42 protein-coding genes and 1 pseudogene (1 of these 43 running past the window's edge) are annotated in these 57671 nt (G+C 42.3%); 26 read left to right on the top strand and 17 right to left on the bottom strand.

Annotated features, from left to right (window positions below; all coding sequences use genetic code 11):
- The 5 genes from QZT69_RS17590 to purL form a co-directional block, all read right to left on the bottom strand.
- Positions 1-165, bottom strand: the 5' portion of a protein-coding gene (locus tag QZT69_RS17590; protein WP_294679027.1) for a DUF1801 domain-containing protein. Its footprint begins 300 nt before the window's first position; only the first 165 of its 465 coding nucleotides appear in the window; its start codon is at positions 163-165; its stop codon lies beyond the left edge, outside the window.
- Positions 166-297: 132 nt separating this feature from the next.
- Positions 298-2169, bottom strand: a complete 1872-nt coding sequence (locus QZT69_RS17585; protein WP_294679024.1) for a T9SS type A sorting domain-containing protein — start codon at positions 2167-2169, stop codon at positions 298-300.
- 10 nt (positions 2170-2179) lie between these two features.
- Positions 2180-2803: a hypothetical protein gene (locus QZT69_RS17580; protein ID WP_294679020.1), complete on the bottom strand. Its 624-nt coding sequence runs from the start codon at positions 2801-2803 to the stop codon at positions 2180-2182.
- Between the two features lie 169 nt (positions 2804-2972).
- Positions 2973-3602 carry a 16S rRNA (guanine(527)-N(7))-methyltransferase RsmG gene (gene rsmG, locus QZT69_RS17575; protein WP_294679017.1) on the bottom strand — a complete coding sequence of 210 codons (630 nt, stop codon included), beginning with the start codon at positions 3600-3602 and terminating at the stop codon, positions 2973-2975.
- 99 nt (positions 3603-3701) lie between these two features.
- A complete protein-coding gene (purL, locus tag QZT69_RS17570; protein WP_294679013.1) occupies positions 3702-5939 on the bottom strand; it encodes a phosphoribosylformylglycinamidine synthase subunit PurL in 2238 nt (745 codons plus the stop codon).
- Positions 5940-6194: 255 nt separating this feature from the next.
- On the opposite strand from purL, the gene QZT69_RS17565 reads away from it, so the two are divergent.
- Genes QZT69_RS17565 through QZT69_RS17555 form a run of 3 tightly spaced genes read left to right on the top strand, consistent with a single transcriptional unit; the run spans position 6195 to position 10029 of the window.
- Positions 6195-7640 (top strand): hypothetical protein, encoded by a 1446-nt coding sequence (locus QZT69_RS17565; RefSeq protein WP_294679009.1) that lies wholly within the window; start codon positions 6195-6197, stop codon positions 7638-7640.
- Positions 7637-8401, top strand: coding sequence for an SDR family NAD(P)-dependent oxidoreductase (locus QZT69_RS17560; RefSeq protein WP_294679004.1), 765 nt, complete (start codon positions 7637-7639; stop codon positions 8399-8401). The genes QZT69_RS17565 and QZT69_RS17560 overlap by 4 nt, the downstream gene beginning before the upstream one ends.
- Positions 8401-10029: an amidohydrolase gene (locus QZT69_RS17555; protein WP_294678997.1), complete on the top strand. Its 1629-nt coding sequence runs from the start codon at positions 8401-8403 to the stop codon at positions 10027-10029. Before QZT69_RS17560 ends, QZT69_RS17555 begins: the two co-directional genes overlap by 1 nt.
- On the opposite strand, the gene QZT69_RS17550 is transcribed toward QZT69_RS17555, so the two are convergent.
- Positions 10030-11037, bottom strand: coding sequence for a gliding motility-associated C-terminal domain-containing protein (locus QZT69_RS17550; RefSeq protein WP_294678992.1), 1008 nt, complete (start codon positions 11035-11037; stop codon positions 10030-10032).
- 302 nt (positions 11038-11339) lie between these two features.
- Between QZT69_RS17550 and QZT69_RS17545 the strand changes: the two genes are divergently transcribed.
- On the top strand, positions 11340-13136 hold the full coding sequence (locus tag QZT69_RS17545) for a long-chain fatty acid--CoA ligase (RefSeq protein WP_367242404.1): 1797 nt from the start codon (positions 11340-11342) through the stop codon (positions 13134-13136).
- 37 nt (positions 13137-13173) lie between these two features.
- Here the strand turns inward: QZT69_RS17545 and QZT69_RS17540 are convergent, their stop codons facing one another.
- Positions 13174-14241 carry a DNA topoisomerase IB gene (locus QZT69_RS17540; protein ID WP_294678976.1) on the bottom strand — a complete coding sequence of 356 codons (1068 nt, stop codon included), beginning with the start codon at positions 14239-14241 and terminating at the stop codon, positions 13174-13176.
- Positions 14242-14292: 51 nt separating this feature from the next.
- Complete coding sequence (locus QZT69_RS17535) at positions 14293-16434, bottom strand: tetratricopeptide repeat protein (protein WP_294678968.1); 2142 nt, start codon at positions 16432-16434, stop codon at positions 14293-14295.
- Positions 16435-16588: 154 nt separating this feature from the next.
- Between QZT69_RS17535 and QZT69_RS17530 the strand changes: the two genes are divergently transcribed.
- Both QZT69_RS17530 and QZT69_RS17525 read left to right on the top strand, forming a co-directional pair.
- The gene (locus tag QZT69_RS17530) at positions 16589-19324 is read left to right on the top strand and encodes a fibronectin type III domain-containing protein (protein WP_294678961.1); all 2736 of its coding nucleotides are present in this window, start codon (positions 16589-16591) and stop codon (positions 19322-19324) included.
- 243 nt (positions 19325-19567) lie between these two features.
- A complete protein-coding gene (locus tag QZT69_RS17525) occupies positions 19568-21421 on the top strand; it encodes a T9SS type A sorting domain-containing protein (RefSeq protein ID WP_294678957.1) in 1854 nt (617 codons plus the stop codon).
- Positions 21422-21499: 78 nt separating this feature from the next.
- On the opposite strand, the gene QZT69_RS17520 is transcribed toward QZT69_RS17525, so the two are convergent.
- Complete coding sequence (locus QZT69_RS17520) at positions 21500-22102, bottom strand: sigma-70 family RNA polymerase sigma factor (RefSeq protein ID WP_294678950.1); 603 nt, start codon at positions 22100-22102, stop codon at positions 21500-21502.
- Positions 22093-23229: a glycosyltransferase gene (locus tag QZT69_RS17515; protein ID WP_294678943.1), complete on the bottom strand. Its 1137-nt coding sequence runs from the start codon at positions 23227-23229 to the stop codon at positions 22093-22095. The genes QZT69_RS17520 and QZT69_RS17515 overlap by 10 nt, the downstream gene beginning before the upstream one ends.
- An 81-nt stretch (positions 23230-23310) precedes the next feature.
- Between QZT69_RS17515 and tgt the strand changes: the two genes are divergently transcribed.
- From tgt to QZT69_RS17495, 4 genes are all read left to right on the top strand, one after another.
- Complete coding sequence (tgt, locus tag QZT69_RS17510) at positions 23311-24441, top strand: tRNA guanosine(34) transglycosylase Tgt (protein ID WP_294678937.1); 1131 nt, start codon at positions 23311-23313, stop codon at positions 24439-24441.
- Positions 24442-25554: an LptF/LptG family permease gene (locus QZT69_RS17505; RefSeq protein WP_294678932.1), complete on the top strand. Its 1113-nt coding sequence runs from the start codon at positions 24442-24444 to the stop codon at positions 25552-25554.
- Positions 25554-26315, top strand: coding sequence for a DUF481 domain-containing protein (locus tag QZT69_RS17500; RefSeq protein ID WP_294678926.1), 762 nt, complete (start codon positions 25554-25556; stop codon positions 26313-26315). Before QZT69_RS17505 ends, QZT69_RS17500 begins: the two co-directional genes overlap by 1 nt.
- A 128-nt stretch (positions 26316-26443) precedes the next feature.
- The gene (locus QZT69_RS17495) at positions 26444-26659 is read left to right on the top strand and encodes a hypothetical protein (RefSeq protein ID WP_294678924.1); all 216 of its coding nucleotides are present in this window, start codon (positions 26444-26446) and stop codon (positions 26657-26659) included.
- 236 nt (positions 26660-26895) lie between these two features.
- On the opposite strand, the gene QZT69_RS17490 is transcribed toward QZT69_RS17495, so the two are convergent.
- On the bottom strand, positions 26896-28125 hold the full coding sequence (locus QZT69_RS17490; protein ID WP_294678922.1) for an MFS transporter: 1230 nt from the start codon (positions 28123-28125) through the stop codon (positions 26896-26898).
- A gap of 126 nt (positions 28126-28251) precedes the next feature.
- On the bottom strand, positions 28252-30387 hold the full coding sequence (locus tag QZT69_RS17485; protein WP_294678920.1) for a DNA mismatch repair protein MutS: 2136 nt from the start codon (positions 30385-30387) through the stop codon (positions 28252-28254).
- 191 nt (positions 30388-30578) lie between these two features.
- Between QZT69_RS17485 and QZT69_RS17480 the strand changes: the two genes are divergently transcribed.
- The 13 genes from QZT69_RS17480 to QZT69_RS17420 all read left to right on the top strand — a co-directional run bounded on the left by QZT69_RS17480 (position 30579) and on the right by QZT69_RS17420 (position 46959).
- Complete coding sequence (locus tag QZT69_RS17480) at positions 30579-31343, top strand: exodeoxyribonuclease III (protein ID WP_294678918.1); 765 nt, start codon at positions 30579-30581, stop codon at positions 31341-31343.
- 303 nt (positions 31344-31646) lie between these two features.
- Positions 31647-32276 carry a porin family protein gene (locus QZT69_RS17475; RefSeq protein WP_294678899.1) on the top strand — a complete coding sequence of 210 codons (630 nt, stop codon included), beginning with the start codon at positions 31647-31649 and terminating at the stop codon, positions 32274-32276.
- A gap of 172 nt (positions 32277-32448) precedes the next feature.
- Positions 32449-34023: a replicative DNA helicase gene (gene dnaB / locus QZT69_RS17470; RefSeq protein ID WP_294678884.1), complete on the top strand. Its 1575-nt coding sequence runs from the start codon at positions 32449-32451 to the stop codon at positions 34021-34023.
- Between the two features lie 80 nt (positions 34024-34103).
- Positions 34104-35357, top strand: a complete 1254-nt coding sequence (locus tag QZT69_RS17465) for an asparagine synthetase B (protein WP_294678877.1) — start codon at positions 34104-34106, stop codon at positions 35355-35357.
- A 419-nt stretch (positions 35358-35776) separates the two neighbouring features.
- A complete protein-coding gene (locus QZT69_RS17460; protein WP_294678869.1) occupies positions 35777-36820 on the top strand; it encodes a rhodanese-related sulfurtransferase in 1044 nt (347 codons plus the stop codon).
- Positions 36821-36853: 33 nt separating this feature from the next.
- Entirely contained in the window at positions 36854-37744 is an 891-nt protein-coding gene (lgt, locus tag QZT69_RS17455) for a prolipoprotein diacylglyceryl transferase (RefSeq protein WP_294678863.1), read from the top strand.
- Positions 37745-37870: 126 nt separating this feature from the next.
- A complete protein-coding gene (gene rimO / locus QZT69_RS17450; protein WP_294678845.1) occupies positions 37871-39184 on the top strand; it encodes a 30S ribosomal protein S12 methylthiotransferase RimO in 1314 nt (437 codons plus the stop codon).
- Positions 39185-39524: 340 nt separating this feature from the next.
- A complete protein-coding gene (locus QZT69_RS17445; RefSeq protein WP_294678836.1) occupies positions 39525-39878 on the top strand; it encodes a hypothetical protein in 354 nt (117 codons plus the stop codon).
- Positions 39879-39889: 11 nt separating this feature from the next.
- Complete coding sequence (locus QZT69_RS17440; protein WP_294678828.1) at positions 39890-42193, top strand: choice-of-anchor J domain-containing protein; 2304 nt, start codon at positions 39890-39892, stop codon at positions 42191-42193.
- A 194-nt stretch (positions 42194-42387) separates the two neighbouring features.
- Positions 42388-43668: a hypothetical protein gene (locus tag QZT69_RS17435; RefSeq protein WP_294678823.1), complete on the top strand. Its 1281-nt coding sequence runs from the start codon at positions 42388-42390 to the stop codon at positions 43666-43668.
- Positions 43669-43748: 80 nt separating this feature from the next.
- Positions 43749-44753 (top strand): hypothetical protein, encoded by a 1005-nt coding sequence (locus QZT69_RS17430; protein WP_294678822.1) that lies wholly within the window; start codon positions 43749-43751, stop codon positions 44751-44753.
- A 152-nt stretch (positions 44754-44905) separates the two neighbouring features.
- Positions 44906-45445 carry an RNA polymerase sigma factor gene (locus tag QZT69_RS17425; protein WP_294678821.1) on the top strand — a complete coding sequence of 180 codons (540 nt, stop codon included), beginning with the start codon at positions 44906-44908 and terminating at the stop codon, positions 45443-45445.
- Positions 45442-46959, top strand: a complete 1518-nt coding sequence (locus QZT69_RS17420) for a hypothetical protein (protein WP_294678820.1) — start codon at positions 45442-45444, stop codon at positions 46957-46959. The genes QZT69_RS17425 and QZT69_RS17420 overlap by 4 nt, the downstream gene beginning before the upstream one ends.
- Here QZT69_RS17420 and xerD read toward each other — a convergent pair.
- Positions 46956-47861 carry a site-specific tyrosine recombinase XerD gene (gene xerD, locus QZT69_RS17415; protein WP_294678818.1) on the bottom strand — a complete coding sequence of 302 codons (906 nt, stop codon included), beginning with the start codon at positions 47859-47861 and terminating at the stop codon, positions 46956-46958. The two genes, QZT69_RS17420 and xerD, sit on opposite strands and share 4 nt — an antisense overlap.
- 2 nt (positions 47862-47863) lie before the next feature.
- Here xerD and aroQ point away from each other — a divergent pair, with 2 nt between their 5' ends.
- Positions 47864-48295, top strand: a complete 432-nt coding sequence (gene aroQ / locus QZT69_RS17410; protein ID WP_294678810.1) for a type II 3-dehydroquinate dehydratase — start codon at positions 47864-47866, stop codon at positions 48293-48295.
- Positions 48296-49026: 731 nt separating this feature from the next.
- Here aroQ and QZT69_RS17405 read toward each other — a convergent pair.
- The 4 genes and pseudogenes from QZT69_RS17405 to QZT69_RS17390 form a co-directional block, all read right to left on the bottom strand.
- Positions 49027-49383, bottom strand: a pseudogene (locus QZT69_RS17405) (DUF1304 domain-containing protein); the annotation flags it as partial.
- A 46-nt stretch (positions 49384-49429) separates the two neighbouring features.
- Positions 49430-50224 (bottom strand): DUF1304 domain-containing protein, encoded by a 795-nt coding sequence (locus QZT69_RS19215; RefSeq protein ID WP_367242398.1) that lies wholly within the window; start codon positions 50222-50224, stop codon positions 49430-49432.
- Between the two features lie 3 nt (positions 50225-50227).
- Complete coding sequence (locus QZT69_RS17395; RefSeq protein WP_294678803.1) at positions 50228-51022, bottom strand: class I SAM-dependent methyltransferase; 795 nt, start codon at positions 51020-51022, stop codon at positions 50228-50230.
- Positions 50997-51785: a sterol desaturase family protein gene (locus tag QZT69_RS17390; RefSeq protein WP_294678790.1), complete on the bottom strand. Its 789-nt coding sequence runs from the start codon at positions 51783-51785 to the stop codon at positions 50997-50999. The genes QZT69_RS17395 and QZT69_RS17390 overlap by 26 nt, the downstream gene beginning before the upstream one ends.
- 299 nt (positions 51786-52084) lie before the next feature.
- Between QZT69_RS17390 and QZT69_RS17385 the strand changes: the two genes are divergently transcribed.
- Positions 52085-54454, top strand: coding sequence for a T9SS type A sorting domain-containing protein (locus QZT69_RS17385; RefSeq protein ID WP_294678779.1), 2370 nt, complete (start codon positions 52085-52087; stop codon positions 54452-54454).
- Positions 54455-54703: 249 nt separating this feature from the next.
- Positions 54704-57073, top strand: coding sequence for a TonB-dependent receptor plug domain-containing protein (locus QZT69_RS17380; protein WP_294678757.1), 2370 nt, complete (start codon positions 54704-54706; stop codon positions 57071-57073).
- Positions 57074-57671 lie beyond the last annotated feature (598 nt).

Here is a 57671-nt window from a genome sequence, read left to right as displayed (position 1 = left end):
CAAAGAATGCGGAACTGCATAGCCGATCATTCCATACCCGATCCCTTCTTTAAATCCATCAGGGAGATTGTCCAAAATTGTTTTTCTAAGTTTAATCATTGCTTCCTGCCGATCTTCCGGGCAGTTTGCAATCACCTGTTCGGGTGTAGTTCCTTCTGTTCTCATGATACCTCTAAGATACCAAAAAAGATTCAAATCGTTTTTTGATATTCCATTCGAGATACAATCGCATGTTGTTAAAACAGCAAGACCGATCCTTTTTCAGGAATCGGCCTTGGTTATTTGAGGGAATGAAATTTATTCAATGATAATTTTATGCGTAGAAATGATTTTGCCTTCGCGTGAAACTGTCAGGAAATAGAATCCGTTTTGGAATTCGCGAATATTGATCGAATTGTACGTTAATCCTTTCCGGATGGTTTGGCTGCTTTCAAATACCTTTTGACCGTTCAGGGTTGAAAGTGCAAGCTGATAAGTCGACTCTGTTTTGGATGAAAGAACAATGTTCAGGTTCTCATCTGCCGGATTTGGAAATGCTTTTACCAATTCAAGATCGCTCATAAATTGCTGTTCGATCGCTAAAGTATTCGAAGAGACAGATGTTCCATTGTTGCGGACCAGTTTTACCCTGTAATAAGCAGTGCCGGTCAGTGGCTGCAAATCCTCGAATTGATAATCCATAGCCTCCAAACTCAAGCCCTGTGCTTCGATATTTCCGATCTCTGAGTATTCACTTCCGTTTTCACTGCGCTCAATGATGTATTTATCAACATTGAATTCACTTGAACTGGTCCATTTCAGAGTGTTGTACCCGGCTTCACTTTCTCCGGACAGGTTCATGGTTTCTGCACCAAGCGGTGAGCAGCTGACCACCGCTGTTCCGCCGAATGATAAAGGAACTGTTGTATTTGCGGAGGAGAAATTAGATAAACAGATTAAGTACTGCGTATAGTTCGCAGCTGTTACGGGTGCTTCCCAATTGGTCATGGAGGTTGCTCCTGCTGGCAGGGTGCTGGCCAAGCCCGTGAATTCTTCACAATCCCCATTGTAATTGCAACGGATTGGGGCTAAGGTTCCTCCTGAAATACCTGCGCATGAGCTTGATGTGTAAGGCCACATGGACCAGTCCAGGCAATTATAGGTTCCGGAGTTTGGCGTTCCCAACTCAAATGTCAGCGTTCCTCCTGTTAACACATTTACAATCATCCAGGTGCTGTTCAATTCTCCCGAAAGCAAACATCCCGGATTGGTACTGTTCACATTAATGTCCGGATTGGCTGCACATAAACCAGCATCACAAATTTCATCAATTGCTCCGTAGCCGTTGGGGTCAATAGAAAAAGAGGCATTGGAGCAAACATTGGCCGCTACGGCACAATCTCCGGCTGTTGTTGGACCGCCGGCCGGACAAGTCAATGAAAAAGTGATGGAGGACGCGGCAGTTGAGGTTGCATCCATCAAAAAGTAATAAGTCGTTCCTGACGTAAGTGCAATTGACCCGATGGAACCGGGAGTTGTTGCTAATCCGGCACAGTTCCAGCCTGCTGCTGAGCATCCTCCGGTTTTCCATCCGATTGCATACCCTCCTCCTGTAACTGATGTAACATTGAAGGAATAGTTTCCGGTTGATGTGGCTGTATAACTATATACTTGTTCCAAGCCCGGAGTGGCAGTGGAACAAAGATTGGAAACAAAGGAGGATGAACCTGTTGTTGATAGGTTGAACGCTTGTCCACATCCGGAAATTGGCGAAGAACTGGCACATGGTCCTGTCCCGCAGGAGGTGCAGGTGATAGTTGTTGTCAAACAAGTTGCACCTGTTCCGCATCCACTGCAGTTTGTGTTTATGGTAGTGTAATAGGTTCCTGATGTTGCCGCTGTGAAAGGAACAGATGAGGTTCCGAATGCAACAACCGGTCCGGTGGGTGATCCGCTGTGAACAGTAATACATGCTGCGGGCGAAACGGTAAGCGTGTAAGAATTTCCCGCAACAACTCCGGTAATTGTATTGTAGTCACCCGCCCAGTTACAGGAACTAATGGTAGTAGCAGTAGAGCCTGTTGGAGCTGCAACTGTGGAAAAAGAAGAACCTCCTGAACATTGGGCAAGTATATTTTCCGAATAAACAGCAAGTACTGAAATAAGTAATAGCAAGTAGTGTTTTTTCATAAGGGGAAATTTAATCGATGATTAAGTAGTTCCATTCTGTCAGGATCTGTGTGCGTCTGACATCATCCAATGTTTTGAATTCTTTAAAACTAACGTGAAGGCGGTTGTTGTCGGAAGTCAATTGCAGATATGCATCCGGGTAATCTCTTGCCCAGTCCCAAACATTTTCTTTGTAAGATTGAAAATCTGTTTCTGAGAAAGTCGTACTTGTCCATGTTGGAAAAGGTCTTTCAGGAAGTTCGTACAGCAGGGAGTTTAAATCGTAACCCTGAAGCAAGGTGTTTAGCTCAGCTCCTGACTTTAATGTAATCGAAATACTTTCCCGGTAAATGAATTGAACAGGTTCATTGGGTTGTCTCAAATATTCGTATTCTGAAACATCGAAATGCTGAATGTTTAACAATTCCTGAACAGAAATACCGGTTTCAGTACTGTTGAAAGAAAAACTAGCTGAAAAATAATTCCACAGGACCTGGAGTCTTTGCGGATCAATTTGAGCGATTTTTCGGATTCTTTCCGGTTTTTGATGTTTTTGGATCATTCGGTTAGAACCGATCACGGAATAGTCCGTTTGAGCAAAAACTGCACAGGATATGCTTGTGCTTACGCAGAGTAGTAGGTATAATGCCTTCATTATCACAAGATTTAAGGCAAGTATACAAAATAACAAATAGTTAAAAGACTAACAAGTTGTCAAAATGAACAAATTGTGTCTTTCATTGATTGTAGATTAATTGTGAATGAATATTTTGTGAATTTTCGGCTGATTCAAATCTGCAAGCTACTGAAAAGCAATTAATTGGCTAGTTGCCGGTCATATCAACGTAAACCACAGCTTTTGTCTCAAAAAACTCGCCGGCAAAAATAGTTTGAAGGGTATGGATGGTAAATTTTTGTTTTACGGGAGCCATTTCTTCTTTCAAGTCACCGCCTTTCAGGTATAAAATCCCATTTGGGAGCGGGTTTTTACCTTCTTTTTTGAACTTTCCTTTGGTCCAGGGTAAAAATGCGGGCATAGCTGTTACCGCTCTGCTCACGATAAAATCAAACTGTTCTTTGATCTCTTCTGCACGGGCATGTGTTGCACGAACGTTTTTCAATCCCAGGGCCTGGGCAACTTCCTTTACTACTTTGATCTTCTTTCCGATAGAATCCACGAGGTGGAATTGTACTTCCGGAAATAAAATAGCTAAGGGAATTCCGGGAAAACCACCACCGGTACCGATATCCATAACGGAAGAGCCGGGTGTGAATTCCATGATTTTTGCAATTCCCAGTGAATGGAGCACATGACGTTCGTAAAAATCATCGGTATCTTTACGCGAAATTACGTTGATCTGAGCATTCCAGAACAAATACAATTCTTCCAATCGCTCAAATTGAGAACGTTGTTCTTCTGTGAGATCTGGGAAGTATTTGAGAATTAATTCCATTCAACAATTTGTGTAATTATCAATTATAAATTATCAAGGGGCATACGTGTTAATCGAAGCCCCTTGATAATTATTTCATTTATAATTGATAATTCAATTTTATCCTTCGATCAGTTTTCCTAAAGCATTATCAAAAATCTCTTTTGCTTCAGAGATAAATCCGAAATGCTCGTCGTCAACCATCATTTTACCTTTTGTAACGTGACCGAGAAGCGTATAATTTACGCCGCTTCCCATCATGAATTCGATGAATTCTTCTTCTGTTTCTTCGGAAACCGTCACTACCACACGGCTTTGAGCTTCCCCGAAAAGGAATGCATCTTCACGAACTTCTGAGTCTGTAACGATATCGAAACCAAGTCCGCGAGGCATAGACATTTCAACCAATGAAACGAATAAACCTCCGTCAGCACAGTCGTGAGCAGCGTTGATCAACTCCTGGCTGATCAAACCTTTTACAGCTTCCTGTAATGCGTACTCTTTTTCCAAATCGAAATGAGGAGCCGGAGAAGCATCAATTTTATGGTATTTCGCCAAATATTCGGAAGATGAAATGTCGTTTACACAATCTCCCAAGATGAAGATCAAATCTCCTTTTTGTTTGAAATCCAAAGACATGATCTTAGACTTATCCGGAACCACACCAATCATACCGATTGTTGGAGTAGGGAATACAGGGATTTCTTTTCCTCCGATATTACTTTGATTGTAGAAAGAAACGTTTCCTCCCGTAACCGGTGTTTCAAATTTCAAACATGCTTTCGACATTCCTTTGATAGCACCTACAAACTGCCAGTAAGATTCCGGGTTATAAGGATTACCGAAGTTCAGACAGTTGGTAATGGCACTTGGAATACCTCCGGAAACCACGATGTTGCGCGCAGCTTCTGAAACCGCGATTGCTGTTCCAACTTCCGGATCGGCATTTACGTAACGTGAATTACAATCCACCGTCATTGCCAATGCCTTTTCTGTTCCTTTCAGGTTCACAATTCCTGCATCCGTCGGACGGTTTGTAGTCATTGTTTTTGTTCCTACCATCGAGTCGTACTGTTCGTAAACCCAGCGCTTGGAAGCAATATTCGGCTGGCTCAATAAGAAGAACCCGATCTCTTTCAGGTTTTCCGGTTGTTCCACCGAATCAATAGTGAATTTTTTATATTCCTGGTAATATGCAGGCTCTGAATATTCGCGCTGGTATTGCGGTGCTCCGCCGCCAAGTACCAACGACTCCGCAGGAACATCTCCGACCAGTTCACCGTTCATATAGTAGCGAACACGACCATCGTCTGTAACGGTTCCGATTTCTTCAGCATGTAAATCCCACTTGTCGAAAATGCTTTTTACCACCGCTTCTTTTCCTTTTTGGATCACAACAAGCATACGCTCCTGGGATTCAGAAAGCAAGATTTCGTAAGGAAGCATGTTTTCCTGGCGTGTAGGAACGCGGTCCAGATGGATTTCCATCCCGACACCTCCGCCGGCACTCATTTCACAAGTAGAACAAGTAATACCTGCTGCACCCATGTCCTGCATTCCAACAATTGCATCTGTATTTGCCAATTCCATGGTAGCTTCCAAAAGCAATTTTTCCATGAAAGGGTCACCAACCTGTACGGATGGCAAATCCTGAGCGGATTCTTCCGTAATATCTTTTGAAGCAAATGCTGCTCCGGCAATTCCGTCTTTTCCTGTTGAAGAACCAACGATGTAAACCGGGTTGCCCGGTCCTTTTGCTTTTGCAGAAATTACTTTCTTAGTATCTATAATTCCGGCTGAGAAGGCATTCACCAACGGGTTTTGGTTGTAAGATTTGTCGAAGAAAACTTCCCCGCCAACGATCGGAATACCGAAAGCATTCCCATAATCACCAATTCCTTTAACAACTCCTTTTACCAGCCATTTTGTGCGCGCTTCTTCAATATCTCCGAAACGCAATGAGTTTAACTGTGCAACCGGTCGGGCACCCATCGTGAAGATATCGCGGTTGATACCCCCAACTCCTGTTGCTGCTCCCTGATAAGGTTCCAAAGCAGAAGGGTGGTTGTGAGACTCGATTTTGAAAACACAGCCGATTCCATCTCCCAAATCTACCAATCCGGCATTTTCTTCACCGGCTTTTACCAGCATGTGCGGGCCATCTTTCGGTAATTGTTTTAACCAGTAAATGGAGTTTTTGTAAGAACAGTGTTCAGACCACATAACAGAGTAAACTGCTGTTTCAGTGAAGTTTGGTGTGCGACCAAGGATTTCTTTGATCATCTCAAATTCATCGGCGCGTAAACCTAATTCAACCGCTTGCTCTACTGTAGCTTCTTGCTTAATGGAAGTACTCATTTTCTTATAACTTTGATGCAAAAATAATCATTCCTCGCTAATTCCGAGTGCCTAATTCGAATTCCGGGCGAGAATTTTGGAGTGTGAATTCATAAAACGAGAAGGTGTTAAGAATTAGTACAAAAGACGCTCTATAGTCGGGTGTAGGTCGGGTAATACCCGGGTGATCCTGCAGGTATATTTGTTCATGCCGAGGCGAAGGATTTTTCAATTCGGCATTCGGCATTCGTAATTATGAATTAACTTAGAGGTCTGATGGTATTTACACTGCTTCTGGTCGGTTTAACTTGGTTTGTTTGGAAGTTCAAAACAGATGGCTTGTCACGGACTGATTTATTGATCGGGTGGGGAATTAAAGTGCTTTTCGGAGTGCTTTTCATGATCATTCATACCAAAATCTACGGCATTGGTGAAGTAACGGTTGATTGGGAGGAATACATGGAGGACAGCATTACGCTCAATCAGGTGGCTTACCAGTCTTTCGGAGATTACCTGCGGTTTTTGTTCGGAACGAATACGGAAGCTGCTGTCGGACATTACCTTTCCAACACGAATCATTGGTCGGCCGGAGACCTGGACCTGATGAACGATTCCCGGAACGTTTTACGTATAAACAGTTTGATCGTCTTTATTTCCAACGGGAATGTATATGTTCACATATTGGTTTTCTCTTTCTTTTCTTTTATCGGATTGCGGGAAATTTTCCAGGCATTCCGGGAACGCATATTTTATAATAAACGCTTGTTCTGGTTTGCGTTGTTCCTTTTTCCAACTTTGAGCTTCTGGACCAGTTCTGTTCTGAAAGAACCTCTCATGATCCTGGGATTTGCATTTATTCTGAATGCCTTGTTCGGAGGATTGTCCGTAAAATCGAGGTTGTGGCGTTTTGCACTTGGTTTTGTGCTGATGCTTGGATTCAAACCTTATGTACTGGGTTGTCTGCTGTTAAGCATCCCGGTTTTCTTATTGGGGAAATGGGTATTCCGGAAAAGAGTTCTGCTTGCGCCGTTGACAATGCTGGTTGGAATGGTCCTTGTTTTTGCCTTGTTTTCCGGGCTGCGAAAAAATGTGACCCACCGTTTGACCCGCATGCAGTTTGATTTTATCAATGTGGGGCGGGGTGGGATGCATGCTTATGCAGATTCGTGCTTTTATTACTTCCGGAGCGATCAATTTGCAGACCTTGAATTTACGGATAAAGGAGTGCAGGCAAAGAAAGATCTGACAGCAAAAAAAGTGACTTTCGGGATGAGTTATCCTTTCAGGGATATCCGTTTGAAACCGGGAGAAGGACCATGGAGTGTTGTCTTTATCGGAGAAGCCTGTGGAAGTTACATCGAATTGACTCCGATCGGTAATGATTTCGGCCAGTTAATGAAAAATATTCCCGAAGCGCTTTCCAATGCTGCTTTCCGACCCACTTTCCGGGATCCGGGAGGCAGACTGAAAATCCTCAGTTTTTTAGAAACAATCGCTTTGTTTTTACTGCTTGCTTTCGGATTATGGTATAATCGAAAAAACAGGACTCCGGAAGAAAAGAATATACTGGTGTTTTTAATAACCTTTTCACTGGTGTTGTTGGTGCTTATAGGTTGGACGACCCCGGTTTTGGGAGCAGTTGTCCGTTACCGAATGCCGGCATATTTAACATTGTTTTTAATCGCATTTATCGGTTCAAGACCATTCAAATTTAAATTATGAAGAAAACCATTTTGATTACCGGTGCAACAGCCGGTTTTGGAGAGGCAACAGCACGCGTTTTTGCCGATAACGGATGGAACCTGGTTCTGACAGGCCGCAGAATGGATCGCCTGGAATCATTAAAAAAAGAACTTCAGTCAAAAGGGGTTGATATCGTGCTGCTGAATTTTGATGTACGCAGCGAGGAGGATGTGAATAAGGCAATTGAATCCTTATCGGAAGAAGTGAAGAATGATCTTGCGATCCTTATCAATAACGCAGGGCTGGCCGTAGGGCGCGGACCTATCGATACCGGTGAAACGGATGATTGGGACCGGATGATTGATACGAATGTAAAAGGCTTGTTGTATGTGACTCGTGCCATTTCCCCGATTTTGAAAAAGAACGGCGGGGGACATATTGTAAACATTGCAAGTATTGCAGGGAAAGAAGTTTACGCGGGAGGAAATGTCTATTGCGCAACGAAGCATGCGGTAGACGCTTTGTCACGGGCAATTCGTATCGATCTGGTGCATGACAATATTAAGGTTACAAATATTGCTCCCGGAGCGGCTGAAACGGAATTTTCACTGGTGAGGTTTAAAGGGGACGAACAAACGGCCAAAAATGTCTACGATGGTTTTGATCCGCTGATGGCAGAAGATATTGCCGATGCAGTTTATTATGTCTGCTCCCGGCCGAAACATGTTTGTATCAACGACCTGGTAATCATGCCGAGTGCCCAGGCAAGTTCAACAATTTTCCATAAAACACATTCCTGATGCGTTACATTCTTTTTTCAATGGTTTTGGCAATCGGTGCTTCCTGTATGAAAGGTCAGTCGGTTGATTTGGTAATCCACAATGCAAAAATCCATACCATGGATGACCGGAATTCGGTGGTGCAGGCCATTGCAATTCGGGACGGTAAAGTTATTGAAGTTGGTCCCGACAGGCAGATCATGAACAAATACAGCGCGGACGAATTTATCGATGCAAAAGGCAAAGATATCTTCCCGGGATTTGCTGATGCACACGGACACATGATGAGCCTGGCCCGTCAGAAATTATCTGCAAACCTGGTTGGAACAACTTCCATGGAGGAATTGATTGTACGGGTGGAAAAGTATTCACAGAAGAAAGAACGTCCGGTGATTGTTGGCGGCGGCTGGGACCAGAGTCTGTGGAACACAAAAGAACTTCCGACCAATGAACTGCTGAATGAAAAATTTCCGGACAAACCGGTTGTATTATACCGGATCGACGGGCATGCTATTTTGGTGAATGATGCTGCGCTGAAGAAATACCGGATAAATGCTTCTTCACAAGTGGATGGCGGAGCTGTTTTGAAGAGAGAGGACGGTACTTTAACCGGAATTCTTTTGGACAATGCCATTTCATTAATCAGTGACAAACTGCCGGATTTTCCGGATAGCGAGTTGACTGCTGCGCTGCTGGAAATCCAGCAGGAATTGTACGGATACGGCATAACCGATGTGCATGAAGCAGGTTTGACACCGCATGATTTTAAATTGGTCCGCCGCTTGGTTAAAGATAATAAACTGACGATCGGGATTTATGGCATGCTTTACCCGGAAAAAGAAAATGCGGATTTTGCCAAAAAGCATGGAATTCTAAAGGAAAAAAACCTGTTGGTGCGTTCGTTCAAAGTAATGGGAGACGGAGCTTTAGGATCGAGAGGAGCTCTTTTGAAACAGCCTTATTCGGACGATTTGCACAATCATGGTCTGTTGACGACTTCTGTGGATGATTTAAAACGTTATTCTTCCCTTGCCGAATTGACCGGTTATCAGTTGAACATTCATGCGATCGGAGATTCAACCAACCGATTGGTGCTGGAATTAATCCGGGCCTTTTCGAAAAAAAATCCGGATCACCGCTGGAGGCTGGAGCATGCGCAGGTCATCGACCCGAAAGATTTTGATTTACTGGAAAGTTCCGGAGCTTTTCCTTCCGTGCAGCCAACACATGCTGTGAGCGACCAGCGTTGGGCAGAGTCCCGTTTGGGTAAAGCGCGTTTAAGAGGAGCGTATGCTTACAATACCTTATTGCAAAAAGCAGGTATGCTGGCAATCGGAACTGATTTCCCGGTAGAAAGCACAAACCCGTTCCTGACTATTCATGCAGCGGTAAACCGAAAGAATGCCGAGGGAGATCCGATCGAAGGTTTTTTAATGGAGGAAGCGTTGACGGAAGAAGCTTGTTTGCGTGGAATGACCATTTGGGCGGCATTTGCGAGTTTCCAGGAAGCAACAAAAGGAAGTTTGGAAAAAGGAAAGGATGCGACTTTTGTCATGCTGGAAAGTCCGTTCTCTTCCAAAGCAGTTTATAACCCGAATTATGCCAACCGAACATTTGTAAGGGGGAAACAGGTATTTTCAATGGACTGACTATTTGATTAATTGAAAGAATCCGTTTTGATTGTAGGTTTGATTGCTTGATCTTAATGTATAAAAGTAAATTCCTTCAGAAGCGGCGTTATTTCCAATGTTCCCGTCCCAATAGGGTGTTTCAGGGTTCAATGTAATTATTTGATTTCCCCAGCGGTTCATAATATTCATTTCCCAATCCGGAATATTCAATAAGGTTGGATAAAATAGATCATTTACTCCGTCATTGTCGGGTGTGAAAATATTAGGTACTTTCAGACTTGAAGGGATTTCATGCAGTTGAACATCATCGATAAAAAAATAGATATCGGTTACTGTTGAATCAGAGATAATATTAAAAGACAGTGGAATTTCGAAATCTGTATCAAAACAGCCGATGGTAATATAGTTTTCTCCTCCGGAAGCTTTGTAAGTCCCTTCAAATAAAATCCATTGAGTGGTGTCTGTATAGAAATTTGCAGGATCATTTTTAAGTTGTGGTTCAACAGGAATTGCAAGATAAGACGTTGGTTGAAGTACTGGTGAATGTGAGAAATATGCCTGGAAACAAGATGTTGTTGAGGCAAGGTTTTCATTATAGAAAGGGTTGTTGAGGTATAAAGAAAACTCATAGTAACCATTTTCTTTTAGAGGAGCTGTCGTTTTACATTGGATGTATTCACGGTATTCTTCGTGTTTGACGAATAAATAAATTCCAGCCATGTTTTCACCGGTTCGCGGATACTCAAATCCGAAAGGTGTTGCAGGTGGCTCATAACTTCCAAAGCCAGGATTTTCACACCAGAAGTCGCTAGAGCCATAAGTGGGACAAGTCCAGCCTGTGCAGCCAGCCCATTGAAAAACATCAAAACCGAGATTTGCTGGATCTCCATAACAAGAGGTGTTTTCTTCAAAACTACCATTTTGAATCAGGCTTTCCTGCGAATAAGTGTTGAAGATGATTCCAAAGAGGATAATCAGGATACTAATCGCAGGTTTTATTAAAAGATGTTGTTTTAGGGGTGTCATCCGGAATAATTCCTATTTTCCAAAAGATGTATGTGATATGGAATGGTTGTAATTTTTAAATAAAAAAAGGGCTCGCCGGCAAACGAACCCTACAAACCAAAAAACCAAAAACGATCAAACACAAGTCATTAATTCTTTGTAACTTTCCAACTAGTTCATGAATTGCACTTGATCGAAGTTAGAAACTATATTCCCACAACGTAAAAATAAGAAGTAGTATCTTAACGGTTGGGTGTGAAAAAACAAACACTGGTTTTGAATGAACATTTTTGCATTATTGCTTAATTTTTAATACATATATTGTGAGTGCTATTACAACTGATATGAATGAAGTAAGACGACTGTTTGACGTGCCTGCTTATCAATTGAATAACTTTCCCAATCCCTCCATGTTTGTTACCAAAACCGAGGGGGTATGGGTACCTATGACGACCGAAGAGTTTGTAGCACTTACAAATCAAATCTCTAAGGGACTTGTGGAACTTGGTGTTTCCGTTGGTGAGAGAGTGGCATTGGTTTCCCCGAACCGGGTAGAGTGGAATATCATGGATATTGCCATTCAGCAGGTTGGGGCAATTGTAGTTCCGGTGTATCCGAATATTTCGGAGCACGACTATGTGTATATTTTTAACGACTCAGGAGTTCGTCATGCCTTTGTGGCCGGGGATGAACTGGGTCATAAGATCCAGGGCGTGAAGTCACAAATCCCGACTTTAGAGAAGATCTTTACCTTTGATCAGCTTGAAGACTTTACCAACTACAAGGAATTGATCGCTTTGGGTAAGGATGTTCCTCAAAATAAGATCTCGGAATTAAAGGCCAATGTGCGTAACGAAGATTTGGCGACTATTATTTACACATCCGGAACAACCGGGAATCCGAAAGGAGTTATGTTGTCTCACAATAACCTGCTTTCCAACGTGCTTTCCTGTAAAATCAGTATTCCTGCGGACGAACATTCGCGTGTATTGACATTCTTGCCGGTTTGCCACGTGTACGAACGCATGTTACACTACCTGTATATGTATTGTGGGTCTGCGATCTACTTTGCAGAATCAATGGATACCATCGGGGCGAACCTGAAAGAGGTAAAACCGCATGTGTTTACAGCTGTTCCGCGCTTACTGGAGAAAGTATTCGACCGTATCATGCTGACAGGAGAAGCATTGACCGGGTTTAAACGGAAGATATTCTTTTGGTCGGTTTCCGTTGCCGAGCAATACCATACAGGCAAATTAGGGTTCTGGTATAAATTGAAATTGGCAATTGCCCGAAAACTGGTATTCTCCAAATGGCAGGAGGCATTGGGCGGAGAGGTGAGAGCGGTAGCTTCCGGTTCTGCGGCACTTCAGCCTCGTTTAGCCCAGATTTTCCTGGCAGCAGGAATTCCGGTACTGGAAGGGTACGGATTGACAGAAACATCTCCGGTAATTTCTGTAAACTGCATGAAAAAAGGGATCAAGATAGGGACGGTTGGACCGCTGATTGACGGTGTAAAGGTGAAAATTGCAGAAGACGGAGAGATTTTGGTGAAAGGTCCGAACGTGATGATGGGCTATTTCAATCTGCCTGATAAAACAGCCGAAGCAATTGATTCCCACGGTTGGTTCCATACAGGAGATATCGGGACATTCGAGGATGGGATCTTCCTGAAGATTACTGATCGCAAGAAAGAGATTTTCAAAACTTCAGGTGGGAAATACATCATTCCACAGGCAATGGAAAATACCTTCAAGGAGTCGCGTTTCATTGAGCAGATCATGGTTTTGGGCGAAGGACAGAAATTCCCGTCCGCATTGATTGTTCCTGCATTCCCGTTTGTAAAGGAATGGGCAAACCGCAAGAATTTGCAAATCGGAACGAGCAACGAAGAAATTGCAAAGAATCCGGATGTGATTGCGCGCATTCAAAAAGAAGTAGACCGCATCAATGAAGGGTACGGAAGCTGGGAGAAGATCAAGAAGTTTGGATTGCTTCCAACCGAATTTGGAATTGCAACCGGCGAATTAACTCCTACGCTGAAGTTGAAAAGAAAAATAATCCTCGAGAAATACAAGGATATGGTTGATGGGTTCTATAAAGAAGATCATCACGAATAATTAAAATACAAATAGAAACCTGCAGGCACGTCTCGGTTTAACCGAGACGTGCCTGTTTGGTTTTATGGACTGAGATTTTCTTCAAAATCTTTAATAGCAATTTTTCTTCAGAGCAGAGCCATTTATCGGAAGAAGGAATATTTTTAATGTGCCTTTCCAGCTGACTGCTTTCGTAAAGCGATAAGATTTCCGGATGAACATAGTATTTTTTGCAGACAGTTCGTGTGTTGCCCAGTTGTTTGCTGACAAGGTCCAAAACCTCTATTGTTTTTTTCTTGCGTACGGATTCATTGTCCACGGGATCTGAATTCAAAAAATGATGCAGCGCACAGACGCTTGCCGACCAGGTCCGCAAATCTTTGGTAGTAAACGAATCCCCGGTATATTTCCGGATATAGGCATTTACTTTTCCCGAATCCAGTGTATGACGGTTTCCGGCCTGGTCGTAATATTGAAAGAGTGCTTTTCCGGGAATGTCGCGGCATTGTTTGACAATACGTGCCAATTGTTTGTTGCGCAGTGAAATGGTGTGATGGATTCCTTTTTTTCCGATAAAAGAAAAATGGATTTTTTCTCCCGAGATTTCTACATGTCTGTCCTTCAGGGTGGTCAATCCGTAAGATTTATTGGTTTTTTCATAACAGCTGTTCCCAACGCGGATCTGTGTTTCATCCATTAGGGCCAGAACAGCAGCGATTACCTTATCTTCGCTCAGTATTTTTTTTCTCAAATCACTCGCTATCTGTTTGCGAAGTTTCTTCATTGCATTTCCAAAATCAGTTAAACGCAGGAATTTCGATTCATTTCTCGACTTCTGCCACAGTGCGTGATAGCGGTATTGTTTTCTTCCGCGGGCATCTATTCCGGTGCATTGGATATGTCCGTTCGCATCTTTACAAATCCATACATTCTCCCAGGCAGGCGGTATGACCAAAGCTTTAATTCGCTGCAGCTGCTTTTCCGAGTCTAATTTTTTATTGCCGTAATAATATTCAAATCCTTTTCCTTTTCGCACACGGGAAATTCCGGCATCGGAAACCGACACGTAGATCAAATCAGCCATTTCAGGAAAGGCATCCAAATCGATAGTTTCTGCCAGAATCATAGCTTTTAAATTATCGATCGGTTTTTGATTCGGTGTTACACAATTATGAGATTAAGAATTTTTATGTTTTTTCGAAACAGATGCATGAACCATTTCATTCAGGTAAGATTTAAGTGTTGTTTCTGTGGACAAACCCAGTTTTTTCTTCAGGCGCTGGCGTGCTTTTTTGACACTTTCGTCTGTAATACCCAATAATTGTGATACCTCTTTATTGGAAAGCTGCATGTCAATGTATAGGAAGTGCTTGAGTTCATTTTGAGTCAGTGACGGATGTTTTTCAAGGAGTAAGTCTATCAATCCCTTATTTGCCCGATTGTAATGTGTGATGTAATTTTTCCAGAATTTCTCCTGGTTTTTTTCCTGTAAAAGCAATTGTTTGATTTCAACTGCCTGATTGTAGGAATAAGGGCTAATCAATTTTTCTTTCAGCGAAGAAAGGACTTTTCTGTTGCTTTCCAGTTCCAGCTGAGAAATGGCAGTTTCCAGGCTTAAATCAGCCAATTGCGCTTCTTTTTCCGCGAGTTCTTGTTCTGTTTTTTTCGTCTCCTGCATTTGACGACGGTATTCCGTGGTTTGGTTGATGCCTTCCAGAATGAACCCGTTTACGGTTGGATCTTCAGTCAGATTAATGATTGAAAACTGAACGGCAAACTTTTCTCCCCGATTCTCCCATATCCATAAGCTGGTTTGCTTTTTAAAAGGAGGTAAAGCGGTTACTATTTCTGAGAATGTAGTTTGTAAATTAGTTGGAAGAAATGCAGGAAGGGTTTGTGCCTGGTCATTCGGATCAATTCCGAATAGCTCAATGAAAGCTTGATTGCAGCTCAGGAAGCCTCCATTCCTTTTAACAACGGCAAATGGCTGCGGATTGAGCATCTGTGTTTCACGAATCCGTTCTTCTTTCTCGATAAGGCGCTTGTTAGCCGTATGGGTTTTGTTGCGCAGTCTCATGGTTATCCAACTGAAAATTCCCGCCAGGATCAGAACGATTAAAGTCAGTACGATAAAAATCCATAATACGGAGTTCCGGTGTGCAAGTCTTAAATTCCTGGAGGTAACCTGTTCATGGTCCAGTTTGATTTTTTGCAAATCCTGCTGGCTGCGAAGCAGGTTGTTTGCGACAATCATTTGTTCCTGGGATTGGGCCAATTGATTGATGGATGTCAAGCCGTGTTTGATGTAATTTTCCTCCCAGGCTTTCAAAGCTTCTTCCTGATAATAAACGGCGGAATCCAGGTTGTTAACTGACCTGAAATGGGAAGCCATCAAATGATAAAATTTGCGTTTTTGTTCCGGGATGTACTCCCGGTGAATGCACTTTTTCACGACTTCGGACCAGTGCCTAAAAGGCTTTTGTTCGTTCCGTTTATGGTATATTTCCATGTAAAGCAGCCCCATGTCTGCAATCCACAGCGGATTTTGAGTTTCGAAATACCATTTTTTTATTTCTGAAAGTTCTTTGAGTGCCCGCGAATAATTTCCCCTGTCCATATTGATCCGGGCGAATCCTTCATTGGCATAGTAAGAGATGGCGCGTATTTTTAAAGCAGATTCGGAAGCTTTTTCATAATAATGCCAGGCAGAATCAGTTTCTTTGAGTTCATAATAGACTTCGGCCATGTTCCAATAAGCGTATGCCCAGCCGCTTTCCCATTTTTTGTTTGACTTTTTGATTTCCAGTGCATGGGTGTAATAGTTTAAGGCGGTCTTGTAGGCTCCGAGCTTAAAATAAGTTTCTCCCAAATTATTAATGGCATGTGCATAATTATAGGTGTCAAACTTTTTAAATAAAGCCATCGCCCGGAGATAGTGCGACACGGTTGAGTCTATGATTCCTTTTTTAGAATAAATCAAAGCCAATCGTTCGTTTGCCCATGCCTGGTAATTGATTTTTGAGCATTTTTTGGCGTAAATCCGTGCATGTTGGAAGTACTTTTTAGCCAGGTCATTTTTGTTTTGGCTTAAATAACAGGTTCCATTCAGGTAATTTCCGTTAAAAGCAAGATCCCAGTCTTTTTTCCGAATGGCGGCGGAAACGAGAAGGTCTATCTTCTGAAGCTGTGTTTCTTTTGGGAGACTGTTGTAATTCGGGAATTGATGAAACAATTTTTCGAACCCAGGGCTCTGAGCGTTTGTTGAATTGAAATAGAAGCATGAAAGTCCCCAGATAAGGGTTGGAATAAGCCGTTTCATTTCGCAAAAGTATTCGCTTATTGTCTTATGAATGTTTAGAGACTTTTACCGGCGCGTGTTCTTCCTGTTAAGTTATATCGATGTCCACCGAATGTCCACCCGGAAACCTGCCGAAACCGACCTGCAAATTGGAGATTTGCTCAAAATTTTAATGATGAAAAAATTACTTAGCATTTTACTCGTAGTTGGAAGCGGGCTTTGGAATACACAAGCCCAGAGCATTTTTCCATATTTACAAGCCAAGACACACCAATCCATTTATATCAATTGGATTTCTTCGGCAACCGGAACTCCGACGATCGTTTACGGAACTACTCCCACAGCATTGAATATGACTGTTTCAGGTGGTCAGAACCAATTTGTGGATGGAGCAACGAGTTATTATTACAATACTTCGCACGTGATTAACTTACAGCCGAATACGAAGTATTATTATCGTGCTGAATTGAACGGTCAGTTCTCGGATACTTTGAGTTTTAAAACTTCTCCGCTGCCGGGTAATGCTTCTTCTGCCGACGGACATATGCGTTTTATGATCATGGGGGATAACCAAATTCAAACATCCGGAAGATACGATAGTTTAGTTGGTCAGGCCAAAAGAAAGATCGGACAAAAATACGGAGGCGATCCTTCGGATTTTATCGAGTTGACTTTTATGGTTGGAGACCAGGTTGATTTGGGAAACTTAAATCAATATAAGAACATTCATTTTGATTACAACAAGGCGCTTTCAGGATATATTCCTATTCAAACAACTGTTGGAAACCATGAAACTTATGGATCGATGGGAATGAATGCTTACTACTCACATTTTTACCTGGACCAAATGACTTACCAGGGAATTTCTTCCGGGAATGAGAATTACTATGCCTATCAATGCGGGAATGTTTTGTTTATCAGTTTGAGTTCCGAACACACGGGAGCGTCACAATTTACCTGGCTGGAAAGTGTTTTGAATGCAGCTGATACCGATAATACAGTGGATTGGATACTGACTTTTTCTCATAGGCCATACGAAGCAGAGCAATACGTCGGGGATATTTCATCCTGGGTAAAGAATACAGCCGTTCCTGAATGTCTCCAGCACGAAAAGTATGTAATGCATGTGGGAGCGCATCATCACTTGTATTCAAGAGGTCAATTGAAAGATGCTCCTGTTTATAATATTATTTCCGGAGGAACAGCGTGGGACCAGTATTGGGGACAATCCAACGAACAAGATTTTGAATACATCCAAAAAACCATTTCCAATTGGTGTTATAATATCGTGGATGTAGATGTCGCAAATGGAAAGATCGATATCGAAACTTATTCGATCGGTTCGCCTATCTTATTTTCGAATGGTGATTACAAAAACAATGAATTAGTAGATTCATTCCACAGGTACAAGAACCAGCCACAGCCAAACACTCCTGATATTCAGAATAACTTTCCCGATTCATTGGAGTTGCCGGTGACGATTCATTCCAGTGTATTTTCCACATCGACCTCCGAATTGTTAAACAGTACCGAATTCGAATTCGCCCAGTCGAATGATTTTGCGGTGATAGAGCATTATAAATTGCGCGATTATGAAAATCTATATGGCCAGGCACCGGGCCAGGCCGCGGATTCTTCGCAGGACTTAAATGCGGGAGTAAATATTCTGGATTATACCGTTCCTGCAGGTCTTTTGCCGAACGGATGGCATTATGTACGTGTCAGACACCGCGATCGCAATTTGGAATGGTCGAATTGGAGTCCCGTTGATTCCTTTAAAGTGTATAATTCGTTCAATACGGGGCCTTACCTGGTGATGGACTCCGCAGAATATCATACAGGTTCAATTCTAAAAGCAACCTATGTAAACGGTCCCGGAAATGCCACGGATTGGATTGGTTTGTATCAATTAGGGAACGTTCCGGGCAGCATTAATTCCGATGAATGGGCGTATTGTACCGGTTCAACAGGGATCATTAACTTCCAGGGAAGTGGAATTACTCCGAACAAACTTTATTTTGCAGGATTCTTCGAATTAGACGGCTACAATGAAGTTGCCGCACGCGATACTTTTTACTATGGAAGTATTCCGGTTATTACATCGGATACGAACGCATATCCTGTAGGTCAATCGATCAATTTGGATATCACACATGCACCGGCTGTTGCAGATTCAGTAGAAGTATTGAAAGTGGGATATGTGCATGGAGCTCAGGTATCTTCGTTCTGGGGGGCTGTATCTGCTCAAAACACGACCATTCCGATCGGTGCTCTGCCAAAAGGATATTATTCGGCGACTTATTATTTCAAAGGAAGTACGGTTATCGGTCAACCGTATTATTTCTCGGTCGGAGATACAATTACCAACTTATGGATTAACCAGCCGATCTACAATTTAGGGGATGACATTATTGCCAATTGGACGGACGCTCCGGGTATTGTCAAAGATTGGTTGGGGATTTACAACCAGGGTGATGATCCCAATGTTGATCCTTTATTGATTTACTCTTATTTTGACGGAGTTCCATTCGGAAGTAAAACATTGAATGATACACTGGTGCCAACTCAAACAGGAAACTATTTTATTGTGATGTTTACCAATGATTCCTATACCGAAGTTTCCAATCGCGTTTCTTTTACGATTGTTGATCCTTCTTTAGGATTAAATGAAATACAGCATGGAATTAATGTTTATCCGAACCCTGCGTCTTCCAATGCACCGACGGTTATCTCATCGGAGTATCCTATTGAGTTTATAACCATTTATAATGAAACCGGACAAAAGATTTACCATACGGAAAACGTATTTGATCAAAAGTATTCTTTGTTAACGGAGCAGCTTCCTGCAGGTTCTTATATAATTGAGGTTCAGGCAAGAAAATTATTCAGATACAAGCTTATTGTCAAATAATCCACTTTAAAAGAAATGAATTACTGAATACGAAAAGCCCCGGATGATTTTGTCCGGGGCTTTTATGCTAAATATTCACTCAAAAGGAGGCGTTTTACCGTTTTTCGGTCATCTAAATTTACCGTTGAATGCTCAGAAGTGGTTTTAGAGAGGGAGGAACGCGCATTTTGAAAAGTGAGATGGTTTTTTGACTGAATGGTGCTTTTATAGCTCTATTTTAGCGACTTAACTAATTTAATTCATATGAATCATAGATTAAAACAAATTTTGGTTGGATTGGCTTTGGTTTTAACCGGGGCATCTTATGCACAGCAGACAATTAATGTTTCCACCGGCTGGAATAATGGCGTTGTGCCCTTAAATACCCTGGAAGATTCCTGGAATGTCACGATTCCCGGTAATACCGTGGTTACTCCGAAAAGCTGCCAGAATGGCGGGCTGTGGGATTATAGCAGCAGCTGCAGCCGCTGGGTTTCTCCGGTTGTAGCATCCAATGGAACCGCCCTCAATTCTGCTGCAGGGACCTATACCTATCAATTAAATTTTACAATCACACCTCAGACTATTAATTGTGCCAGGTTTGTGATTAATGCTATTGGTGCTGATAATTCAATAACCGGTTTTAGCATCAATAATAACAATTACCTCCCGTCACTTGGAATGCCGAGTGGGAACAATCATTTTGATCCGTTGAAACAAAATGTGGAATTTTACATTACCCCTGCACATTTGACTGTAGGTACTAATACTATCACTGTTACGACCTACAATAATCCTTATAATGGACAAGGCACAGAAGCGGCATTCAATTTATGTGGAGAAATATATATTAATGAAGATTTCAATATTCATCCGGTAGTTACAGGACCTGCAACGATCTGCCAGGGAAGTCCTTTGACATTTGGAGGGTCTCTTGCTTTAGGCAGCAATCCTTCGACACATTATTTATGGAAGATTTTGGAATGTGATGCCGCGGGTAACCTGGTAAACGGCGGGTTTAGCTGGGAAATGTGGTATACGGGTGTTCCGACCGGTAATTTTACTTTTCCGTCAAACCTGAATATTACTTGTGGGAAGTATTATATGGCTGTATTGGCGGCCGTTCGTGAAAGCAGCTGTGCCAATTGGGCGCAGGATTTTCATATCTTCAGTTATGTTTGTAAACCAATTGCAAATGCAGGGGCCGATCAAACGATTTGCCAGGGAGAATGTGCTACTGTAGGTACTACTATTGGGAACAAAGGAGTTTCTTACAGCTGGACCGCCAACGGAGCGTCTGTTGGGTACGGTTTAACTACTTCGGTTTGTCCGGAAGTAACAACAACCTATACTGTTACGGCAACCAGTAATTTAACCGGATGCAGTAATACTGACCAGGTAGTAGTTACGGTATTGCCTAACGAACCACGATTCAATATTGCTACAAATACTTCTAATAACAATTATTACACGGTAACAGGAACACCGATTGTGATGAATGCAAATTTAGTTTCAGGTTTCGGACAGTATTGGGGGGTAGAGGAATTGGATGCAAATGGCAATTCCCTTTTTCACATTTCAAATCCTAATGTTTGGTGGTCATATCCGGCAAGTTGTACATTTACAGGTTTCGATGATTATTCCTTGAATTACTCAGGAACTTACAATACACTTCCAGGTTCGCCTTCTGCAGGACGTTTCCTTTACAACCATACTTACCGTATTACACGCGGAACATGGAACGATAACTGTGATTGGAACGCATATGCTTACATTTTGACTACCGTTAAAAGTGCAAACGAAGGAGGTTACCAGGTAATGGTTCAGGAAACAGAGGCTCCTGATTTCAAACCTTCGGTAAAAGAAGCAGTTGAAAATGCATGGAATATTAGCCCGAACCCGAGTGCGGGTATCTTTACTGTTGCGAGCGAATCCCAGGGAACAAAACAAACGGTATTTGAAGTGTTTGATTTGTTCGGTAAAAAAGTTGCAAGCAAAGTGATTGAAGCCGGAACTACACGCTTGTCACTTGACTTAAGCGGGAATGCTAAAGGCGTTTACATCCTGAATATTACAACGGATGGTGTGACTAAAGCTCATAAGATTATTACAGAGTAATCTCTTTTTTGTTTCGTCCGGAAACACGTAGGGCTGCGATTCATCGCAGCCCTACGTGTTTTATACTAAATCATTTATTTAAATAGCGTCTTTTGTCTGCTCCATCATTTGAGCCAGGAAGTCACGTGCCCGGAATAATTGGGCTTTTACGGTTCCTAATGGGAGATTTAATTCTTCGGCAATTTCTTCGTAGCTCAATTCTTCAAAGTAGCGTTTTTCGATCAGCTCCCGGTAGCGCGGCTTCAGTTTACTAACCAACTGACGCATGTGCTTCACTTTTTGGTTGTGAATGATGTGTTCCTCCGGGTCCCGAGTATCTGATTTTGCGTCGATACCCACTGCTTCTCCGTCTTCATTCGTATAGCCGGTATCCATAGATGTCAGCTTGATACGTTTTTTACGAATAAAGTCGATACAGTTATTGGAAGCGATTTTGAAAAGCCAGGTAGAAAAAGCAAAACTCGGAGAATATTGGTCGAGCCTGCTGAAGGCTTTTCCGAAAGCTTCGATCGTTAAATCGTCAGCATCGTCTGAGTTGCGGACCATCTTCATCATCATGAAATAAATAGATTCGCGGTATCGGTCCATCAATTGCGCATATGCAGCCTGGTCGCCGTTTCTTGCCTGGTCTACCAAAACCAGGTCTATGCGTGCCTTGTCCGATAAGTGATCTACTTCCATTTCGAAGAGTTTTTTTGCAATGCTGAATAATAAAAAAATGGAAGTATCAAAACATATACCAAGTCCGTAATAGGCAGTAGCGCAATAAATCCCGGGGCTTTCAACTTTTTAAAACAAAGTCCCAAAAGCCACCATTTTATTGCTGTTACAAAACCAAAACCTGCTAAAGCATGTATCCACCATCCACTTTGTAAAATCAAAAGAACGAAAGATATCAGCATCAAAATCAGCGTGGCAGGATATATTCCTAACATTGCTTTTTTGAAAACCTTGTATCGAGGAGAGGTGGTGTAGTGCCGCGATTTTTGAAGTACGAACGATTCCCAGTCTTCTTTCGCTTCGCTGTATTGGAAAGAATCCGGATCCAATTGAATGGTATAATTGCTTTTCCTTGCAGCTTCTTGTATGAACAGGTCGTCATCACCCGACATCAGGGAATAATGCGACTTAAACCCGTTGGTGGATTTGAAAACTTCTTTTGTGTAAGCCATATTCCGGCCAACTCCCATATAAGGGATTTTGTTAATTGCCATGGAAAAGTAATTCACTGCAATCATAGTAGTGTCAAAACGTATGATTTTATTCAGGAATCCTTTTTTCTTCCGGTATGGGCCATAGCCTAAAACGATCTGTTTCTTCTCATTGAAACGTTCCGCCATTTTTCGCAGCCAGAATTCGCTTGCGGGAGTGCAATCCGCGTCCGTTAGTACCAGGTGCTCGTATTGCGCTTTTTTGATCCCTAAAGTCAAGGGGAATTTTTTACTGGGTGTCAAATGTCTGCTTCTTTCCACTTCCATTACAACGAGGTTCGGGTATTGCCGGCTCAGCGCATCCAGTAAATACCTCGAATCGTCCAGGGATTGATTGTTAATCACAACCACTTCAAACGGAGCCGGGTAATCCTGTTCCAGGATTTTGGGAAGGTTCTCATATAAATTATCTGATTCATTGCGTGCAGCAATCACGATCGATACCGGAGGCAAATTGGATTGGGCAGGCTTACCTTTCCAAAAAGCCAGTCTCCCGAAGAAGAAAATGGAATAAAGCAATTGAATAAGCAGTAATCCTGCAAAAATCCAAAAGATATAAAATACGCCTGGTTCCTGTAGTTCGGGGATAATTTTCATTAAAGTCTCTTCTTCGCATACAAAGATGGGGCTCTTTCCGAAATCCCCTTATCTTTGCAGCGTTTATTTTTCAACACAATTATGCACTTTGAACTGAAGCATACCGACCCACATTCGAAAGCAAGAGCCGGATTGGTCCACACGGATCACGGAACCATTGAAACTCCGATCTTTATGCCTGTTGGGACTCAGGGTACAGTAAAAGGCGTTCATCAACAGGAATTGCGGGACGATGTGGAAGCCCAGATTATTTTGGGGAATACTTTTCATTTATACCTGCGTCCGGGACTGGAAGTCATTGAAGGGGCAGGAGGATTACATCAGTTCATTGGCTGGGAAAGACCGATCTTAACAGATAGTGGCGGCTACCAGGTGTATTCGTTGGCTACAAGCCGTAAAATTACCGAAGAAGGTGTTCGTTTTCAATCACATCACGACGGAAGCTATCATTTCTTTTCGCCGGAAAGAGCGATCGATATCCAGCGCACAATCGGGGCAGATATCATTATGGCTTTTGATGAGTGTACACCATATCCCTGCGACTACAATTATGCGAAAAGATCAATGCACATGACTCACCGCTGGTTGAAACGTTGTATAACCCAAATGGATTCGACAGAGCCGAAATACGGTTATTCCCAGGCTTTATTCCCGATTGTACAGGGAAGTGTTTACCCGGATTTGAGGAAGGAATCTGCAGAATTTATCGCAGAACAAGGTGCTGTTGGAAATGCCATCGGAGGATTATCCGTGGGGGAACCGGATGAAGATATGTACAGCATGACCGATTTGGTCTGCTCCATTCTCCCGACGGACAAGCCGCGTTATTTGATGGGAGTAGGGACACCTGTAAATATTCTGGAATCCATTGCGATGGGCGTAGATATGTTTGATTGTGTGATGCCTTCACGCAATGCACGCCACGGAATGTTGTTTACTTCCGAAGGAACGATCAATATCAAAAATCACAAGTGGAAAATGGATTTTTCTCCGCTGGACCCGAATGGTACGGCTTATGTGGACCAGGTTTACACAAAAGCCTATTTGCACCATTTGATCAAAGCAAAGGAAAATTTGGCCATTCAAATTGCGACAATTCACAATTTAGCCTTTTATTTGGCGTTGGTTAAGGAAGCCCGCAGAAGAATTCTGGATGGGACTTTCAGGGTCTGGAAGGACGAACAAGTTAAAAAACTGGGAAGAAGGATTTAAATGCTCAAGATCTTAGATCGCTATATCATTCGGAAGTTTCTCACAACATTCTTTTTTATGTTGGGGATTATTATGCTTTTGGCCATGGTTTTCGATGTTGCCGAGCGTTTATCTGAGTTTATCAGCAACCAGGCGCCTTTAAAGGCAATTATTTTTGATTACTATTTCAATTTCCTGCTTTACTACGGAAATACATTCTCGTCCATGATCGTTTTCATTTCTGTGATCTGGTTTACAGCGAAAATGGCGCAGGAAGCGGAAATTATCCCGATGCTCAACAGCGGAAGACCTTTTACCCGGATTCTCCGTCCGTATATGATCGCGGCAACAATCCTGATGCTGATGTCTTTGGTGTTGAACCACTTTGTGCTTCCAAGAGCGAATCGGGTCCGGCTTGACTTTGAGGAATCATTTTACCGCGACCGTTTATTGGTGGAAAATTACCATGCGGAATTTCCTGGAAATGAGTTGGTTCATTATGCGAGTTATAATTCTCATGAGAATATCATCAATGATTTTGTCATTGAAAAATACGATAAGCACAACCGCCTGGTTCACTTTTTAAAAGCGCGAACGGCAACTGTTGCACCTGATTCATCAAACTGGCATTTGGTTGATGTGTTCGAGCGGGTGATCAGCTTTAATGATACACTCCCGTTTAAAGATCAGGTGGTGAATCAAAAAATGGACCTGATCGAAAAACACAATAAGGATACAATTCTGCCTTATAAGATCGAAGACATGGCTATCCGGGATAATATTGCCGAAGCGATGACTTATACCGAATTAAAGGCATTTATTAAAAAGGAACGGGAGAAGGGAAATGCCAATACACCGAGTTTCGAAATAGAACTTTACCAGCGTACCAGTTATCCCTGCGCAACTTATGTCCTGACTTTGATCGGGGTGAGTGTTTCGAGCAGGAAGAAACGCGGCGGTATCGGTGTGAATATTGCAATCGGTTTGCTGTTTGTATTCATCTATATTTTCGCCATGAAAGTGACAACAGTTGCGGCTACAACGGTTGGTTTTCCTCCGGTTGTAGCGGTATGGCTCCCGAATATTATCTTTGGTGTCCTGGCTATATTTATGTATCGCGTTGCTCCTAAATAATGAGATTCATTGTTTTATTTTGTTTATTGGCAGGGGGTATTTATCGATTACACGCGCAAATTGTAAATATTGAGAACCGGCGTATTTATGAAGATACTTCAGGCTGGAGCGGTGCATTGGATGCAGGGTTTTCCGTAACTCAAAACTCACCGGATATCTTGTATTCGGGGAATTTCCGCCCAAGGGTGCAATACAAAAACCGTAAAAATCATTACCTGGTAATCACTGACCTGAATTATGCGGCGTCTAATAAAACAACCTATGCCAATTCCGGGATGGCCCACTTCCGGTATGCGAGGCGGATTAAAAACAGCCCGTGGAAATGGGAAGCTTATACGCAGATTCAATACAACCAGCTGTTGAACCAGCGCATCAGGTATTTGATAGGGACCGGTCCGCGCTGGAAGTTTATCGATACGAACAACGTACGCTTTTTTGTAGGAACCTCTGCTTTCTGGGAATATGAAGAGTTAACGGAAGATGGTGTTATTAATGACAATATGCGCTGGAGTAATTACCTGAGTTGGTTTATTCGTACCAAAACAGGGTTCAGCTTTTCAGCTACCACTTATTACCAGCCAAGATGGGACCGGTTTAATGATTTTCGCTTCTCCGGACAGTACACAATCGGCCAGGCGATCACCAAAAGGTTAGACATGCGTTTTGAATTTAACATCTATTATGACAGTGCGCCGCCGGTAAATGTGAGGAAAACAGTTTTTAGTTCATTGGCCGGGATTCACTTGCGTTTAGGGGAATAGTGCTGTTTTTAGATGTCTGTTTTTGATCTTTTTTTGAATCATCCCGATTCTTTTTTAACAAACGTTGATTTTTTCGCCTTTCTATTCGAGTTATCTTAATTAGGAATTAGAAACTAAAAACAGAAATTATGAAAAAGTTAGTTTTGGGAGTTTCAGCAATGGCATTGTTGGGCCTGGCATCGTGTAAGAAGGATTATGATTGTGAGTGTACGTACCAAAATACAGGTAGTACAACTGTCACAGAGCACAAGACCATTAAGAATTCATCGTTGGATGACGCGAAAAAAACCTGTGATGGTTACGAAACGGATGGTTCTATTGTGAAAACATGTACACTTTTATAGTGTAAAGTTTCATATGATTGATAGGGTTAAAACCTTTCAGTATATAATAAATGCCCTGTCTTGAAATAAATTGGCACGATCTCTTTCAAGACGGGGTTTTATTTTTTTAGTAAATCAAATGTTCAAATGTTCAAATGTTCAAATGTTCAAATGTTCAAATGTTCAAATGTTCAAATAATTTCATCTAAACAACTTTTCACTTTTCAATTGTCCATTTTCAATTATTTAAACCTTCCTTAGAATTCATCCAAATGAGCGTGTGCAACATCGTTTCTACGGCTAAGCAGAAAGAAAATGAGCATTGTGAGGGCACTGAAGAAGAAGCCAACTCCTGCAACGATAGTTGTTATCGCGTAATTTCCATCACCAATTGCCTCGTAAATCTTATTCCCGATAAACATGGAAAGAAAACCGTACATAGCCAATGCTGCTCCCGAATAAGTGCCCATCAATTTCTTGGGAGCATATTGAAGGATGAGGCTTAAGAAGATCGGCACGATTAAAATTTCTCCGATAAAATTCAAACACAGAAAAGCGGTCATGAACTTGGGATCATCGGTTTGACTATTCGACATAGTAATGATTGCCGCGAGAATGGAAATAGTAGCAGCTCCGAACCCGATACTGATCTTTAAAAGCGGAGAGAACTTGAAACGGTTCCATACAATTCCGAAGATCAGGTAGCCAATCAGTGGAATGAGGGTCGGTATCATGCTGATAAATAAACTGTTGTCGGAAGATCTGAATCCGCTGTAATTAAAATTCTGCATGGTACGGTTCAAAAGTGTTTCGAACAGCCAGTAAACGAACAGGCCTAAAATGGAAAGGAAAATGACCTCGTTGATACGGCTTCCAAATTCCTGGTTTGCGCGGATTTCATCAGCTGGTTCCTGTGGTTTTTTGATCAGGAAACACAGTCCGATAATAATCAGGAAGCAGATAATACAGGTTGTGAACCCGCTTTTGAAGGTTTCGGCTAATTCCAGGTAGCGGAATGCTCTTGGTGCAAGAAAGGACCCGAGATTAATAGCGAAAATACTCAGGGTCATTGCTCCGTCCATTTTCTGTTTCCGATCGGAATAAACCGTTCCTATCGATTTTAAGATGGCCGGTGAGAAAATGCATTGCCCTACAATGAAGACAAACATTCCCAAATAGAACATTCCAAGCGTTTCCTTCATAAACAGCAGAATTCCGAAAATCTGGAGTGCACAACTAACAATAATCGCGATTTTGGGACCGAGTAAAAAGTCTACGATCAATCCGCCGAAAATACGCGCAAACAATAATGCAGAAGCAAATGTGAGCAATAGCTCATTAGCATCATCACCATATAAATTCATGGACTCGCTGATGAGGTAGCTGTAGGCAAAGGTTTGCAGTCCGTAAAAAGCAAATCGTTCCAGGAAAAGTAAACTGTTTAGAATGCTTGATTGTCCTAAGTAGTATTGATTTTTAGCTGGCATAGTTATTTTTTATAGAGTTCAAAAGAGTTCAAAAGAGTTCAAAAGAGTTCAAAAGAGTTCAAAAGAGTTCAAAGATTAGAACTTTAATCAAAAATTGATCGTTTGAACCGTTTTAACTTTTGAACATTATTTGATCCACATTAATTTTTCCCGTTCTACTTTTAAGCGCATAAACCCGAAAGCAACCGTTAAAATGTGTCCTTTGATTTCTTCGACGGTACCGCTTTGTTTGGTTTCGATCATTTTCACTGTTGAGCCGACTACAATTTTATCCCTTTGATAAGTGTCTTCTTCCTGTTTTTGTGTTTTGCGTTTTTTAGCAACCGGTTTTTGTGGTTTGGCCTGCGCTTTTATTAATTCCACTTTTCGTTTTGCTTCCTCAATTTTGGACTTCTCTACCATGAGGTATTTGCGCACGTCCTCCATCAACGGATTGTTGGCGTCTTTCTTCCGGGTACGTGTCTGATAACGGTCAATGAAGGATTTCATTTTCTTACCCGAATTAATGAACAGGTTGTTTTTCTCCGCTAATTCCTGTTGATTGCGCAGGCGTTCATCGATCCGCTCTTTCTTTTCAATGAATTCCATGCGGGCATTATTTGCAAGTTCCTGTGCCTCGATGTGTTCCTTGTTCAAACGCTGCAAGTACATTTTTTCTTTGTTGAGCTCATTGAGCAAATGGTCCATCTTCACGCGGTTCTGGTCCAGTTTGCCTTTGGCTTGTTCAATCAAATCCATTGGGATTCCGTTCATTTGAGCAACTTCAAAAGTGAAAGAACTTCCGGGTTGTCCCATGGAGAAGCGGTACAAGGGTTCCAATGTCTCTGTATTGAAAAGCATGCATCCGTTTACCGCATTCGGCAGCCGGTCAGCTTTCAGCTTGATATTGGCGTAATGTGTGGTAATTACTCCATAAGATTTCCGTTTGTATAATTCCTCGAAAAATACTTCAGCTAATGCTCCGCCGAGTTCCGGGTCGGATCCCGTTCCGAATTCGTCCAACAATAATAACGTTCTTCGGTTGGAAACCTTCAGGAAGAATTTCATGCGCTTCAACCGGTAGGAATATGTACTCAATTCGTTTTCAATGGATTGATTGTCTCCAATATCAGTCAGCACTTGTTGGAAGAAACAGAATTTACTGTTCTCATGAACAGGGATTAACAACCCGGCCTGCAGCATAATCTGCAACAATCCGATTGTTTTCAGTGTAATGGATTTACCTCCCGCATTCGGACCTGAAATAACGAGTATTCTGCTGTTAGCATCCAGGATCAGGCTCTGCGGAAGCGTTACTTTTCCAAGTGCTTTATTGGTTTTCCAAAGAATCGGGTGGTAGGCGTCGATTAATTCTATCCGGGTATTTCGTACGATTCCCGGCAGGTTTGCATCCAGGTCAAGTGCGAGTTTGGTTTTTGCATTGATGAAATCGAATTCCACCAATAATTCCTGGTAAGCCTCAATCAATGGCAGGTGATGTGCAATTTCCCGGGTTAACTCCTGCAGGATGCGGAAAATTTCCTTCCGTTCATCGTCCAGGGACATTTCCAGTTCGTTATTCAAAGGAATATTGATCGCCGGTTCAATGAAGGTCAAACTTCCGGTTTTGGACGAACCGACTACCATTCCGCCGATCTTGCGTTTGTGACTGGATTGCACGGTTAAAACTCGTCGTTCATTGATGAAGGCTTCTTTCGTATCGCCGAGTAATCCTTCTTTCAGGTAACGGCGCATTTCTTTGTCGAAATTGCGGTTAATCTGGTTGCGGAGTTTGGTAATTTGTTGTCGGATTGCGTATAATTCCGGAGAAGCATCGTCTTTGATCTGGCCTCTGCGGTCAAATACTTTTTCAATGGCTTCGATTAATTCCCGGGTAAAATAGACGTTTTTCAGCAATGCAAACAGGTTCGGAAAATCCTGCGAACGCTTGTCGAAGAAATGCAGCATGTGGTTCACCAGTTCGGAAGCACGTGTAATGCGCACAAAGCCTTCCTGCTGAAGTACGGCATTGTGAATAGGAAGTAACTTAATCTCAGCCAGCAATTCTTCGAAGTCAAGTGCAGGGAAAGATTCTCCTTCCACACGAATGCGTTTGAATTCGTTCAATCGGAGCAGTTCAAATTCGATCGCATCGAAATCATTATTCGGCGACAGGTCTTCCAATCTTTTTTGAGCGGTTGCTCCAATACTGAACGCAGCGAGCCATTCCCTGATTTGATTGAATTCTAAATCGTGAAGTGTTTGCTGATCAAATCCTTTCATACTGTAAAAATAATGGCAATTTAGGATCGGACAATGCCTCGAAAAGAATCATGTGATGTTTTTTTAGTTTTCATCGAAAATCAATCAACAAAATTCTATTTTTACTACCTCAAAGTTTGTCCGAACAATCGCTAAAGTGATTGAGTGTAGTCGAAAGCATCCTTAGATTTAACTGTAAACTTCTTTTAGTAATGAAACTTCTCTCTTTTAATGTCAACGGAATCCGTGCAATAGCCGGAAAGTCATTTATCACCGATATGCAGCAGGTGAATGCGGATGTTATTTGTCTGCAGGAAACAAAAGCTACTGTAGAACAAGTATTGGAAACGGTAAAGCCTTTGGGTTATCCGTTTGTGTATGCCAATGAGGCGGGAAGAAAAGGATATTCCGGAACGGCAATTATTTCAAAGATGGAACCGATCTCGGTGGTTTACGACATGGGAGTTGCCGAGCATGATGAAGAAGGGCGCGTGATATGTGCGGAATACGATCAATTTTACCTGATCACCGTTTACGTACCGAATTCGGGAAGTGAATTGCTGCGCTTGCCTTACCGCCAGGCATGGGATGCAGATTTTCTAAAATATCTGAAAAACCTGGAAGCGAAAAAGCCGGTTATTGTTTGCGGAGATTTCAACGTGGCTCACAAAGCAATTGATCTGGCACGCCCGAAAGCGAATTACAATAAATCAGCCGGATTCATGCAGGAAGAAATTGACGGAATGGATGCTTTTGTAGGGAGCGGACTGGTTGATTCCTGGCGTGTATTGAACGGGGATGAGATCAAATATAGCTGGTGGAGCTACCGCGGCGGTGCAAGAGAGAAGAACGTGGGCTGGCGGATTGATTATTTCTTAGTCTCCGAAGCATTTGTTCCAAGTTTGAAAGCAGCAACTATTCATAATGAGATTATGGGGTCTGACCATTGCCCGGTTGGATTGGAATTAGCATTGTAATAAAACAACATAGGAACATAATGCACATAGTTTTATGTGGATTATGTTCCACTATGATAAACACTTCAAAAATATCTATGTGTTCTATGTGGCCTATGTGGTTAAATCCAGATGTGATTTCCAAAATGAAAACCCTCTTTTTCAAAATGAAACTAATATTCCTTTTTGGCACAGCCATTATTTTTAAACCATCCTTTTGAATCCCTTTTCCCCGTTAGTGTTTAAGTTTTTTTAAGAGTGCACAAACCTTGTATGGGCATGGATTTGGCCTTTGGTGTTTCAAACGGATTAAAAAATTGAAACATGAAAAAGCTTACGACAATGCTGATAGCATGCATTTCACTGTTCGGGACGAATTTGAATGCACAGGAAGATTACAGGGGGAATTTGAAATTCGGGTTAAAGGCCGGTGCTAACTACTCCAATGTCTGGGACGAACAGGACAATGATTTTGAGGCAAACGGGAAAGCAGGTTTTGCAGGAGGTGCTTTCTTGCACATTCCGATCGGGAAATTCTTAGGGGTTCAGCCGGAGGTTTTATTCTCTCAAAAAGGGTTTCAGGGTTCGGGTTCAATCCTTGGCCAGGAATATGCCTTCAAGCGTACAACGAACTATTTGGACGTACCAATCCTGTTTACTTTTAAGCCGTTTCCGGCATTTTCGATCGTTGCAGGTCCGCAATACTCTTTTTTAATGAGCCAGGAAGATAATTTCACTACAGGATCTTCTTCTGCTACTGAATTCCGTGATTTCGACACGGATATTCGCCGAAACACGCTTGGAGCAGTAGTCGGTTTTGACGTTAACGTAAACCACTTTGTGGTGTCTCCGAGAGCAGGATGGGATTTTCAAACGAACCATGGCGATGGTTCCTCATCCGCTCCACGCTATAAAAATCAATGGCTTCAGCTAACACTGGGTTACAGATTCTAGTCTCGAAGCCTGTTATTGATTTGGAAAGTCCTTTCGGTTTAACTGAGGGGACTTTTTTTGGTTGGTTTCATCTGAGAAATTAGACGATGTTTATAACCTGTTAATTACCTTTTCGTAACTAATTATTTTGATTTCGATCTGAAGCCTGCTTTTGATTCCGTATCTTTGTTCAATGGAAGAACAACAGTCGAACAATTCCCGTAGGGTAGGAGCTCGTACCAAGAATACTATTTTACCGCTTGCAAATGAAATGGGGAAAATTCCACCCCAGGCAATTGATGTAGAACAAGCCGTTCTCGGAGCAATGATGCTGGATAAAAACGCCGTCACCGATACCATTGATATGTTGTCGGCGGAAAGTTTTTATGATCCGAAGCATACTTACATCTATGGAGCAATCCGTGAATTATTCGGAACTTCCAATCCGATTGACTTATTGACAGTTGCCGATAGACTGAAGCAGAACGGTGAGCTTGAAGCTGCCGGCGGAGTGGTTTATCTCTCTTCCCTCACACAGCGGGTGGGTTCGGTTGCACACATTGAGTATCATGCACGGATCATTGCTCAGAAGTACATTCAGCGGGAAGTTATCCGCATGTGCTCAGAGACATTGAGGGATGCTTATGATGAAACGACAGACGTTTTTGAATTGCTGACCAAGGCCGAAGGAGCTTTGTTCGGGATTGCCGAAAACAACATGAAAAAAACAGTTTCAACCATGAATATCGTGGTGAGTGAAGCGATTAAGGAAATTGAACAGGCAGCTAAAAACAGCGACGGACTTTCGGGAGTTCCAACCGGTTTCCGCAAGCTGGATGAATTGACTTCCGGGTGGCAGCGCTCCGATATGATTGTAATTGCGGCACGTCCGGCAATGGGAAAAACCGCATTCGTATTGTCCATGGCGCGAAATACCGCTGTTGATTTCAATATGGGGGTGGCGATCTTCTCCCTGGAGATGTCTTCCGTGCAGCTGGTAAAACGTTTGATCTCAGCAGAAAGTATGATTTCCGCAGAGAAACTGAGAAAAGGAAAACTGGAGGAATATGAATTCCAGCAGCTGTATACGCGTGTGACGAAACTCGCTGAAGCACCTATTTACATTGATGATACTCCCGGTTTGAGCGTCTTCGATTTACGGGCAAAATGCCGCCGATTGAAAATGCAGTACGATATCCAAATGGTAATTATCGATTACTTGCAGCTGATGTCGGCCGGTGGTGGAAAAGGAACCGGTAACCGGGAGCAGGAAATTTCAACGATCTCCCGTTCCATCAAAGAAATTGCCAAAGAACTGAACGTCCCGATTATTGCGCTTTCCCAGCTTTCCCGTTCGGTGGAAACCCGTGGAGGGGATAAACGCCCGGTGCTTTCGGATCTTCGTGAATCAGGAGCGATCGAGCAGGATGCCGATATTGTTGGATTCTTGTACCGACCGGAATATTACGGGATCACTACTGCTGAAGATGGTTCATCCAACGAAGGTGTCGGTGAGATCATTATTGCAAAACACCGAAATGGTGGTTTGGAGAATGTGCGGATGCGTTTCGTTGGGAAATATGCGCGTTTCGAAAATATGGAAGATCAGTACAATTCCGGAGGCGGTGATTTTAATCCGACTTCAATGAGTGCCGGAATGTCTATGAACCGTGGATTTGATGAGGCACCGAGAACAATTACTTTGGGAAGTAATATGAACAATGTTCCGGATGAAGATTTTAACGGTCCGGACGAAACACCTTTTTAACAGGTTGATTCACAATTTATGTTGTAAATACGGCGTTATTTCTTTTTTGAATTAAATTTAGGGTCTATCACAAGCATATTATGAGATTTTTCCTGGCAATCGCATTTTTGATCGTTGTAAAAACTGCTTCGGCTTCTTCGATCCTCGTTCCGATGGATGACAGACAAACCAATCATTTAAAGGCATACGGAGTTTCTTTCTGGGTCCTTGAAAATGGTGTTGTGATGGAATGGCTGTTGAACTACCGCGGCGGATCTTTCTTATTCCCGCATTTACAGACTATTGAGGAGGAATTGATTATCCGTGGAGTGAGTTATGAAATTGTTGCTGATGGCCAGGTAAATGCAATCCGTACGGAGATTGCCAATCCGGAAGTGAATATGGAAATTGTTCAACTGGAAAAGGCTCCCAAAATAGCGGTTTACACACCGAATAGCTCTCTTCCCTGGGATGATGCGGTGACGATGGTCCTGGATTATGCCGAAATACCTTATGATAAGATCTATGATTCGGCTATCGTGATGGGAGTTCTTCCTAAGTATGACTGGCTGCACTTGCACCACGAAGATTTTACAGGTCAGTATGGTAAGTTTTATGCTTCTTTTCACCGCGAAGCCTGGTACATTAACCAGGTTGCAGATGCGGAAAAAGATGCTGCGAACTTAGGTTTTTCGAAAGTTTCCCAGTTAAAACTCGCGGTGGCAAATAACCTGCGGAATTTTGTAATGGGTGGTGGGTTTTTATTTACCATGTGCAGCGGAACCGACAGCTTTGATATTGCACTTGCAGCTCACGAAACGGATATTTGCGAGCGTATGTTTGACGGAGATCCAAGAGATCCGAATTGTCAGAATGAACTGGATTATAATATGACCTTTGCTTTTAAGGATTTTATCCTGATACAAGATCCGATGGTTTATGAATATTCAAATATCGATGGGACAGAGATGCACCGTTTACCGGCAAACCAGGATAAATTTACTTTGTTTGATTTTTCAGCTAAATGGGATGTTGTTCCGGCAATGCTAACACAATGTCATACCGATGTGATTGATGGTTTCATGGGACAGACAACGGATTTTCGACGTGATTTGATTAAATCAAATGTATTGGTAATGGGAGAGAACAAGGCTTTGAACACTGCTCGTTACATTCATGGCGAATTGGGTCAGGGAACCTGGACGTTTTACGGGGGGCACGATCCGGAAGATTTTCAACACAGAGTAGGGGATCCGCCAACAGATTTGAATCTGCACCCGAACTCACCGGGATACCGGTTGATCCTAAATAATATTTTGTTCCCGGCAGCTAAGAAGCAAAAGCGGAAAACATAAGATAGTTCAAAAGTTTAAATGGTTTAATAGTTTAAAACAATACACAGAAGGTTCAAAAATTGAGCTTTTTGAACCTTTGAACCATTTTGAACGAAATTTATTTCCCCGAAATCCAAAACAAACTTTCGTTCGTATGTGATTTGAATAGTTGCAGTTTCATTCTGCAGTAGTGTGTTTTAGCCCGGTTAATTAACCGGATAGATTTAGGGGGTTAGGTTTAAAGTTGGAAACTCTGGTTTATTTCGGTAAATCAGAGTTTTCATTTTTTTGTAAAAAAGTTTGAAGTCTTAATATCCTGAAGTCCTAATATCTTAATATCTTTGTGCCGGCGCTGAAGCTCATAGCCTTCGCAAAGCCGCTCCGGCGTAGCAAGGATGGCATAGGCGCTGTACCGACTTTTTACAAAAAACAAACATAGTATGCAACTGTGGAACACATTTAGTAAAGAGGAATTGGAGCAAAAATTGCGCGAGGCCGGTCACGAGTTTGTGACGATCTCTTTCTACAAATATGCAAAAATTGCCAATCCTCAAATTTTCAGAGATTATTTATACCAATTATTGGATAACTGCCAGGTGGTGGGCCGTATTTACGTCGCCCATGAAGGAATTAATGCACAGATTTCTGTACCCGTCAACCGGTTGAATGACTTTCGTTCTGACTTGTATTCAATTGACTTCCTGGACGGTGTGCGATTGAATATTGCAGTAGAGGAAGAGGGTGCGGAATTCCCGTTCCTGAAACTGAAGGTAAAAGTGCGTAATAAGATTTTAGCAGACGGTTTGAGCGATGACACATTCGATGTTACCAATATCGGGAAACATTTGAAGGCAGAAGAGTTCAATGAACTGACGCAGGACCCGGATACGATCCTGATCGATTTCCGAAATCATTACGAACACGAAGTAGGTCATTTCAAAGGTGCAATCCTTCCCGATGTGGATACATTCCGTGAATCCCTGCCTATTATCGAAGAAACCTATTTGAAGGGGAATGAGGATAAAAACATTGTGATGTACTGCACCGGTGGAATTCGCTGTGAAAAAGCTTCTGCCTGGTTCAAACACCGCGGATTCAAGAACGTGCACCAGCTGGAGGGTGGAATCATCAAATATGCAAACGAATGTAAGGAGAAAGGGCTTGAAAATCGTTTCATAGGGAAAAATTTCGTGTTTGATGAACGGCGTGGAGAACGGATTACAGAGGATGTTGTTTCAAACTGCCATCAGTGTGGAGAGCCGGCTGATGTACACGTAAACTGCGCAAACGAAGCTTGTCATCTGCTGTTTATTCAGTGTGAAAAATGCAATGAAAAATACGAAAACTGCTGTACTCCCGAATGCCAGGAAATCATTCATCTTCCTTTAGAAGAACAGAAAGCCTTGAGAAAAGGACAGGATAACAGCAATAAAATCTTTAAAAAAGGACGGGCAGAGCACTTGTTGCAGAAATTGAATCAATAAAACAGCTAACTTAGGCCGACAAAAATCAAGCACGTGGAATTAGTAATTGACTGGAAAGTAGACTCGCAACTTATCGACGGATGGTCTACCCCGAACTTATACGGATTGTTGTTCGTAGGAGGAATGATCTTCGGATATTACATGATCAAAAGAATGTTTAAATCTGAGGGAATCTCCGATAAGTACCTCGATAAATTATTGTTGTATGTTGTTCCGGCAACAGTCATAGGTGCTCGTTTGGGCCACGTTTTGTTCTACGGGCCTTATTGGGATACGTTTGATTCGAGCGGAAGATTGATCGAAGAAGGGTATTTTTCCCATCCGATGTCGATTTTGAGAGTTTGGGAAGGTGGATTAGCGAGCCATGGTGCAGCTATTATGATCCTGGTGATGCTTTATGTGTACTCTAGAAGTGTCATCCACCGGCCGATGTTGTGGATTTTGGACCGGATTGTAGCTCCGATTGCTATTGCAGGATGTTTTATCCGCTTGGGGAACCTGGTAAATCATGAAATTATCGGTACGCCGACAGATCTGCCATGGGGTTTCAAGTTTTACAATGCCCCGGAATACTTTGATGCTAATGGAAATCCGATTCCGCGCCATCCGGCACAATTGTATGAGTCCATCACGTATTTATTCTCATTCATCGTGTTGATGAGAATGTACTGGAAAACAAATGCAAAAGCGATTCCGGGAAGGTTATTCGGAATGTTCATGATCCTGATCTGGACAGCGCGCTTTGTGATCGAGTTCATCAAAGTAGGACAAACACAGCGCGATGATGTTTGGGTGTTGAATACAGGTCAGTTGTTAAGTATACCTTTTATTTTAATCGGGTTATACTTAACCTTTCGCAAAGTTCCTGTGAAAGAACAAACCAAATTTGACGAAGCTGTAGCGAAACCGCTTCCGTTGAAATAAAAGAATGAAAAAAACGTAGGGGCGTCTCGGTTTAACCGAGACGCCCCTACGTTTTTGGTCTGACAAATTTTGCATTTTAAATATTGAATTACTAGTCGTATCTTTGCACCCCTTTTGGTTGATTTCATGAAAACAAAAACACTTCGTAAGAATAAAGTAAATGTGATAACGCTTGGTTGTGCAAAGAATACCTTTGACTCTGAAGTGATGATGGCGCAATTAGCAGCCAACAAGTTTGAAGTGGAACATGAAGCCAAGCAGGATGATTCAGAGATCGTGATCATCAATACCTGTGGATTCATTGACAATGCGAAACAGGAATCCATTGAAACCATCCTGCGTTATGCTGACGCGAAAAAAGAAGGGTTGGTAGACAAAGTATATGTGACCGGTTGCCTGGCGCAGCGTTATAAAGATGACCTGGAACAGGAAATTCCGGAGGTAGATGCTTTTTTCGGAACGAGAGAGTTGCCGAGATTGCTAAAAACATTGAAAGCAGATTATAAGCATGAGCTGGTTGGAGAACGTTTATTGACAACTCCATCCCATTATGCTTATTTTAAAATAGCAGAAGGCTGTGACAGGCCTTGTTCGTTTTGTGCCATCCCTTTGATGAGAGGGAAACACGTTTCAACACCGATGGACCAGTTGGTAAATTCTGCGAAAAGCCTTGCTGCCCAGGGAGTGAAAGAGATTCTGCTTATTGCCCAGGATTTGACTTACTATGGGTTGGATATCTACAAAAAGCGCAACTTGGCGGAATTATTGGACCAGCTGGCTGCTGTTGAAGGAATCGAATGGATCCGTCTGCACTACGCTTTCCCGGCAGGTTTCCCGATGGATGTGCTCGATGCAATGGTGAAACATCCGAATGTGTGTTTGTACCTCGATATGCCCTTGCAGCACGGATCTACAAAAATCCTGCAGTCTATGCGCCGTGGAATTACCCGAGAGAAAACCGAAGCTTTGGTGAATACAATCCGCGAGAAGGTTCCCGGAGTTGCTATACGCACAACTTTGATTGCCGGATATCCCGGAGAGACAGAAGAGGATTTCGATGAAATGTATGAATTCGTGGAACGTATGCGTTTTGACCGCTTGGGAATCTTTACCTATTCTCACGAAGAAAATACACATGCTTACTCTTTGGAAGATGATGTTCCGGATGAAGTGAAACGCCAGCGGGCGGATGAAATCATGGAGCTTCAATCCGGTATCAGCTACGAACTGAACCAGGAAAAGATCGGAAAGACATTTAAAGTACTATTCGACCGCATCGAAGGAGATTATTTCATTGGTCGCACGGAATTCGATTCCCCGGAAGTTGATAATGAGGTGCTTGTGAAAAAATCCGAAGGATATGTGAGTATCGGTGATTTCGCAATGGTCGAAATTACTTCTGCGGATCACTATGATCTTTACGGAAAATTCGTGCTATAAGTTTAGTAACCATTAATTTAATATTAAATGTTTGTTCAGCGCTTGAATTTGTTAGTTCATAGCTGTATTTCTGTCATTTGTCGATGAGCAAATTGATAACTCAGTGATTTAATGCTATTTTTGGTGGGTACAATACTATTACTAACTTAAAAATATGGTTACTATTCATGCGTAAGATCTGAAAACATCAGAATATCATCTTTTTTTCGATTCAGTTTCATGAATTGATTTCGACAAATTTTTCACTTAAGGGTAAACCCCTGATTTTATTCTTTTGACCACTAAAGCTGATTCGTACGGATTGTATTCCCTTATTTTTGAACAAATTAAACAAGTTGCTATGAAAAAAAAGTTACTATTCATTGGGCTTTGTGTATGTTCATTTGCTGATCTCAGTTATGGGCAGTCCCAAACCACTTCACTAAAAGAATCAACACCGATTGTTGTTTCATCACATCCGGCACTTAGCGCCCAACGTGCCAAATTGGATTCAAAACAAGCTGAAATCAATCAGGCTGTTACTTCCTCAAGAGCACAAATGAGTAAACTGAACGAGGAATTCCGTGTTTTGAAGGAAGAATATGTTCGATTACTAACTGCGGAACTGGAGAAAGTCACGGAAGCACAACTGAAGACTCAGTTGCAGGAAGAAATCACACGTTACTCTGAAGTAGCGAATTCCCCAACACGTTAATCACTGAGTTTATGAAAACAAGCATTTTAAAAACAGCTGCTATCTGCGGTTTGTTCGTACTTGGGTGTATATCAAAGTACAGCGCACAGGCTTATACCGAATCATTTGATGACATTACGTTATTGACTGGTAATGGTTGGCTTATTCAAAACAATAGTACGCCGGTCGGAAGTATTAGCTGGTTTCAGGGAACGGCAACAAATGCGACCCCAACTCCCGGACCATTCGACTCATATACCGGAGCCGCCAACTCTTACATCGGAGTAAATTTCAACAGTACCGGAAGTACCGGAACAATCAGTAACTGGCTGATAACTCCGAACCGTACCTTGAAAAACGGGGATGTGTTTACATTTTATACCAGAAAACCAACCATCGGGGCTGGTCAAACAGATTATCCGGATCGTTTGGAAGTTCGTTTGAGCACCAACGGGGCTAGTACCAACGTCGGTAGTGGAGCTACAGCTACGGGTGATTTTACTACATTGTTATTAAGTGTCAATCCGACATTAGTTGCGGGCGTTTATCCACAGGTATGGACACAATATACGATCACAATTTCGGGGCTTCCAGCACCAACATCCGGAAGAATTGCTTTCCGTTATTTTGTAACCGGGGCAGGTTCGTTGGGATCGAATTCGGATTACATTGGGATTGACCAGGTCGTTTACACACCATACGTTTGTCCTGCATTCACAATGACTACCGGTGGTGCCTTGACAGGTGGAACCGCAGGTTCTGCTTATTCACTTGGATTGACACAAACAGGTGCTTTGGGAGCGCCTAGTTACGCAATCACCGCAGGAGCACTTCCTCCGGGATTGACTTTGTCGGCAAGCGGAACAATTTCCGGAACGCCGACTGCAACAGGAACCTTCAATTTCACGGCAACAGTGAGTGATGCTAGCGGATGTTCCGGGTCGCAGGCTTATTCGATCACGGTGGTTTGTCCTCCAAACCCGATTTCTTTTACACCTGCACCGGCATTGTGTGATAACGGAAGTGCATATACTTTAGTACAAGGATCACCTGCCGGTGGAACATATTCCGGAGCGGGAGTTTCGGGAGGTACTTTTAATCCTGCAATGGGTACGCAAACGGTAACTTATGATTACACGGATCCTTACGGATGTTCATTTAATTCAAATTATACGATCACAGTAAATACGGCTCCGATGGTTTCCCTGGGTACTTTTGCAGCCGTTTGTGATAATGCGGGAACTATTGCGTTGACGGGTGGAACTCCGGCCGGAGGAACATATAGCGGAACTGGTGTTACGGGAACTGACTTTGATCCTGCTTCCGGTACACAGACTATAACTTATACTTACACAGATGCAAATAGCTGTACCAATACCGATGCGCAGCTTATTACCGTAAATACAGCACCTACTGTTTCTCAGGGTGCGATTTCTGCAGTTTGTAGTAATTCAGGAATGCTGGCGCTGACAGGTGGAAGTCCTGCGGGTGGATCTTACAGCGGAACTGGAGTTTCAGGATCTGATTTTGATCCTGCGTCAGGGACACAGACAATTACCTACACATTCACAGATGCAAACGGCTGTATGAATGATGCTTCGACGACAATTACTGTAAATGATGCTCCAACGGTTACTCAGGATCCTATTTCTGCAGTCTGCAGTAATTCGGGGGTACTTGCACTGACTGGTGGAAGTCCGGCAGGAGGAGTTTATAGTGGAACGGGTGTTACAGGAACTGACTTTGATCCTGCTTCAGGAACGCAGACAATTACTTATACATTCACAGACGGAAACGGTTGTGCGGAAGGAGCTTCAACAACTATTACGGTAAACACTGCTCCAACTGTAGCGTTTGTTTCACCGGTTTCAAGCATGTGTTTGAACCATGCGCCATTGACTCTTTCAGGCGGAACGCCGGTGGGAGGAACTTATAGCGGTACAGGAGTAACAGGAGGTAGTTTCAATCCGGTAACAGCAGGAATAGGAAATCATGTGATTACTTATTCGTTTACGGATGTGAACGGATGTGAAGGTGAAGCAACATTTACCATGAACGTTAGCGGATGTTTAGGACTTGCTGAAAATGGACAGGATTTAGGATTGGAGGTCTATCCGAACCCTACCAATGGCAAATTCATTGCGGCTGCATCTTCGGGAGCTGAGTTTTCAATTGTAAGTGTAATGGACGTTCAGGGGAAAGAAGTTCAATTTGTTTCTTCCGAATCTGTTGCATCAGTAATAGAGGTGGATCTTTCTGGTCAGAAGCCGGGAGTTTATTTCGTAAAAGGATTTGCGAACGGAGAACATTTTATCTTCCGTATACAGAAGCAATAAATTGACATATCAACTAACTGTTTAATTATCAAATAGTTGAAAAACCACACTTCGATGAAGTGTGGTTTTTTTTCGATTAAAAAGTTTTAATTTTCGACGAAACAAGGCGTTTGTTTGTTGAAATCGGCTAAATATTAATTAGTGTCATTAAGAAATCAGGAAGATTCTAATTTTAGAATTACAACTTAAACACTATGAAATATTTACTACAACTTAAGGCAATTAAGATTGCCGTACTATTACTCTTAGCGACTGCTACTACACAGGCACAGACCAATTACAAAGTTTTTGTACCTCAGAGTTATCTCACGAAAAATTATCTTGCCTCAGCTACGGATAATATTCCTAATCGTGGACGGTACATTGCTGAAAAATGGTTTGAACTGGTTCTGGAGCAGGAACATGCTGAGACTTATGTACGTTCTGTATTTGAATCAGCCGAAATTCCTGTGCTGAACGTAACCAGTTCTAAGATCATGATACCATTCAGAGAAAAAGCCGGGGGAAACAATTGCGAAGCTGCAGAATTATTGTGTTCCAATACCTCGCAAACAGCAAATAGCGGTGGCGCAGGAACACAGGAATTAACCGGGGCTAATCAGGGATGCCTGGGAACTGAGCATCAATCCTCATGGTACTATTTGAATATTCAAACGGGTGGCACGTTAACAATGACCATTAACCCGAATAGCAGTAGTGATGATTATGATTTTGCAATCTGGGGACCATTTACAACTGCCACTGCAGGGACAAACTGCCCGCCAATATCTGCTCCGGCCCGCTGTAGTTATTCGGCCTGTACCGGTCCTACCGGAATCGGTACCGGGGATGGCTGCTGGTCATGTGGGTTTTTTGGACTTTCGACATGCTATGGTCCCGTTACAGGTACCGGTACCAGTGAATCAGCTAGTGGAGATAGCTGGATTTCAGCTTTATCAACTTCAGCGAATCAGGTCTATATCCTTTTGGTGGATAATTTTTCCAACTCGGGACAGCCCTATAATTTATCTTTCGGCGGAACTTCTGTTTTGGGATGTACGCCAGTTGTATTGCCAATAGTGCTGGCTGATTTTAACGTTGCAAAAACTTCCCAGGGAAATAGGTTGAGCTGGGTAACGGAAACAGAGGACAGAACGGATTATTTCACGGTGGAATGGACAACAGATCCGGCTTCAGGAGATTGGAAAGAGATTGCGAATGTGAAGGCCCGTGGTTATTCCCAGGAAAACTATCATTACAATACGATCCATGCGGCTCCTTCCGTGAGTGAGATCAATTATTACCGTTTAAATCTGATCGATTTGGATGGTTCCAAAACAACATTCAGTGCTAAGATGTTAAGTGCCGACAATTCCCGGGGTATCAAAAAAGTGGAACGCGTTTTCAATACGATGGGACAGGAAGTTGACGAAAACTGTAAAGGAGTGGTAATCTATTATTACTCCGACGGAACAACGGAAAGAATGTACAGGTAACCTAAGTAAATGATAGTTAATAATCCTATTTTAAGTCGTTCGGAAACGGACGACTTTTATTTTTTTCTTATTTTGGCGCCATGGACATTCAAAACCGACTACTTGAACAGCTAAAAGCGAAACTTCCACCTGAAACTTCACTGGGTAAGTTGTTGATGGATGATTTGGAGTTATCACGGGATTCTGCTTATCGAAGAGCCCGGGGTGAAACGGCATTGAAACCGGAGGAAATCAACCTGCTTTGTCAAAAGTACGATCTGTCGATCGATAAAATTATTGGTGTTTCGGGGAAAAGTGTGACTTTTCAGTATAATCCGATCCAGCGTTCGGAATTTTCTTTCGAGACTTATCTGAACGGAATCATGGATGGTTTTAAACGGATGGTGGCCCAGCGTACGCAAGAGCTTTATATGTCGAACCTGGATTTGATTATCTTCCAGTTATTGAATTCTCCGGCTCTCTTACGATTTAAGTTGTTGTATTTCGGGAAATGTTATTTGAAGCTTGGGCAGTTGGAGAACGTCAAATTCCACAAAGGATGGAAAGGCGATATTTCCGATGAACAGCTGCAGCAGATGGCTAATTTCTATATCCGTGTGAAATCAACGGAAGTGATCGGCTACGATGCCGGAAAAGGATTGATACGGGAAATAGTTTCGTTCTATGAGCTGGGATATTTTGAAACACCTGAAGATGCCCTTTTCCTGATCGATGAGGTTGCCGACCTGGTAGAACATATCAAAAAACAGGCAGAGATCGGACGGAAATTTATCAAAGGCCAGCCTGTAATTACAGATTCAGACAATTTCCATTTATACCTCCATCAAACCTATATCCAGGATAATACGATCATTTCGGAAACAAATGCTTACCGAATGCTCTATATCACACATAATATGTTGAATTATCTATTCACAATCGATCAGGATTATGTCAATAAATCTTTTGCCGTTTTTCATTCGATGCTGAAAAGCTGTGTGAAGATCTCCGAAGAAAATCAACGCCAGAGAAACGCTTACTTTGAAAGTCTCGGGCAGTTTATCTCCAAAGCCAGGATCCGCATCGAAGGAACAGAATTATTTTAATTTTTTTGGATTCCGGGCAACCTTTGATTTTGGAGGGAGTAACTAAGTCAGAATGATAAAAAAATTGAGAAGAAAAGTGTTTTTCTATTCGTTTGACCGATTTATTTCGTGAAGTATCAAAGCGGGTAAGGATGCGGAAAGGGAATTAACAAGTGCTGACCAAAGAAATTGAGGAACAATTTACAAAGGGCGATCGAAAGGCCTTCGATGCCGTGTATGCTGCATTTTCTGCGGCGATGTTTGCTCTGTGCCTGCGTTATACCCGTTGTTCCGATGATGCCCAGGATGTGCTTCAGGAGGCTTTCATAAAAGTGTATAAAAGCTGTGATCAGTATTCGATGGACAAACCCCTTGCGGCTTGGATAAAAACAATTACCATAAATACAGCGTTATCCTACATTAAAAAGAATTACCGATTTGAGCTGCATGAAGACGACGATTTTTTTGATGAACAACAGGAGGTGCACTTCGATCAGGAGGACCAGGAGAAATTAAAGAACAAATTAATTCGAATCCTCAATGAACTGCCCGATGGTTACAGAACGGTCTTTAATCTTTTTGTAATCGACAATTTGACGCACAAAGAAATAGCCGAGTATTTGTCTATTTCCGAAAGTACCAGTAAAACCCAATACTTCAAAGCTAAGAAGATGATTCATAGTTTACTTGAAGTTTCAAACCAAAAAGCATGACAGAGGACAATAACATAAATAAGTTGTTCAGGGGTGTCTTTGAGAATCTCGAAGTGACTCCTCCTGTTTCTGTGAAAATGGAAATTGATAAGCAGCTTGGGCCTAAAAGAAAGTTCCGATTTATCTTTTGGTGGCTTCCGGTAGTGCTTTTGCTGTTGGGAGGAATTGCTTTTGCAGTGCTCCGGAATGGCTCAGGCGAATCGGAAACAAATCAGTCCCGCGTTGTTTCGGAGTTCAACGATACATCTGTGGGGCAGGGTAGTTCGTCCTTAGATCACACTTCAGAAAATTCATCGGCTTCGAACGTCTATACTAAGTCAGGCCGGAGTGAAAAACAGATAGAGAATGATAAGAAGAATGAGAAAGAGAATGGATCTTCGGAGGAATTATCAGTAATTGTGGATCAAAGAGGAACAAAACAGCAACTTACTTTGAAAAAGGGAAATACTGTTCGATCAAATCAGAATGAATCGGTTACGGAAGAAAAAGGTGGGACATCGAAATCCGGAAAAATCAAAAAAAACGCTAAATCCGGGCAATCAACGAAAGCAACAAAAAGAGCTGTATCCAATATGTCGAAATCAGGAGCCGGTTCAAAAAGAACAAATGACGCTTCAGGAGATTCGAAGCAACAACTCGATTTGGAACAGACAAATTTATCCGGTTCACCGCAAAACACAGAGCCCATTGATGCTAAATCAACGCAAAAAGAAGATGCGAAATCTCCGAAGGATAAGTCTGTTAAGAATCAGCCTTCAGATTCCTTGCAAAAAGCAGACACTTCAACAACTGCTGCTAAAACGGATTCTTTGTCAAAACCACTTGATGAAACGTCAAAAGTAAAACCTACGAAAGATGAATCGAAGGCGAAAAAATGGATGTTAGAACTGTATGTAGGTCCGCGTTTCGGGGCGAAAACATCAAAAACCGATTTTGTTCTGAAAGAAGCAACTTCTTACCAGATTGGTTTAGGTTTTTCAAGGAACCTGGAATTAGGACCTTTGAAATACATAACACTTGATGGTGAATACGGCTCCGGAAAGGAATCGTATAAACAGAATATCATAACAAACTCGGTTTATTTTGTAGGAATTGACTCCATTCCATATTTTGATACGATCACAGATACGGTTCCGGCAGGTTATACTTATTACAATAATTACGACACGACTACAAGTACTATTGAGAATACACGAAATTCAAGTATTACCCGGTTTGCATTCGGGTTGAAAGCACAGTTCAATTTTAATTTGGGTGCCGGATTTGGATTGGCGGTTGTACCCGGATACTATTATTCCGTAAACAAGTTCAAATTTTCAGACAGCGGGAGCGTTTCCACCTCCAGTTCTCAAATCCTGTTAGGACTGGGTGTTTACTACGATTGGAACCGTTTCCGGTTCAGGGTCGGGTTGGATACGCGCTATGAACTTATGAGAAAGAACGATAACCTATTCATAGATCGTAGAAAGTCCTTGTTGTTCCTGCCGCAATTCGGGATTGCCTTTAAGTTTTAATTGATTGTATTCCGCGGATGGTAAGTCAAAATAGCATCCCGCAGAAAACGCTGGTCCAGGTGCGTATAAATTTCAGTCGTCGTAATGTTCTCGTGTCCGAGCATGTCCTGAACAGCGCGCAAATTCGCTCCGCCTTCAATCAAATGCGTTGCAAACGAATGCCGGAAAGTATGCGGACTGATCGTTTTTTTTATCCCGGCTGTTTCAGCTAAACGCTTTATAATGGTAAAGATCATCACGCGTGTTAACTGCGCGCCGCGCCGGTTCAGGAATACAATCGCCTCACTTCCTTTTTTTACAGGAACATTTCCCCGGTCGTTTTCTGCATATAAGGTCACTTCTTCCACCACGCTCGGACTTACAGGTACCAGGCGTTCTTTATTTCCTTTCCCGATTACGCGGATAAAACCTTCGTCGAAAAAACAGTCCTCGAAGCGCAGGGAAACCAGCTCACTCACACGCAATCCGCAGCTGTAAAGTGTTTCCAAAATAGCTTTATTCCGCTGACCTTCATTTGAGCTGAGATCTATCGCGTCAATCATTGCGTCAATTTCTTCGATTGTCAACACTTCGGGCAATTTCCTGCCGACTTTCGGGAGCTCCAAACTTTCAGAAGGATCATCTTTCCGGATATCTTCCTGGAGCAGGAAATCAAAAAACTGTTTCCAGCCGCTTATAATTCGTGCCTGCGAACGCGCACTTAATCCCATGTCGTACAATTCAGCAATGAACTGTTTTAAATGTCCCGTTTGAATGTGCTCGGGAGAAAGTGTGTAAGATTCGCAAAAGTCACGTAACTTAGCAATGTCTTGTTGATAGGCGAAAATGGAATTTTCAGCCAGGCTTCGTTCAATCTTCAGGTAATGAACAAATTGTTTAATAGTACGTTCCCAATTTTTCAATGATGCGCATTCTAATTCTCAATGGCCCGAATTTAAATCTTTTAGGAACACGTGAGCCTGAAATTTACGGAAATCGTACCTTTTTACAGGTTTTGGAAGAGCTGAAGAAGCATTTTTCGGGAGAAATCGAATACATTCAAAGCAATGTAGAAGGCGAATTGATCAATGCGCTTCACGAATCAAAGCACGATGGAATTATCCTGAATGCCGGAGGTTATACGCACACAAGCATTGCAATCAGAGATGCGATTTCGGGAATTGAAATACCGGTAGTAGAAGTACACATCAGCAACCTGGCCCAGCGCGAAGAATTTCGCCACAACTCATTTATAACAGCTGTTTGCGCGGGTTCCATTATGGGTTTCGGCATGGATGGTTATCGTTTGGCTTTGGAGTGGTTCAAGGCAAATCCGCGGGGAAAGATCGGCTATTGACTATTTTACCACAAACCGCACGAAGCACACGATTTTTTGTTTTTTCGCCTGTTTTTGGTGTTATAGAGAGCATGGGAACGGAGATAAAAATCCTCGTGAGCCGGGTCTTATTAGTGGTTCATTTCAACGATAAACCAGTGTAGAACGGTATAAAGCGTTTCTCTTTAAGAGGAGAAACATAGATCAGTAAATTTAAGAATCGTTTCCGTGTCCTTCTTCTTGGGATTAATCGGTAATGAGATGAAAAATCCTCGTGGGCTTGGTGTGCCTTGTGTTCAATCTTATTTAACCGGTTCGAAGTGGATTGTCTTTTCCGAACGAACAACAGGAACGGCGGCAATGCGGTTCTCTGTTTCCAGTGTCAGCAATCTTCCCAGGCCTAATGCGATTATCCGGTTGATGCTGTCATTGTTGGTGTGAAGAATACTGAAATTCCTCCAGGTAATTGAATGGCGGTAGATTTCCCCGATTCCTTCAACATAACCTTTGTTGAGATCACTGTCCATCGGTGCGTAGTGCTGGTTTGTAACAAGTGAAACGCCGACTCCTTTTCCGTTCATATCATCGACAAAGCCAATTCCTATCAATGAATCTTTGCTGTTTCTTTTCAGGATCTCGGTTCTGGAAACTGTGTCCATTTTTCCTCTTTTGTCATTGGGCATGTAAAAATAGGTCAATCGCTCCTTCATTTTGTGACAGGTTTGCTGCTCCGTATCACACTTCCGTGGAGAGAGTAATAGCAGGGCAATTCCAATCAATGCCGGCAGGGCCTGCACGAAAAAGATCTTTTTGTCTGCCGTCACTGCGCCGTAAATTCCTGCAACGGAAACACAGACCAGGAAAAACATGCTCACATTGAAGCGCCATTCCGGGTTACAGATAAAAAACGTCCAGATCAATCCTGCGGCTAAAAATCCGTTGTACAATCCCTGGTTGGCTGCCAGCGATTTTGTTTTCGGGAACAAGTCCTTTTCAAAATTCTTGAAGGTTTTCGGACCTTTGCTTGTCCAGGCAAACATTTCTAGCCACATCACATACACGTGAAAAAGAGCCACAATTCCGATTACAATTTTAATAGCGATTTCCATAATTTACAAGTTTTTTTTGACTATCAATCTGACTTAGTTGGTGGTGCTATCGTTGATTTTGGAGTATTTTTTCTACCACCTGTTTTTTATGTTTGAGGATATTGACCAATGCCAGCGAAATAACTGAACTCAAATCTTTATCAGTGCTTTTGAGTAGAACATAATTCTCCATCCTTGGATTTTCGGAGTAAATCACACCATGATTATTTAAAGTAACTTTGAATGCTTCTCTGTTCCCGATGGCATATTGTGAAGGCCCGTAAAAATCCAATTTGTTTGATCTTTCCAGTTCATCAGTGAAAGTTACTGATAAGAACAATGAATCTGAAAAATCAGCTTTGTTATTAGTGTATACTGGAAAAGGATCGCTTAGTTTTCTTCCTTTGGAATCGATAAGATATACCAATCGGTTGTCGAATTTTTGGTTTGGTTTCTGAGTAATTGATATATGATTTTTTTCAGTGCTTATTTCGTACTCGAAAAAGAAAAGTAGTAGGACAATTCCAATTAATGCCGGAAGCGCCTGTACGAAAAAAATCTTTTTGTCTGCTGTCAATGCTCCGTAAATACCAGCTATAGAAACACAGATCAGGAAGAATAGCTGCACTTCAATTTGTGTTTTGGGATTGGAGAGAAAAAAAGACCAAATCAATCCGGCGGCTAAAAATCCGTTATACAATCCCTGGTTGGCTGCCAGTGCTTTTGTTTTCGGGAACAAGTCCTTTTCAAAATTCTTGAAGGTTTTCGGACCTTTGCTTGTCCAGGCAAACATCTCGAGCCACATCACATACACGTGAAAAAGGGCCACAATTCCGATTACAATTTTAAGAGCGATTTCCATTCGTTAGTGCGATTTCATCCCAACAATCGAATACATCATCGGGATAAAATTACCCAAATGTTTGATCCGGTATTTTCCCGGTTCGAATTCGTCTGTATGAGCGAAACAGTTGTAGTTTGAGAAATCGTACTCCTGCAAGTCCTGCAATTGGATCCCATGTTTCAATAAACTTGTAACCACTTCACTCATGGCATGGTTCCAGCTTACGGAGGTCGTTTTGATTTCAGCGTCCCGGTCGGCGTACGTGCCGCTTGCTGTTTCTATAATGGGTTCCGATTTGAAATAACGGTATCCAACTTTTTGGAAATCGTCATCAAACATCCAAACTACGGGATGGAACTCAACAAAGACAAACTTTCCGCCGGGCTTTAAAAAATGAGTGATCACCGAAGCCCATTTGTCAAGATCGGGAAGCCAGCCTATTGTTCCGTAAGAAGTAAAAACGATATCGAATTGGCTTTCCAGGTTTTGCGGCAAATCATAAAGATCGCAGCAAACAAAAGTTGCATCGGCACCGGTTATGGATGCAATTTCGCGTGCTTTGTCAATAGCTTTGTCGGAAATGTCAGCACCAACCGTGCTTGCTCCCATGCGCGCAAGTGAGATCGTGTCCTGCCCGAAATGGCACTGCAAATGCAAAATGCGTTTCCCGCTCACGTCTCCAAGCAGGGCAAGTTCGGTTTCCTGCAAGGAATTCTTTCCTGCCAAAAAAGCTGATTGGTCGTAAAAATCGGACTCCACATGCGGATCAACCCGCTGATTCCATTGTTCTTTATTTATTTCCTTGTAATTCTCCATGAATAACTTCTTTTCTATTTTTTACTTCGTCAAAAGTTTCATCGTAATCCGTCCTGAGGGTTCCCATCCAGCGGTCCCAGAACAGGAAATACAATCCGTAATTTCCATTGAAGTGTTTGTGGTGCTGGTTGTGGGCCACGGAAGTATTGATCCATTTGCCGATCCATGTTTTATGAAAGCGTGCAGGGAACAATTCAAATCCCAAATGACCGTAGACATTAATGATAAACTGCCCGAGTAAAAAAATAATCAGAGCACTGGTATGGACCGGAATTGTAAATGCAATAATAGGAATAATCATTCCTTCCAGGATACTCTCTGAAAAATGGAAAGAGTAAGCTGCCAGAGGTGTGGGATTGGTGGATTGATGATGAATAAAATGAATGTGCCGGAATAATTTCGGATGATGAATTGCCCGGTGCATCCAGTAAAAATAAGTGTCGTGAATCACGAACATTACCGGAATTGTAAATAGGTAATAAACCGATCCATAAGCGTCAACATCCTCGTAAAGATTGGTGTACGGACGTAAGACAATCACGACCAGTAAAAAAATAGTGGCAAAAATGACCGTTGTCTGCATGGAATACAGCACTTCCATCAGAATGCGTTTGTTCTTTGGGAATACCAACTGGATTTTTTGCCGGAACCACTGGTTACGGAACAAAACATAAAACAAAAGGTATGCACCACCTGCAATAATCAGGTAACGGAGTGAAATATAGTAAGCGATTTCCGGCCAAAAATTGTAAAAGCTTTCCATGTCCTTCGAATTCAATTAAAGGTCGCAATTTTAGTTTGAAGATGAACCAAGTTCCGGAATTTCTTTTTTAAAAAGATAAAAAAATCTCAAAACTGATAGTTGAGAGGTCTAAAAATTTGGTTTTGAAGTTTTTTGTTAAGTAATGTTTTATAACTAATTGTGTATCAATTTGCTGCCAAATAGATTTTCAGCTGTTAATTTATCTTTCATTTGTTAAAAAATAAGATTTTAACATTGTTAATTGTTTTAATTCAAACAATAGTTGTAATATTCCTCCGGCTAACATTAAAACGCTATTTATGAAGAAGATGAACTATTTAGTGACGACCTTATTGGTCGCAGGTGGTGCGTTAAGTGCTTATTCCCAGGAATTTAAAAAAGTATCCCTTCCCAAGGGAGTTTATTCGGAAGCAAAAGCTTTCGAACGTGTGAACCAGAAGCGAGTGAATGATGCTTTCAAAGGGCTAAAAGAAATTTATTCTTTTGATTTTGCCGCTTCCCGTCCGAAATCCGTATCTCAGCAGATCGAATCAATAGCCAGTCTGGCACTCGAAAAGTCGGGATTTGTTGCCTACTCAAATACGGCTTCAATTTCAAATTTGCTGGCAGTCCGGCCGGAAGTTCTTTCCGTTCAATTGCCTTACGAAGACCGTTTGTTGACCTTGGATTTGGTAAGGGTGAATCTCTTTACGGATGAATTTAAGCTGGAAACCAGTACACCGGGATTAGAGCAGGGGGTAGATTTAGGGGTGTATTACCAGGGAACGCTTCGAAATGAAGACGCAGTAGTTGGAGTGAGTTTCTTCGAAGATGAATTTTTTGTATTGATTAACCGAAATTCACCGGAAGATGCAACGATTGAGGCCGGTTTGATCAGACTTCCGGAAAACAATGCCGGAATCCATGTGGTTTATTCGGATGATGATTTGAAAGATAAACCGGTTTACTCGTGCGGTTCCGAAGATTTGGAACAATACCGGGAGGCGGTTGAACGCCTTTCATCCCAAAAAGGGGAGTTGAAGGATATGGAAAAGGCAACTTATAAGTGCGTGACCTATTTCTGGGAAACGCGTTACAACCTGTATACTTCAAAAGGAAGCACCCAGGCTGTTACCAATCATATCACTAACATTTTCAATAACTTCAAATTGCTTTATGAAAATGAGCAGATCGGTTCGAAGCTGAACCAGCTTTATATCTGGACAACAGCTGATACGTATAATGATAATCTGAATACCTTCTCGGCTAACCGCTCAAATTTCGGGGCTAATATCGCAACATTGTTTTCAACTACCGGCGGTGGCGGAGTTGCATGGCTGGATCAGTTGTGCGGAAGCAATGAATATTACAAACATGGGTTCTGCGGGGCTGTCGGCGGAACGGTAAATGCGGTTCCAACTTACAGCTGGGCGGTAAATGTTACAGCTCACGAAATTGGACACAACCTTGGTTCTCCACATACACATGCCTGCAGTTGGTCAGGCGGAGCAATTGATGGATGTGGTCCGCAGGCAGGATATTCGGAAGGCTGCAACGGTCCTATTCCTTCGAATGGCGGAACAATCATGAGTTATTGCCACCTGGTAAGTGCCGGAATGAACTTTACGCTGGGCTTTGGGCCTCAACCCGGAAACCTGATCAGAAGCCGTGTTAACAGCTGCATCACTTTGACTTGTGATACCGATGGCGGCGGGCAAACATGCACAAATGCCTACGAACCGAATGAAACACAGGCTGCTGCAGCAACATTAACAAGTGGAACGGCCGTTTCAGCGGCAATTGCAACCTCCGGAGATGCCGATTTCTTTAAGATCACAACTTCGACTACCACTAATAATGTGTTCAATCTGGCAGGACCTTCCGGTGTGGATTTCGACCTGGTGATTTACAACAGTGCCGGAACACAAATCGGTTCCGGAGCAGGAAGTACCGCAACAGAATCCGTTACATTGAACGGACAGGCTGCCGGAACTTATTATGCAAAAGTTTTCGGATACAACAATGCCGTAAGTGCTACCTGCTATACGCTGACCGCAACTGCGACAGCAGTAAACAACTGCTCTACAGCTTATGAGCCGAATAATTCTTCGTCTGCTGCAGCAACAATTCCATTGGCAACTACCATTTCTGCTGCAATTTCATCTGGTACGGACCAGGATTACTACAAGGTAACAACAACTGCTTCCGGAACACATTTATTTGCATTGGCAGGGCCATCCGGTGTTGATTATGACCTGAATATTTACAACAGTGCCGGAACTTTGATCGGTTCGGGAGTGGGATCAACTGCTACGGAGAATGTCTCGATTGCAAACCTGGCTGTTGGAACTTACACAGTTCGTGTGTTTGGGTACAATGGTGCAAACAGTGCAACTTGTTATACCCTGAACGTGGCAAGAACTTCGGCCTCTTTCTTCGGAGAAGAACCGAAAGCGTCAACATATTCACTTTATCCGAATCCTGTAAAGGATAAACTAGCTGTTAGTTCGTCCAATCCGGATGAAATCCTGAAAGTAGAGGTGATGGATATGAGTGGTAAAGTGCTCTCTAAAACCGAATTGCGCAGCAATGCTACAATCGATGTTTCGGATATCAGCTCCGGAGTTTATTTAGTGAAAATTACTTCGACGGCCAATGAGTCAACGCAAATCAAATTTGTGAAGGAGTAAAAAATCGTTAACCCAATCTATTCAGGAGAGGTTTCGCAAATGCGGAACCTCTTTTTTTTGCAGGTCGTTGAAAAATTGTTTTGAAGAATGCTAAAAGGAATTAGCAGTGTTATCAATCATTCCCGGACTTATATACTCTCTGCATGGTAGTTGTTCCTCTTTTTACACTCAAAAAGGTATTGGTTATAGCTTCAAACACGATGTAGCTTTGCAAAAAAAATCCGTGCTCGGGATAAAACAAACAATCTTGTGAAAAATAGTATTCTTCTTTTCCTTTTGATTTCCAGTCCTGTTCTATTTGCTCAGCAAGGAGTGATCAGCGGCAAGTTCCAGGAGAACAACCAGGCAGTTCCTTTCATTACTGTAGGACTTGAGGGGACATCATTATCAGCTCCAACGGATGAAAATGGAGTTTTTCGAATTTCGAATGTTCCTTACGGAAATTATGTGTTGAAAGCTTACAGTTCGGAGCACGAATCCTATGAAAAACAAGTAGACCTGCAGCAGCCCGAACTGGATTTGGGAGCATTACCCCTGGTTAAGATTGCCCAGATTGATGAGGTTACCGTTTTGGCGAAATCAAAGGTGCAGGAAGTGAAGGAACAACCCTTTGCAGTGGAATCTATTGATATGAAGCCGGTCCAGAACCTGAATTTGAATGTCAATCAGGTATTGAACCAATCAACAGGCGTGCGTATTCGCGAGAGCGGTGGTCTTGGATCTGACTTCGTATTTTCATTAAGTGGTTTTACAGGGAACCAGGTACGTTTTTTCGTAGATGGACTGCCTACTGATGTTATGGGAAGGTCATTCAGTATTAATGCTATTCCTGTGAACAATGTGGAGCGGGTGGAGATTTACAAAGGTGTTGTTCCGATCAACCTGGGTTCTGATGTTTTGGGCGGGGCCGTAAATATTGTAACCAATAACACCGTACGTAACTTTTTGGATGTTTCTTACGGATTCGGATCGTTTAATACGCACCAGGCAAGTTTGGTAGGAAGGTATACCACTAAAAAGGGATTTATGGTTAGTGCAAGTGCATTTTACAATTATTCCGACAATGATTTTAAAGTGGATATCAACCTGTTCGACAAGAAAACCGGGAAAATTGACGAGCATACTACTTCCGTAAGGCGTTTTAACGATGCATTCAAATCTGCAACGGGAATGGTGGAATTCGGAGTAGTGAATAAGAAATGGGCAGACCGGTTAATGGTTGGATTAATTGCGAATACAACTTACAAAGAGATTCAGCAGGGAGCTAATATGACCATTGTTGCAGGAGAAGTTCACCGAACCGAAAACAGTCTCATCCCAACATTGAAATACGAAAAGAACCATTTATTTGTCAAAAACCTGAGTCTTAAAGTTTCAGGACTTTACAGTACAATTGAACAGCAGACCGTTGATACAAGCTCCCGCATTTATGATTGGGAAGGGAATCACACTTTGAAATTGCTTTCGAATACTTCCGGTGAATTGAACTGGTACAAAACCCTGTATACTTTCAATGATCAGGCAGCACTTGCCGTTGCAACATTGAATTACAAACTTGGAAAACACCATCAGTTTACACTCAATAACACCTATTCCCGCATGCGAAGAGTTGGAAGTGATCCGCTGAAAGTAGATCCGCTTCCGTTTGAAGACCCGAATATCCTTGAGAAGAATTTTACCGGGATTTCCTACCAGTTGAAATTATTCCGGGACCGATGGACGACCTCTGTTTTCGGGAAGATGTTCAATATGAATTCCATTTTGTATAAATCAGATGATGATACAGGAGATATTCGAAGAATGGATAACGATTTTCAATTGCCGGGTTACGGAATTGCCAGCAGTTTTTTCGTGCTGAATTATTTACAGCTGAAAGCTTCTTATGAGAATACCTATCGTTTGCCGGAAGGTTATGAAGTATTCGGAGATGGATTGCTTCAATTGCCTAATGCCGATCTGCAGCCTGAGAAAAGTCAGAATATCAATGCAGGTTTCCTGTTCGGAAAGCGTTTCGGAAAACATTTGGTGAATGTGGATTTTAATTACATGTACAGGCTTCCGCAAAACCTGATCCGCTCAGTGGCTATGGGGATTACTTCGCGCTATGAAAACCTGAGCCGGGCAAAAGTAAACTGCCTGGAAGGGGCAATTAGTTATGGATACAATGATTGGTTCAAGATTGAGTTCAATGCTACATACCAGAATATCCTGAATGCATCATTAAAAGACAACGGTGAACCGGATGAGTTGTACATGGACCGCCTGCCGAATGCTCCGTACTTGTTCGGGAATGCATCATTCACATTCAATACCCGGCAATTCGGGAAATATAAGCAGCGATTTAATTTCAACTGGAACACCTCCTATATTGAAGAGTTTTACCTGAAGTGGCCTAGTTTGGGGGCGTTGAGTTCCAAATTCGTCATCCCGCGACAAATTATAAGTAATGTTTCCGTGAGTTTCACAAGTCATTCCGGGCGGTACAATATTTCTCTTTCATGCATGAACCTGTTTGATGCCATGTGCTACGATAATTTCCGGGTGCAGAAACCCGGAAGGAGCTTTAATATCAAACTTCGCTACTATTTACAAAAGAAAGCACCGCTTTCGATAAAATAGAATGGTAATCCTGTCCGGTAAGATCGACCGACAACTGATCCACCGGGATATAATTTTAAAACAAAAGTTAAATGAAAACAAAAAGTACACTTGTAATTGCTGTGATCGCTCTGTTAGGAATGACTTCAATTACTTCCTGTAAAAAGAAAAAAACGACAGAAGAAGATGAAACCCTGGTTCCGGCTTCCGGATACGTTTTGGGATTAAAAACTACCAGTGCCGGAGCTGATGCTGAGTATTTGGTAACGTCGACAGATTTGATGTCGGGAACAATTTCAGCTTCAGGAAACGGAATCGAACAAATGGGATGGATGTACTATCACCAGATCGGGAATAAATACCTGGCAATGGATTACACAAATAACATTTGTACGGGATACGAGATTGCAAACAGTACCTTGTCATCTGCAGGAAGTTTTGTGTTTGACCGTTTGGATGTTTTGACGAACGATCCGGGTGGAAACGTATTTGCGGTAAGTGCACCATGGGGTGGAGGTTCGTACGATTGTAAGTTCCAGACTGTGAATCCGAATTCCATGTCCATTACAAGTCTGTCTCTTATACACATCTGACGCTGCCGACGAAGAGGATAGTGTAG

It is taken from the genome of uncultured Fluviicola sp. (genome assembly GCF_902168135.1).
Classification (GTDB): domain Bacteria; phylum Bacteroidota; class Bacteroidia; order Flavobacteriales_D; family Crocinitomicaceae; genus Fluviicola.
Note: the sequence above shows the minus strand (reverse complement) of the source record. Positions and strands in the feature narration are given on the sequence as shown.

Excerpts from the sequence above, each read along its gene's own strand:
- QZT69_RS17495 (WP_294678924.1), top strand. The coding sequence starts at position 26,444 with ATGAAAAAGTTAGTTTTGGGAGTTTCAGCAATGGCATTGTTGGGCCTG.
- QZT69_RS17440 (WP_294678828.1), top strand. The coding sequence starts at position 39,890 with ATGAAAACAAGCATTTTAAAAACAGCTGCTATCTGCGGTTTGTTCGTA.
- QZT69_RS17420 (WP_294678820.1), top strand. The coding sequence starts at position 45,442 with ATGACAGAGGACAATAACATAAATAAGTTGTTCAGGGGTGTCTTTGAG.
- QZT69_RS17475 (WP_294678899.1), top strand. The coding sequence starts at position 31,647 with ATGAAAAAGCTTACGACAATGCTGATAGCATGCATTTCACTGTTCGGG.
- tgt (WP_294678937.1), top strand. The coding sequence starts at position 23,311 with ATGCACTTTGAACTGAAGCATACCGACCCACATTCGAAAGCAAGAGCC.
- QZT69_RS17485 (WP_294678920.1), bottom strand. The coding sequence starts at position 30,387 with ATGAAAGGATTTGATCAGCAAACACTTCACGATTTAGAATTCAATCAA.
- aroQ (WP_294678810.1), top strand. The coding sequence starts at position 47,864 with ATGCGCATTCTAATTCTCAATGGCCCGAATTTAAATCTTTTAGGAACA.
- QZT69_RS17540 (WP_294678976.1), bottom strand. The coding sequence starts at position 14,241 with ATGATTCTGGCAGAAACTATCGATTTGGATGCCTTTCCTGAAATGGCT.
- QZT69_RS19215 (WP_367242398.1), bottom strand. The coding sequence starts at position 50,224 with ATGGAAATCGCTCTTAAAATTGTAATCGGAATTGTGGCCCTTTTTCAC.
- dnaB (WP_294678884.1), top strand. The coding sequence starts at position 32,449 with ATGGAAGAACAACAGTCGAACAATTCCCGTAGGGTAGGAGCTCGTACC.
- QZT69_RS17550 (WP_294678992.1), bottom strand. The coding sequence starts at position 11,037 with ATGACACCCCTAAAACAACATCTTTTAATAAAACCTGCGATTAGTATC.
- rsmG (WP_294679017.1), bottom strand. The coding sequence starts at position 3,602 with ATGGAATTAATTCTCAAATACTTCCCAGATCTCACAGAAGAACAACGT.
- QZT69_RS17430 (WP_294678822.1), top strand. The coding sequence starts at position 43,749 with ATGGACATTCAAAACCGACTACTTGAACAGCTAAAAGCGAAACTTCCA.
- QZT69_RS17460 (WP_294678869.1), top strand. The coding sequence starts at position 35,777 with ATGCAACTGTGGAACACATTTAGTAAAGAGGAATTGGAGCAAAAATTG.
- QZT69_RS17580 (WP_294679020.1), bottom strand. The coding sequence starts at position 2,803 with ATGAAGGCATTATACCTACTACTCTGCGTAAGCACAAGCATATCCTGT.
- QZT69_RS17505 (WP_294678932.1), top strand. The coding sequence starts at position 24,442 with ATGCTCAAGATCTTAGATCGCTATATCATTCGGAAGTTTCTCACAACA.
- QZT69_RS17435 (WP_294678823.1), top strand. The coding sequence starts at position 42,388 with ATGAAATATTTACTACAACTTAAGGCAATTAAGATTGCCGTACTATTA.
- QZT69_RS17525 (WP_294678957.1), top strand. The coding sequence starts at position 19,568 with ATGAATCATAGATTAAAACAAATTTTGGTTGGATTGGCTTTGGTTTTA.
- QZT69_RS17585 (WP_294679024.1), bottom strand. The coding sequence starts at position 2,169 with ATGAAAAAACACTACTTGCTATTACTTATTTCAGTACTTGCTGTTTAT.
- QZT69_RS17480 (WP_294678918.1), top strand. The coding sequence starts at position 30,579 with ATGAAACTTCTCTCTTTTAATGTCAACGGAATCCGTGCAATAGCCGGA.
- QZT69_RS17500 (WP_294678926.1), top strand. The coding sequence starts at position 25,554 with ATGAGATTCATTGTTTTATTTTGTTTATTGGCAGGGGGTATTTATCGA.
- QZT69_RS17445 (WP_294678836.1), top strand. The coding sequence starts at position 39,525 with ATGAAAAAAAAGTTACTATTCATTGGGCTTTGTGTATGTTCATTTGCT.
- QZT69_RS17515 (WP_294678943.1), bottom strand. The coding sequence starts at position 23,229 with ATGAAAATTATCCCCGAACTACAGGAACCAGGCGTATTTTATATCTTT.
- QZT69_RS17520 (WP_294678950.1), bottom strand. The coding sequence starts at position 22,102 with ATGGAAGTAGATCACTTATCGGACAAGGCACGCATAGACCTGGTTTTG.
- QZT69_RS17555 (WP_294678997.1), top strand. The coding sequence starts at position 8,401 with ATGCGTTACATTCTTTTTTCAATGGTTTTGGCAATCGGTGCTTCCTGT.
- QZT69_RS17530 (WP_294678961.1), top strand. The coding sequence starts at position 16,589 with ATGAAAAAATTACTTAGCATTTTACTCGTAGTTGGAAGCGGGCTTTGG.
- QZT69_RS17535 (WP_294678968.1), bottom strand. The coding sequence starts at position 16,434 with ATGAAACGGCTTATTCCAACCCTTATCTGGGGACTTTCATGCTTCTAT.
- QZT69_RS17395 (WP_294678803.1), bottom strand. The coding sequence starts at position 51,022 with ATGGAGAATTACAAGGAAATAAATAAAGAACAATGGAATCAGCGGGTT.
- QZT69_RS17465 (WP_294678877.1), top strand. The coding sequence starts at position 34,104 with ATGAGATTTTTCCTGGCAATCGCATTTTTGATCGTTGTAAAAACTGCT.
- QZT69_RS17490 (WP_294678922.1), bottom strand. The coding sequence starts at position 28,125 with ATGCCAGCTAAAAATCAATACTACTTAGGACAATCAAGCATTCTAAAC.
- QZT69_RS17385 (WP_294678779.1), top strand. The coding sequence starts at position 52,085 with ATGAAGAAGATGAACTATTTAGTGACGACCTTATTGGTCGCAGGTGGT.
- QZT69_RS17560 (WP_294679004.1), top strand. The coding sequence starts at position 7,637 with ATGAAGAAAACCATTTTGATTACCGGTGCAACAGCCGGTTTTGGAGAG.
- rimO (WP_294678845.1), top strand. The coding sequence starts at position 37,871 with ATGAAAACAAAAACACTTCGTAAGAATAAAGTAAATGTGATAACGCTT.
- QZT69_RS17565 (WP_294679009.1), top strand. The coding sequence starts at position 6,195 with ATGGTATTTACACTGCTTCTGGTCGGTTTAACTTGGTTTGTTTGGAAG.
- QZT69_RS17390 (WP_294678790.1), bottom strand. The coding sequence starts at position 51,785 with ATGGAAAGCTTTTACAATTTTTGGCCGGAAATCGCTTACTATATTTCA.
- purL (WP_294679013.1), bottom strand. The coding sequence starts at position 5,939 with ATGAGTACTTCCATTAAGCAAGAAGCTACAGTAGAGCAAGCGGTTGAA.